A 57,671-nucleotide genomic window follows, 5' to 3' on the forward strand; every position below is an offset into this window, starting at 1 on the left:
AAAGCTAGGATTCAGTAAAAGCCGTTCTTGTAGTTCATGTAACTTGAAGCTTAGTTGCTGAGAAGTTCCTAAGATATCACGACTCAGACGTGCCAACTGTTGTTGTTGATAGAACTTTAATGCTGCTCCCCGCAACATTTGGAGTGTTGCCTCTTCGCCATAAATTCCCGGCATGACTCGCAAGCGTAATAATAAGCGGTTTTTTTGATATACGTATTCTCTCTCTACCTGTTTTGGTTGTGCAACCGTGGTGACAGGCAGGGAAGCAAACCGCTTTAATTCATTCAGTACTCCTTGGAAAACTGACAGCGGCAGTTTATCTAATACAGACTGCAAGACTCCATTGTCACTCCACAGTATCCTGCCTTCGTAAGCTTGTCTTTCTAAGTACAGCCGACTAATTCCCCCAGCCAGAATTCGCCCTAGTAATTCTTCTAGTAATTTCTTGGGTGGTAGTCTTGGCAACACCTCAATAGGACTAAATAGTTCGGGTTGCGTGGGCAAAATAGATAAATTATCCGCTGGTGCTGCTTCGGAAGTCTCGCCCTCTTGACCTCTGGAAATAGGGGTCAAGAACGTCGTAGGTTGGAATGATTGGTCTAGCTCTGGGATAGGAGGCAAGTCTACTCGCTGCCCAGAATGTTGATGCTTTTGTGTCTGAAACACCATCAATATTGGTTGCTGATTTGATTTTGAGTCGGCATCTAAAGAGGGAGTAGGTGTGTCAGCAATGGTAGCTGGGCTGTTTGTTGGAGGAGAGTCTGCTGTTGGCTGATGCACAAGTTTTGCATCTAGCTGAGATGTATTCTTATGGTTGAGGTAAGCTGACAGTATTCTGCGGTGAGCATCGGCTGCGATCACTTCAATCACCATTGTGCAATTGATACAAGACAAAATGCGACCAACATAATCTAGTGCCTCGCCCTCTTGTGGATGAACCATACCTAGCAAGAGGTTTTTGTCTTCTAATTCAAAAGGCAAAATCTGGTGGTAGAGGCAAGCTTCAAAGGACAAAAGACTATCAATCAGGTGGAATATTTGCTCGCGATCGCCTTCTTGTTCCCACTTAGCTTGAGCGGCAGTTAGCATTTGCTGTCCATTTGTTGCGGTATCATTTAGTTCGCCCTCTGAAGACAACATAGATTTGATTCGCTGGTGTTTACTTATATAATATTTTGCCTCTAAATTAGTAGGTAGTTAATAAAGATACTTTGTTGGATTGTTAAAATTTCAATTATATATACCTAAGTAGACGTAAGTAGAAGATGAATTTTAGATTGGGGATTGGGGATCATACTGAGTTTTGACAAGGACAAGGAGGCAATTTTCTCCCTTGTCTCCTTTGTCTGCCGCCGCCTGAATTGATTAACTAGATGCCTCACAGCCTACTCTTGGGTTCTTAAAGCTTGAGCAGTAAGATAAACTTTTGTCCATTCGCCTAGCACTTGATGAGTTTTGAATTTTAAATGTTGGGCTATTGCTTCTATTGAGTTACCCGCTCTCCGTAAATCTAGGATTTGCCGCCCCAGAGGAGTCAGTTTTTCATCAAGTTGCTGCCATTGATTTTGTGTTAATCCCAAGTTATGTTCTTGCAAGGAAATTGAGAGCCAGCTGTCTACGAGTTCTGGTTTACCTTTGAGGGCAAAGACGCGCACGGCGTGGTAACTAATTTTTTCTCGCAGACGGTATACTTCTTTAGTCTGCTTATTCAGTTTCTGTGCGATCTCTTCCTGGGACTTACCTTGCAAATACAGTCGTAGCCACTCCACTGCATCTACCCCCAGATTTTCCTGTAAATAAATTTCAAATTCTTTTTGTACTGACTGACGCAGTACTTGTTGTTCCTCTAGTTGTTGTGCTTCTTGATATTCTGCGATCGCCTGACTATCCACTAAGTTAACTCGATTCTCACTGTCATCTGTAAGAACTTCTTCCGACACCAGTCTAATCAAGTCACGGCCTGGCACTTGGGTTAAGCCACCGCGCTGAGTGCGACGCAAGTAATTTACAAATCGGTAAGTTAATAGGGGTTGATTGCGTACTGGCCGCAGACAATATTCTTCTACACTGGCAAATAGCAGAGCATCCCTCAATCGTTGATCGGTTGTATATTTGGCAATATCAACCATTTGCTGTTGCATGTGGCTATCGCTTTGCAATAATTCTTGGAGTACTTCTTGCAACACATCTATGACGCTGCGCTGGCGATCGCGGCTGAGGGAAATCCAAGTCTGAATCTTATTCCGTAATGTTACTAAACTCCCCAATCGCGTTATCAAGTTGCGATAAGCACGTTCTCGCCCTAGCCCCAAGTAGCGTTGACGTAAAATTCTCCAGCGATATTCCATCGCTTGTTTGGCAATATCGAGTTCCTTAGGGTTAAATAGATCAAACCGTTTTGAGTCAGATCCAAATAGCCAGAGAATAATACTTTGCCTAGCAGCTTCATTTTGGTCTGGACATTCCGCAACCAAGCGCTTTCGCCAATCTAGACCTAGTTGTTGCATATCCTTTGTCATAGTGAGATTGCGTTCCTCGAAACTTAATTTTGAAGTTTGCATCACAACCCCCATTCGTCCCACCTAATTGTTTAACTGGTAGCTTCCCCGGATTTCATGAGTCTCATGAAAATAGCTTAGTGATTCCACTTTTATTACGTCTTAATTCCCTAAAATTATGCAAAAATTTCTACATTGAGGTTTTGCTTGGAATCTCAAAATGCCACAAACCCATGCCTATAAGCCGTTTGGTCTAATTGTGCTAATTCTAACTTTTTGTAAAGTTATGTTTTTAACTGAGAACACAAATCTGCCTGGAGTGGTAAGGGTACATCTTTGCACGAGATAGATCAGGGAAATCTGACATTTTGTAATAGATATGAGAAACGAATATAATAGGACTTACGCATTGACAGAAAGATAATTATGTGATTTAGCTGTAACCTTCTTGATCACATCCTTCTTTGACTGCGATATTTCCTATTTGTCTCACAACCAAAAGAATAAGTTCAAACCAGCTTCTAAGGCATCGTCATCAGCGGAAACTAAATTTCCAACTTTGGAATTAGGAGCGAGGGAAAACTTCTAGGACTTAGGCACTGTACATAAGTAATATACGTAATTTGGTATTTCAGCCATGTTTAGCATCTAGTGCTGGCAAAAGAAGCGAGTAAATCAAGGTGATATGAAGCGCCTGAAACGACCAAATCTCATAATTCATATTATGGTTAATTTGTACAGTGCGTAAGTCTATATAATTTAACTGAATATCAGACGTGATTTTGAATGTATAATTTTTAATATTCTCTAACCTATCAGCGAGTCAAATACTTAGTTCAAACTTTTACATTATAAAAAAGGAATAGTCAACAGTCAATATTAATTTTGACTATTGACTATGACTGTTGCTTTCCCTCTGCTTCAAAATTCAACTTAAGCAAAATCTAAAAACAGAAAGAATGCAACCTTCAAAAGCTTTAATGGTCAAAAGCCTTACAAGAGACTTCTGTTTAAATTCATTTATGGAGATTCTTTGTTTTGAATTCCCCCGCAGCGGGTTGACTCTATCGACCGTTGGATGATCTACTAACAATGGGACTTTCTACAGATTCTCGATACTGTTGGACTTGTTCTGTGTAAGCAATTGGCAGAACAGCTTCAACGTTTTCATGAGGACGAGGAATAATCACCCAAGATTCCAGTGTACCGCCATAAACATTTTCTGCGGCTTCAATCCCAGCAGCCATAGCTGTCTTTACTTCAGAAACATCGCCACGAATATTAACTGTAAAGCGGGCACTACCTACTCTGATATAACCAACCAGGGTGACTCGACCAGCTTTTAACATAGCATCTGCTGCTGCTAGCACCGCAGGAAAACCTTTAGTTTCGAGTGCTCCAACTGCCTGTAATGACATTATTAATCTCCTGTATGAATATAACGATATGGGGGCTACAAGTTAATTGTACGAAGCTTCGCTACAGATTTTAATAGCAAAATTGCTTAGAACATGCGGAAAGGTTCTGATTCTTCAGTGAAATGAATTGGTAATATGGTTTCGACATTTTTCGGAGGATTGGGAACGATGTAGTAGGTAATTACTGCACCAACCTTGACTTGCTCTCCAGCTGCGATTCCGGCTTCAACAGCTCTTTTTACCTCAGCAATGTGTCCCCGGACGGCGACTAACAAACGAGCGCTTTCAGCTTGACCATAGTACACAATTGTGACTTCGCCAGCTTTAACCATTGCATCTGCCGCTGCTAAGACACTAGGAAAACCTAAAGTTTCAATTACGCCAACCGCCATTGGCATGGCATTAGCTCCTGGATTAAGGGATAGGCGATTTTAATTGTACGTGGCTTTAGTCCAAATTTTAACATTTTAGAAAACTTTTTTTGATACCAGGAATTCTGAGGGGGTAGAAATTTGCCGATTTACCACTCATTACTCCCTGTTCTAAGGGTAGTCTGTAGTTTATGGACTAAAATCTAAAATATTGATGTATGTTTCCGAATTTTCTTCCTACAGCTGTTGGGCAACTGACAGAATCAGCCTCGATCGCACTAGCTCAGAGTATTCAAACAACTGCGATCGCTACTCCTTTAACTAATCAAACAGTTACCACAACCTATGTCAAGCAAGGAAGTGGTGGAACTCCTATTTTATTAATTCACGGCTTTGACAGTTCCGTATTAGAATTTCGTCGGCTTTTGCCACTGCTGTCTGGAGATAATGAAACTTGGGCAGTGGATTTGTTGGGTTTTGGGTTTACAGATAGACTCTCAGGAATTGCTTATAGCCCAACTGCGATTAAAACTCATCTTTATTATTTCTGGAAAAGCCTGATTAACCAACCTGTAATTTTAGTGGGCGCTTCAATGGGGGGTGCAACGGCAATTGATTTTACGCTAACTTACCCGGAAGTGGTAAAAAAGCTGGTGTTAATTGATAGTGCTGGCTTGACAGGTGGTTCACCATTAAGTAAATTAATGTTTCCGCCGTTGGATTATTTAGCAACTCAATTTTTGAGTAATCTTAAAGTGCGCGATCGCGTTTCGCGCATAGGATATAAAAATCAAAGTCTTGCCTCTATCGATGCGCTATGCTGTGGCGCATTACACCTACAAATGCCAAGTTGGCATCAAGCTCTGATTGCTTTCACTAAAAGTGGTGGTTACAGTGCTTTTAGATTTGAAATACTATTACAAATTGTGCAACAAACACTAATTGTGTGGGGCGATTCCGATAAAATTTTAGGTACTGGGGATGCCACAAAGTTTAAAAGGGCAATTCCACACAGTACTCTCACCTGGATTCAAGATTGTGGTCATCTCCCACACTTGGAACAACCAAAAATCACCGCGCAGCATATTTTAGACTTTCGAGAATTGTAGTTTCAACCCAAGAAATCTGATCCATCTATTGCAACTTATTGGGTGTATTTGGGCAGAACGTGTCAAGGCAACACAATATGAAATTCGGCCAATAATTCAGAATTAATCAAAATAATAAAAATAAAGGTTTCTATTTTTTATTTGATGAGAGTAATAGAAGAGGTTAATCATCTACCGATCGCAACTTGATATCAATGTAGGTGAGGTGAAATTTTAAATCAAGTCCTAACGCCCTGATAGAGCAATCCTAAATGATTTGTAAGAAAATTCACCCCCCTACCTTTCGGCGTCCCCTCTTGGTAAGGGGGGACTACAGGGGGGTTACGACTAGCTCAAATTCTCACGAATGATTTAGGACTGTTATAGAGCATTCAAGATAAGTTAAGGCGAAGTTTGTGTTGTCAACAGTAATTAGGCGATAAATCGACTTGATTATCAAGTATCAAATTTTATTTAATAAACTCGCAACTTGGGTTAGTAGTTACTATGAAAACTTAATATATATTTAATTTATATTTTTCAGCAAATTCAACTAAAGTACGGCTTACCCTGGTATTATTATTTAAATTCTGAAAGAAGGCAGAGGGCAGGAGCCTTTTAGTGGAGATATCTTATGGTAAGTAAGTTACAGACCCACTATAATTGAACAACACTAAATCTATGATTTTGTGGGGTTTAAAAGCCAGTTATATACACAGTAAAAAGGCATAGATTAAAATTTTTCTTCCCTCTGCCTTCTGCCTGACTCTAAGGGCAAATAATATTTAAAATAATCAGAGTAACTTATGTTGATGTTGCATTTCGCCAAGATAAGTCGATTGTCTCGATTAGTAAATTTTGCTGTTTGTGGCATCCTCTTGAGTACAGCTTCCATCAAGACGGAAAATTCTTCAGTTTTAGCGCAAGAAATTAAATTCCCTGCCACTCCTTTACTGATATCACAAACACGGAAACTCAGAGCAGAGTCGGGGCCGGATAACCAAGGTCGCTGGCGATTCTACAAACCTGATGATGTCTCATCGGACGCAATGCGATCGCAAGGTTGCACTGACGTTGGCAGTGGTGGTGCGAGTGATGCGAATTGGCGCTGTCCTCACAAGTCCATTAGAGTAGATGTAGATAATGATTCTCGTTACGATGATTCTCGTTACAATGATTCTCGTGATCGCTATTTTAACTACGGAAACTCTACACGGGAACTCAGAGCACAGTCAGGACCCGATAACCAAGGTCGTTGGCGATTTTACAAACCTGATGATGTCTCATTGGATGCCATGCGATCGCAAGGTTGCACTGACGTTGGCAGTGGTGGTGTGAGTGATGCGAATTGGCGCTGTCCTCGCAAGTCCATTAGAGTAGATGTAGATAATGATTCTGGTTACGATGATTCTCGCCGTCGTAATTTTAACTACGGAAACTCTACACGGGAACTCAGAGCACAGTCAGGGCCCGATAACCAAGGTCGTTGGCGATTTTACAAACCTGATGATGTCTCATTGGATGCCATGCGATTGCAAGGTTGCACTGACGTTGGCAGTGGTGGTGTGAGTGATGCGAATTGGCGCTGTCCTCGCAAGTCCATTAGAGTAGATGTGGATAATGATTCTGGTTACGATGATTCTCGCCGTCGTAATTTTAACTACGGAAACTTTACACGGGAACTCAGAGCAGAGTCAGGACCCGATAACCAAGGTCGTTGGCGATTTTACAAACCTGATGATGTCTCATTGGATGCCATGCGATTGCAAGGTTGCACTGACGTTGGTAGTAGTGGTACGAGTGATGCGAATTGGCGCTGTCCTCGCAAGTCCATTAGGGTGGAAGTGGATAACAGACGTTAAATTAAGGGTTTGCAATCCCTGACGCAGCAAAAGTAGCGAAGATACTGTTGGCAAATATAGTACATATATATAGATACAAGTATTACATAAGCTCAAACCTTCAATCTGTCGTTGCAGCTTTTAGTTGTAATACTTTTGTATCGGCGTTTGTAACACTTTTGCCAACAGCTATGAACTGCCACGCATAAAAACGTTATTCAGAAGGAGTTTTAGGAAAAATTTTCAACTTTTATCTTAAAAATGAGATTTTGATCAACTGGATACGCACTTAAAGGTGTACCATTAAAACCTCACGGAATTTTGCAGCCTGAAACCCTTGTGGCTACGTTACCAAATGCTGTATTAAATAACTTAACCTGAGTTTGGATTAAAGATATTCTTTGTCTCCTTGCCCCTAATCTCCAGAGGGGGCCCAAGTTCCCCGCTTGCAAGGAGGGGATTAAGGGGTAGAGTTATGCAAAAATGGCAGATGAATGAAGCAGTACTATAGATTTTGAAGTACTGCCATTAATCTTTATCTAACTGATGAACTGACTCTAGTCAAGTAACCACATTTCATTAGAACTATCAGGATACTCATCTGGTTGATTTTGAGGTTGATTTTGAGCTAGTGTTTCCGATGAACGATGTGATTTTTTGTAGCTAAGTGGATTGTAGTATTCTTTAACTGGTCTTATAGCACTAGTTTGTTTGACAACAAGTTTAGATTTATCTTCTACTGGTTGTTTTAAAGCATTAATTTCTACTATAAGCTGGGAATTTGCTTCTGCAAGTTGCAGTGCTGTTTTTTTTGTTTCGTCAAGTTCTTTTGTTAGCTGTTGTATTAACGATTGTTGTTCCGATACAAATGTTTTTTGCTTAGTTAATTTTGATTGCAAATCAGCAATTTCTTGTCCAAGAGATGCTTCCTTTTTGTGGCTTGTTTCTAGATTACTTGTCAACTCTTTAACAGTTGCTTCTAAATCAGCCTTGGTAGGACTTGTGCGTTTAGTAGATGTTGATTCAGGTGTCTGTGCTGAAGATTCTTCAACAGACGAAGCCTGTTCTTCAGCAATTTTTTCTGCTGTGACTTCGAGCGCAGATTCATCTTCTGGGGATGTAAATTTTTGTGCCTCTTCTTGTAATAAGTCAGAGAGACTTTGTTTCCTAGCCATTATTATTTTCTCCAATCACGCTGTAATTCATCAGCTGCACGGCGGTAGTCTAACTCCGCCTCCCGTGCATTACTTCCTCGCCATTGACTAATCGCTACACCCTCAAGTGCTGCTCGTTCATGAGCCTTATAGGCACGGATAAAGGTATTACAAGCAGGAATACCTAATCGAGTGAGAGTGTTTTTTGCTTCAAGTGCTTCCCCGATACTGCGCGTATCAACTTTGGTAAGTAGTACCCGATGGGGAGTACCCAAGGGGATGACGGCTTCTTTGACTGTTTCCACCAGGATAGCTAAATCCATTGCAGCTGGGGGTGTAGGCAAAACTAGATAATCTGCGATCGCAACTACCGCCACTAATGCTTCAGAGCGCAGCGCGGGAGGCGTATCCACCACTACTAAATCGTACCCTGTTATCTTTCCTAAATCACCTAAAAGTGTAGGATCGGTTTCTTGAGATAAATCAAATCCCATTCCCTGCTGACTGCGCCCAAACCACCAACTGGCAGAACCTTGAATATCTGCGTCAATCAGCAGCACCTTTTTTTTCTTCGCAAAGTTTGCAGCCAGATTGACTGCGGTAGTCGTTTTACCGACTCCTCCTTTACCGTTGAGAATAGCGATGATTTTTGGCACTGCTTGCTTCCGATGCGGCCTTATACCATTTTAGTTTTTGGATTATGCAAAGAGCTAGTGGTAATCCCTTTGGGCGCTCCATTTGTCTAAATCATTTTTTTAATTGCTATTACAAGAATATACCGTTTTATGTGACCCTCAAGAACATGAAAACTCGTAACAATAAAATTCAGAAGCCATTAATTCCCCAAAATTCTATGACAGCAACTTACAATTTGCCTGATGGGCCTCAAATGCCGCACTGGCTAAGTATGATTAAGTTTATTGGTCAGCCAGTAAAATATGTGGATGATCTTGCCAAAATCTATGGTGACACCTTTACTATCAGGAGTAGTCGCGGGGATAACCATCTTGTGTACTTTAGTCAACCCCAAGCACTTGAACAGATTTTTACTGCTGATTCTAGCCATTTTGAGGTTGGCAGGGGGAATATAGGACTAAAATTTTTACTTGGTGATCACTCCCTTATCTTATCAGATGGCGATCGCCACCAGCGGCAACGGCAACTATTAGCTCCTCCTTTTCATGGCGAAAGGATGCGGGCTTATGGTCAGGATATCCGTAAAATAACCCGACAGGTAAGTCATGAATGGCAAATTGGCAAGCCTTTCAATATCCGTGAGTCGATGCAAGAAATTACCTTGCGTGTTATGCTGCGGGTTGTATTTGGTTTAAATGAAGGACAGCTTTTTGAAGAATTGAGGCGATCGCTAAGTGATTTACTAGACTTCATCAGTTCGCCCGTGATGTCCAGCGCCTTCTTTTTCCGGTTCATGCAAAAAGATTTCGGTACGTGGAGTCCGTGGGGTTGGATTCTGCAACAACGGCAAAAAATTGATCAACTTATTTATGCTTTGCTTCGAGAACGTCGGGCCCAAGCTGCTCAAAATCGCCAAGATATCCTGAGTTTGATGATGGCTGCTCGTTATAACGATGGTCAAAGGATGTCAGATGAAGAATTACACGACGAGTTAATGACGCTGCTTGTTGCAGGACATGAAACTACTGCTTCCGCATTGACATGGGCTTTTTACTGGATTGACTATTTACCAGAGGTGCGTGAGAAGTTGCTACATGAACTCAACACCATTGGAGTTAACCCCGATTTGAGTAGTGTGACTAAATTGCCCTATTTGACAGCAGTTTGCCAAGAAACATTACGAATTTACCCAATTGTCATGACTGCTTTCGTGCGGATTGTGAAGACCCCAATTAAAATTATGGGCTACGAACTGCGAGAGGGAACGGTAATAGTCCCCAGTAGTTATTTAGCCCATCATCGGGAAGAAGTTTACCCACAATCCAAGCAGTTCAAACCAGAACGCTTTTTAGAAAGACAATATTCACCATACGAATATTTACCCTTTGGTGGCGGTAATCGTCGCTGTATTGGGATGGCATTTGCCCAGTATGAAATGAAAATCGTCTTAGCAACTGTTCTGTCGGAATTTCAAGTATCGCTAGTGAACAAGCGTCCTGTGCGTCCTGTGCGCCGTGGGTTAACTATAGCTGCACCCGCAGGAATGCAGATGATTGCAACGCCTCAAGTTAAGCGTGCGAATATACCAGCGTTAGTTTAGGCAAGTAGGGTGAGTAATTCACTCCCCACCCTACTATGGGGTAATAATTACGAATTACGTACGTAGCTTGCTTTTCGCCGTTCGCGTAACGTCTCGTAGAGAAGACGAGTATTACGAATTATCCTGAATCTCTTGCTTGTTGGCGAGTTGTTCATAATGTTCTTTGTCGCGGTATTTAATTGTTCTCATCGGTTGATTCCCAACAATTGCTAAAGGTTGAACGTTGGCAGTTACAACTGTACCAGCTGCCACAATAGCACCATCTCCAATAGAAACTCCCGGAACAATTAGGACATTTCCGCCAATCCAAACATTGCGGCCGATGAGAACAGGTTTATGAATGTAGACATTATGTTCATAGGGCAAATCATTACTTTGATAGTCGTGATTTGCAGAGAGGATAACCACGTTAAATCCAAGTGTTGTGTTATCGCCAATTGTGATTCCACCACGTCCATCTAATAAGACATCCGGGCCAATGTAGACTTTATTTCCTAGAGATACATTTTGCGGATGGTCAATTTTAATATCTCGCTTAAATCTTAGATCTGAGCCACAAAATTTTAATTGACTCTTCAGTTCTTGATGCTTGTATCGCCTAATTTTTGTTTCTAAGTATTCTCCCCACCGTACCAGACGAGGTACTAACCATTGTTCCAATAGTCGCTCTAATTTATTCGTAATTTTATTTTTGATCTCTTTCATAAAACCTCATATAAGTCTAGGAACTCTCTGGCTTTCAACCAAGGAGGAAAAAAGACACGGGTAGTTTGTACCCTTCACATTAGTTAGGTTTCCCTGATTAGAGTATTTTCTCCCGTGTGAATACCGTTTTTGTAAAAGTGGGTTGTGGAATAGACACAATAACTTCGCAATTTGCTAAGATTATCTAGTATTCGACCAAAAAATATTCTTATGAAAAAATACTCTTCATTACAACAAATAGCCTTAATTACAAATTTATGCATATTATCAGTCGTGCAAGACTTTCTGAGTTCTGGGAAAAGCACTCTAATTCACAAACTAGCTCGCGGCTATGGTATAAAATAACATCTTTGGCTGAATGGTCAAACTTTGTAGAGTTACGAGGAACTTTTCCCGCAGCAGATCAAGTAGGTAATTTCACAATTTTTAACATAAGTGGTAACAATTATCGACTTATGACTTTGGTGGATTACAAATTCCAAAAAGTTTTTATTCGCCATATACTGACACATGCCGAATATGACAAAGGAGAATGGAAAAATGATCATTGGTTCGCTTAATACTAACCATTATTTTGGGGTAACAATTTTAAAAATCCTTCTTAAGGATTGAAACTATTAGATATATAGATAGTAATATGAGCATAATTCCTAAGTTATAATTAATTCAAGTCCACTATTAGCGATTGAAACCCTCAGATATCTAGATAATAATATGAGCAGAAGTTTTTGTGTTCCAATTAATCAAAATCCCTATTAGGGATTGAAACAATCAGGAATCTAGCAAAATGACCCCTGGAACACCTATTATTAAAACGTATATAGAATTACTCAAATCTTTTCCTCCTCGTCCCATCACTTCTGAGGAAGAATTACTGGCTACGCAAGAAGTAATCGATTCCTTAATTGATAAAGGTGAATTAACAGCAGATGAACAAGACTATCTCAATGTTTTAGGTACTCTGGTTTACGAGTACGAACAAAAACATCATTCTATATTAGATATTCATGGCGTAGAATTACTTCAAGCGTTGATAGCTGAATTTGGTTTGCGGCAAAAAGACTTAATTCCTATCTTTAAAACCGAGTCTATTATATCTGAAGTCTTGAGTGAACAGCGCAAGCTGACAGTTAACCATATCGCTCGCCTCGCGGAGTTTTTTCATATTTCGCCTGCTGCTTTTTTTGAGTTATAAGAGGGAAACTTTACAGATACTCATCGCGTGTAGACTTGACAGCAAGCCAACTGATGTAGCAAGATGCATTACAGAAAATTAGATACTCATCGCGGGATTATAGCCTAGCATAGAAGATGTTTGCTAAAGCTGTAACGTAAGAAGAAGCATTTCAAATTAGAGAACAAGTAATCAGTTTTAAAATTTTACAATTTTAAGTGTCTCGTCTCGTGTTTCTTCAGGTGATTTCCCTTTTGTATAAACAATGAACTTTGCTAAATCATAATTTGAATGATGCTTAACAAAATGTTCGTTCAAATCAAATCTATTAGTGACAATCCCACCATTGCGTTCGTTAAGTATTTGGATAGATTCTTCTAAATCTGGAGAGGGAAGAATCAACACAACATTTATATATGGCTCTAAAACTTGTTGCACCCGCTTGAAAAGTTTGTCATCTTCATAAACAGAATGACCAGCACCAAAATCAATGACACAATTTTTATGTTCAGACAGTAGTCTTTCAACCGCGTAGGCTTCAAAGGGTTTCCAATGACGATAAATACCTTGAAATCCTTCTTTTTCTCTTATTTGCTTTGCCAGTTCCTCATCATAATTTATTTCCTTATAATAATTAAATCGTACATCGTCCATAGAACACTGCGGAATCCCTAGCTTCTGAGCAAGGAGTTTTCCAAGGGTGCTTTTACCTGTACTAATTGGACCAATGAGAATAATATCTGAAATCTTACGACTCATTTTAAAAAGCCTGAAGATTAGAAACAACTCTGCTATACAAATAAATTCGGCCTGCACCTACTACTAAACTTTAAGGCTTATATAGTCATGACTTCAATTCTTCACTCATCCTCTGTTCCAACACTTCCAATAACCCATCCACATCTTTCCCAGCTTGCTCAAAACAAATCGGCGGTGCTGGTTCCGGTGCAAACTGAATTAATTTAATTTCACCCTTCCCAATCCCAATCATCACAACTTCCACTTCCGGCTGATGATTCTCGACAATTCCCAAAATTTCTTGAAGCCGATTCTCAACTTTAATATTTAAATTCTCTATCTGCTCTTTTGGACAATAAACAAAATGCGGTGTTGGTTGCAAATCAATACCAACAGTACCCTGACTGTCGCCATTTGCTAACCACAATCCCCAAAACAGCGCCGCCAATTCCTGCTGATTTGCTTTCACAAACTTATCCAACTGGCGACGCCACTTGTTATCACTTGAGTCTGGTTGACTATTACCAAAAAACATAAATAATTCGTAATGAAGACACAAACAATGCGCGAAAGTTATCTCAAACCTGACTGTACACGCCAGAGACTAGAATAAATCCCATCTTTCTCCAGCAATTGCTCATGGGTTCCCGACTCTATTAATTTTCCATGTTCCATGACATAAATGCAATCGGCATTGCGGATGGTGGAAAGACGATGAGCGATCGCCAGATTGCCGCTTCTGTTTCATTATCCACCGCCGAGGTAGCTTCGTATAAAACCAAAACGGGCGGATTCTTCAAGGCTGCACCAATGGTTCATCCCACCACATTTGGTTAGCAGCAACAACCGTGTGTAGTTGCTTCAACCATTCTATGGCGTATTTATAAGTTTGATTGTCGGCTCCTAGTTCAGCAATTCTTGTGTGAGTTTTGTGAGTTGGTGAATAGTTCCAGCTTGAAAGTTCTAAGACTGCATAATTATCAGATTGCTCAAAGATAGCTTTGACCCTTTGAACTGAAGAGGCAACTATCTTAGACTGATATTTCCAATTCCCCACGGTTGATGTTCCGTCTCTGGCAAGAATAACAATATTGGCGTTTTGCCCAACCGATGCACTTTGTAAGGCTTCTGCTGCTTGAGAAAGCGGAAGTTGGGTTAATTTGTCAGATATCTGAGATAGCGCTGTTATCTCTGAATTGCGGCGTTTGTCCTTTGTGTAATAGGCGGCTTTACTTGACATCGAATAATTCTCTTGTGCGATCAGTAATCAAACTCTCAAAGACTTGTCTTTCTCTACTCTTTAATTCATGTAAATTAAAAGCCACTTCCTCAAAAGATAGAGGCTTTTCTACCCAGACTTGAGAAATGTCCAAATCAAGTATAAATACAACTTCTCCAGGTTGCGGTTCGGAATCCGATAAAGTTATTGCTAGTCTAGCTGGAATATCTTCATAAATTAATTCAGTTTGCGTCACAAATCCTGAGATGTGACTTGGAACGCTATCCGGAAACTGAGGATATATATTGACATAATCACTAAGGTCAATTGCCTCATCGGGAGATGAAATAACTATTCGATTTATGTAGCGAAGAGAAATACGGGTTATGCCAACAGGTTTAGCAACTTTTAAATACAATTGAAGTGCCTGCTCGATTCTCTTACTAAATTTATCCCAGCCTTCATAAGGGCGAAGGCTATGGATGCTCAGTAGATTGGGTCCAACGCCTACTAATTTTGTGCCATCGGCGGAAGGAAACAAAAACTTGGGCAAGTCTTGTGTTACCGTAACTTCAGGGTTTACAGGCTGCATCCGCGAAAATTTGAATTCCGTTGCTATTGAGTTTTGTTCGCGTGGCTCACCTGTGTATAAATCTCTTGCTTTTTCATAGAACAAACCTGGCACTGTAAAATTCCATGCTTGTCCAGGAGCAAAGCGAAACTCACAGACCGCCTCTTCTATTGGTGGATTACAATACTGACGGCGTGTCATAAATTACTCAAGTGCAGTATAACCTCACGTTTTAGTAAGCTACAAATTTAAAACGAAAAAAACGATTCCTGTTTACTAATCTTAAGATATCTAAGTCTGTCCTTATAAAAAGTTTTTCACGCTCCTCAATCCCCAATGCCCAATTGTTAGAGTGAAGGAACAGATTGAACAGATTCCTTGGCAATCCAACGTTGTGCTGCAAGTTATGAAGGGGTAAAGCTATGAACCATATCAAGCGAACAATAGCCCTCTTGGGAATAATGAGTGTACTGAGTATAATCCCTGCTGTTTATGCACAAGAAGCACAAATACCTCTGAAGGCGGCAAACTTTCAAGATTACTATAACCAAGGGGTGCAAAAGCTTGAGCAAGGCAACTTCAAAGGAGCAATTGCAGATTTTGATTCTGTAGTACGGCTGAATCCACGATTTTATGAGGGTTTTTGCCTTCGAGGTTTGGCTAAATCTCAATTAAAAGACTTCAGTGCAGCAATCACTGACTTTAACCTAGCGTTGCGTTTAAATCCTAAGCATACAGATGCTTATAATGGTCGGGGAATCTCTTATGTAGAACTAGGAGATTTTCAGAAAGCCATTGCCGACTTTAATCAGACAGTGACAATTGATCCAACCTCACAAGATGGTTATTACAATCTAGGACTAGCCCATTTTAGACAGGGAAATCATCAACAAGCAATTGCAAACTTTAACCAAGCACTAAAAATCAATCCCAACCTAGCTGATGCCTACGGTAATCGAGGACTGGCAAAATATGCTTTAGGAGATAGTAAGAGTGCTGTCACAGACCTTCAGTCAGCTGCAAGATTATTTCTTAAAAAAGGCGATACCCAAGCTTATCAACAAACACAAACTCTGATTCAGCAAGTTCAGCGTTAGTAATTTGTTCAAGGTAATATAGAAGCGTTAAGAAACCCGCTTTCCTTGCGAATCTGGTTCAGAGAAATTTAAATGCTCAGAGTGATTTAGATTTAACTGAGTAACAAGATTATTTTTTTCGTTTCATACCAAATAATATTCGCGTCAAAATCAAAAATGGGATCGCAAATATTCGACCTCTACCATTGCCAAAACAACAGTTGCGATCGCTGACTGTAATATTAGGCTGAATGACTTTAAGATCAACAAAAATAAGCATTATGAGCATTATCAGCTTCGGCAGCATAAATATAGACTTGGTTGCAACAGCACCCCGGTTGCCAGTCGCAGGAGAAACGTTGCTGGGAGAAGACTTTTTTCAAGTTTCGGGAGGTAAAGGAGCTAATCAAGCCGTAGCATTAGCAAGATTGGGAATTCCTACCCAAATGGTGGGGCGTGTAGGTGCAGACGGTTTTGGTGTAGAACTTGTCAACAATTTGCAAGCATCTGGTGTACAGATTGACAATATTTTCGTGGATGAGACTGTTAGTTCTGGAGTTGCCATCATCGCCGTAAATCATGCTGGTGAAAATCAAATTATTGTAATTCCTGGTGCAAATGGGTGTGTCAATCAAGAAGATGTAGAACGATTGTCCCATTTATTACCAGAAGCTACAGCACTGCTTTTACAATTAGAAATTCCGATTCCTGCCGTGATTGCAGCAGCTAAAGCCGCAAAAGAAACCAAAATAACTGTAATTCTCGACCCCGCACCCGCACAATCTGATTTCCCCGGTGAACTTTACCCGTTAGTGGACATTATCACACCGAATGAAGTTGAAGCAGCGCAGTTAGTGGGTTTTCCTGTGGATGGAGAAGAACTTGCAGCCAAAGCAGCTGGAGTTTTATTACAACGGGGTGTGAAATGTGTGATCGTTAAACTGGGTGCTAAAGGTGTTTTTTGTGCCACAGCTGAGGAAAAGTTTTTTGTACCAGCGTTTCCAGTTCATACGGTTGACACAGTAGCTGCTGGCGATGCTTTTAATGGCGGCTTAACGGCAGCACTTTTTGCAGGACTTTCTTTACATCAGGCAGTTGTTTGGGGTGCAGCAGCAGGTGCTTTGGCCACGACAAAACCAGGCGCACAAACTTCGCTACCGGATAGGTTTACATTTGATGCGTTTCTTAGGGAAAGGGCAGTGGGGAGTAGGGAAGATGAAGGAGATGCATCTGTGAGAGTTTAGAATAAAGCGCCTTTTGTCAATCAATTAAAATACTCAAAATATTATTAATAATAAGGTGTACCAATCAATGCTAATAAAAAGCCCTCAAGGCAAGATGAGGGCAAGGCATTTTTTTGCTAGATATCGGCTCAATTCCTTCTATCCACGAGCAAGCGTAATCTGACTAGCGTCAAAGTCTTGTACCCGAGTCATGTTTCCAGTGTTCTTATCTATGCTATACACAGCATTAGGTGCCTCATACCTCATAGCTCCAAAGGCGAGGAGTTGACCTGTTGCAGAGCAAACTAAGCTTTGTAAGCCATTATTCCATGCTCGACCATTAAGTTTCAATTGTGCCAGTCTGATCGGATTTTTTTGTGAATCTAGCTGCACCAGAGTTGTGTCACCATTTGATGCAACTAAAGAGGTATAGAGTTTTCCATCTGGGCACTCAGCTAGATTGCTGACCCGCTCATCGCTCAGGAATTTAACCTTACTAATAAAACTGATCTCTCCTGTTTGAATGTTAATATCTACCAATCTGATGGGCGGTGTACCGTTCTTCTTACCTACTAGACCGATGAGTCGCCCATCATTAGTACCTAGCAAGCTCCCAAGCTGTTGATTCTGTTTAAGTCCTGAAACTATCAAAGTTTTTACAGGTGTACTCAAAAATGTAATGCGAGTAGATGTCGCCTCTGTTTTACTAGTGGTAACAGGAGTAACGGCTACGACAAGTGTGCCATCTTTTAAACAAGTGAAGCCACTCAATATCTCGTTAGACTTTACTAAAGGTTTAACGCGATTGGCATCGGGAGCAACGCTAGAAGGAGTAAGGTCAAGGTCATTCAATATCTGGTTAGGATCTATTAAATTTGTAATGCTATCGGCATCTGTGTCATCGCTAGAAGAAGTAAAGTCATTCAATATCTTGTTAGGATCTGTTAAAGCTGTAATGCGATCGGCAAGTGTGCCATTGCTTAAAGGATTGAAGACACTCAATGCCTGATTAGAATCTACTAAAGCTGCACCGTACTCAGCAAGTATCTGAGAGATTAGTGGGCTTATAACCTGAACCTTTCCTGTATTTAAGGATTGCGAAACAAAGGATTGCAAAACAAGTCCTAGTCCTACAGGTTTAAAATCTGTGAGTACACTGTTTGAGGTAGTGCTGTCTGATTCAGTAGTGTTTACCTCTGGAATAGCCGTTTGGTCAGTGTTGATGATAGAGCCAGAACTTATACCTATAATTTTAAAACTTGGTGTTTGCGCCAAAGCTTTGTTGCCTAGATAACTAAGCCCAGATACTACAGCTCCAGCAACTGCCAACTGGCCAAACTTTCGACGTGATAGCTTGTGACTCATATTTCCACTCCTAGAAATAATGACTTTTATTAGGTAAAGTGCAATGGATTATACTTCTTGCATAAATGCTTAAATTGTCATGTTGAGCGGAGCGAAACATCTAGTGAGATTCTTCTCTCCACTGCGTTCCGCTCAGAATGACATTCCTAATTTTTTGACTTTTGCAAAAAATTTATTGAACATAAACGCGTAAGGCTAAGATAATTTCACCCAGGTTGCTACTGATGGTGTTCCATTGTTATCAGTAATAAAAAGCATGTACCAGCTTGGTGGCGCTATGTCTCGATTCTTTGTTACGGTAACATTGAGAGAAGTAGCATTCCTAGAATTAATCGGTACATCCACTAACCGTTGTTCTGTATCGCAAGAATGGGTGTTTGCCGTTGGTTTAATCAGACTAACCCATTTAATATTCGCAGCCTGAGGTGTTTGAATCGTAAATTGCAGCCCGTAGCTCAATATTCTAACAAAGCTCTGAATGATTGGTCGTGACCGCGACATATACGCAGGACTGTAAATTTCTAATCGCAGTTCATTGACAGTCCGTCCCGGGTTACCCCCAGCTGTGGCTACCCTACCATCTGGCAAGAGCAAGGCCACCGAGTGATATACGCGGGGGATATTTTGTTTAGCTACTACTGTCCAGGTATTTGTAGCTGGATTGTAGATTTCTGCTGGCAGCATTGATTGTGTTATGTCCTCACTCATTTTGCTACCATTGCAAACAAACACTGTGCGATCAGGTAACAAAACTGCGTTGAGATGCTTCCGGGCATAGTTTAGAGACTTTGCTGCTACGTAAGTTGGGTTACTAGCTTTTAAATCTACAATATTGACTCTGTTTGTTGTTGTATTAGTAGCAGCATCACCCCCACCGAGAATCATGACTTTTTGGTCTTGTGCAGGTGGTAAAAGTACACTGGTACCTTGATCACCGAAAGTAGGGTCTTGCAGCCCTGGTACCGCTTTTCCTATAATGGATTGCGTAAATGTCCCTGGCAGGGTTAGTATAGTTGGCACTGATTGATAGTTGCCGCCCATCTGAGCACCTGAATAAAAAATTTTTCCACCATCTAGTAGAAACAGCTGTGCGTATGGCGGGAAATAACCAGTTATTGGAAAAGCGTTCCAACCATTTGCAAATGAAAAAGAATAAATTTCTGGTTGTCTGTTAAGGTTGCCATCTTTATCTAGTCCAGATAACGCAAAGATACGACCGCTGCCCAGTGTTAACACAGTAGGATACCAGCGCCCATTATTCATTGATGGCTTGCTCACCCATTGCTCGGTAATGGGATCAAACATAAAAGCATAGGGTGAACCATAAAATGGATCATAGCGCAGAGTTCCACCCGCAACCATTAATAGACCATTAGAGCGGAAGGAGTGACCAGCGCAAAAAAGGTCAATAGGTTGATTATTACTATCCAATGGAGGCGCTTGACGGGAAAAGGTTCCCTTGTTAACATCCCAGACTACACTGTCATCGGGAGTATTTAACTTAGCGGGATCATTAGCTGAGCCACAGAAAAACAATACTTTACCAGTAAGAAGTAAAGCGGCATGTATAGGTAGGATTGGAGCTTTATACGATAATACTTCCCATTTGTCTGTGGTAGTAGCCTGAGCTACAAAAGTCCCTAAATCCGTTTCCTCTTGAAGGTTAGTCCTGTTATTAGATTGAGTCACTTGATTTACAATCATTCCTACGTAAATTTTATGTTTTTGTTCTTGCTTTCTGTAACTTCTTCCTAAATTTATATTTATACTTTTTTAGGCTTACTTAATGTTAAGATGTGATGTGTTTTATAAAAAGGTAATATAAAATTAGTTTTGTCAATAGTAATTACGCTGTTAATTATTTATGTTGTTGAGTATCTAATTAAGCCTTGTACTAGGTCTTTTTGGTTAGGATGAACGGTGCTTTTAAATATGATGCTTTTAAATATGATGCGTAGACGAAAAGAGAAGTTTGAGGATCAGTTTCCTTTGCTCATAACTTTGAAAGCAGCTTGCCATCGGGCATCGGGGCTTAAAAATTGTGTTTTTGACCTCGATTTTTGACTAGGTTTTAAACACTATTACTTATTAACAAATGGTTGATAGCTTTAACTTGCCACAAAAAGTGTGAGGTTACAAATATTACATAGGCACAAAAATGCAATTTGAATGAAGATTAGTTTAAAGTTTAAATATTTTTCCGAATGAGCATGATACAAAATACAGGCAAAGCGTAGTAAAGTAAAGTAGTAAAACTCAAAGTGGGTTGTAAGCATGGAAACCTACTTAGTAGAAATGTGAACGCCAGATACAGTGGTAACGTCAATCGCTCTGAAAGCAAGACCGTCGCGATGAGCAACTCAACTCCAATAGATGACGATAAAAATCTTCCAAAGAAGAAGGGTAGGAAACTCCCTCCCAAGCTAATCATCTGGCTGGGAAAGTATATCTGGACGACTATGTGGCAGATTATGATGTCAAAGCTTGCTCCTAGCAATCAGTTGGGAGCGTATATTCGTCCTAATAGCCAGTTTCGGAAGTTCATTGGCACAGAGTCAGGGAATCCGTACTCACCAGCAGCAGGGCGCTACAAACTCTATGTTGGGCTGGGCTGTCCTTGGGCGCACCGAACCCTGGTTGTGCGATCGCTCAAAAAACTCGAAGCGGTAATATCAGTGTGTATCGTCTCTCCTTCTCCCATTGAAGGCGGTTGGATATTCAACCAAGAAGAACAGGGTTGCCGCACACTAGCTGAATTTTATCAGCTGGCAGAACCTGGCTACAGCGGACGCGTCACAGTGCCCATTTTATGGGATAACCAAACAAAAACTATCGTCAATAATGAGAGTTCAGAGATTATCGTGATGCTGAACTCTCAGTTTAACGAGTTCGCCAACAATCCCACACTTAATCTCTACCCAGAAGAACTCAAAGAGAAAGTTGATTGGTGGAATGAAAAGATTTATCACGCGGTAAATAACGGTGTATATCGCTGCGGCTTTGCCCAAAGCCAAGAAGCATACAATCAAGCCTGTAATGAACTGTTCGCAACTCTCGATGAGATTGAGATTGCATTGCAGACTAGTCGATATCTGTGTGGAGACAACCTCACACTCGCAGATGTGCGTTTATTCACGACGTTATTTCGATTTGATAGTGCCTACTACGGGTTGTTTAAGTGCAATAGGCGGCGAATTCGAGACTATCAGAATTTAGGAAGTTATTTACGTGACCTATATCAGCTTCCAGGTGTAGCTGACACCTGCGATGTAGAAACTGTGAAGCGGGACTACTACGGAAACCTATTCCCACTCAATCCCGGCGGGATTATTCCCGATGGCCCTGATATGTCTTATCTTTATCAACCACATGGTCGCGATCGCATCGGCAAAGTGAATGCTTCATAAGGTACATTGAGAACTGATATCTCGATGGCTGCATTCCGGAGTTGGTGTAATCGTGAACCAGATTAATCGAGTTGCAATTCTCGGTGGAACTCATGGCAATGAGTTTACGGGGGCCTACCTGATCCAAAAATTTGCCCAGTTTCCCCATTTAATTACTAGACCAAATTTTGAGACAGTTACTCTATTAGCAAATCCTAACGCTTTTGCGGCGGGGAGGCGATATGTAGAGAAGGATTTAAATCGCTGTTTTCTCAAACAGGATTTACTAGATCCGACTCTGAACAGTTACGAAGAATTGCAAGCTAAATCAATTCAGGACACCCTAGCATCAAATGGGGATAAACAAGCAGATTTCATCTTAGACTTGCACAGCACTACAGCTAATATGGGTCTGACAATTATTTTGGTAAACAGTCATCCCTTAAACTTGAAATTGGCCGCTTATCTGAGCCATGTCAGTCCTTTGGTGAGGGTTTATCGCTGCTCTTTTAAATCAATTGCAGAAAACCCATTTGTAAATTCCCTGTGCGAATTAGGCTTTGCAATTGAGGTTGGCCCTATTGCCCAAGGTGTATTAAAAGCGACATTATTCCAACAAACAGAGAAAGTTGTTCATGCGGTTCTGGACTATTTGGAACAATTTAACCAGGGTGAAATTCCATCAACTAAGGAAACATTGATTCTTTATGACCACTTATCTGTTGTAGACTACCCAAAAAAACAGGATGGTACAATCTTTGGGATGATTCATCCAGAGCTTCAAGATAAGGATTATCAAGCCTTGAATCCAGGAGATCCAATTTTTATAACTTTTGATGATAAAACAATTTTTTATCAGGGAACATCTACCGTTTGGCCTATTTTTATTAATGAGGCAGCTTACTATGAAAAGGGAATTGCAATGTGTTTGACTCACAAGCAGCAAATCAATATTTAGTACTCTGTGGCGTTAGTTTGCCTACCTTTAACAAGGGGCTTAAGAATTGGTTAAGCCCCTTGTTAATTGAGATGGTAGGTGGATTTACGCGCCTGCTGTACTAGGATGTTGAGAAAATTTTTGTATAATCGCTTCTTTTGGAAGTGTTCATAGAAATTGAGCATAAAAATCATTAATAATTTATATGAGTAAATGGGCGTGAATAATCAAAGGTTTGTAGTAAGCGACAGCCCTGAAAATCGGGCTGGAGCCGCTTATTAAGAGCCAATTTAATTTATTTAATATTGGGTAACATAGTTTAATTTATTCTTGCCCACTTACTTATGTGGCGTGAAGCTAGGACTTCCTTATAACATATGTTTAAATGCGTCTTGGTTATAATATATTGATGACCAGTAATTAAGTATCAGGGTTAAAAGTTGTTTGAAGGGCTGATAAAGTTGAGAGCAAAGGAGCACTGAAAACTCATTATCTAATTGAGCCAAAATATCTTTTAGACAAACAGAATCTGTTTACAAATATGGGACACTTATCAGTGTTCAATCTAGGCAATATCTCTGACGGATGAGCTATGCCTATGCAATGCTGCTTTGAAAGTTACTCTTTATTTGAAAAGAATGAACTGCAAACCTTCTGGCTGGAGATTTCCGCTAAAACCAGCCCTGAGTTGAACTACGAAACTTGACTGATAAAGCCCAAACCTAAAACTATAATTTACGCTTAATAATTGTCCAAATAGCTGAACTAATAATGAAAAACAAGCGACCAGGAAACAGAACAATAGCCAGCCTTTCTTTAGATTTGGATAATATTTGGTCTTTTCTAAAAAATCAGGGCGCTCCGGGTTGGGAGACTTTCCCCTCTTACCTAGATATCGCAGTACCTCGTTTCTTAGATATTCTCCAGCAATGGGATTTGAAAATCACAGTATTCATTGTGGGTCAGGATGCAGCGCTGGAAAAGAACACTAAGGCATTACAAGCGATCGCTAGCGCTGGTCACGAAATAGGCAATCACTCATTCTACCATGATCCTTGGCTACATCTGTATTCAGAAGATGAAATTGAACAAGAGGTGGCGCTGGCCGAACAACATATCAAGCGCGTCACTCATCAACATCCTATCGGCTTCCGGGGGCCTGGATACAGTTTTTCTCCTGCGGTATTGAAAGTCTTAGCACGACGGGGATATGAATATGATGCTTCGACTTTTCCTACATTTTTGGGACCCATAGCACGAGCGTATTATTTGATGACCTGTAAACTGAGCAAGGAAGAACGCAAGAAACGGGAAGCCTTATTTGGCGGTTTCAAAGACGGTTTGCAGCCTCTGAAACCTTACCAGTGGCACATGGGTAAGGATAAACTTACTGAGATTCCCGTTACCACCATGCCAATTTTCAAGGTGCCAATTCACTTCAGTTACATAATGTATCTGAGTACATTTTCTTCGGAAGTGGCGTTACTCTACCTCCGAATAGCCCTGTGGCTGTGTAAACTTACGCGTGTCCAGCCTTCTTTGCTATTCCATCCTACAGACTTTTTAAGTCAAGAGGATGTGCCAGAACTATCATTCTTCCCTGGAATGAGTGTTCCCACCTACAAAAAGCTAGCAATAGTGAACAAAAGTTTGGAACTTATATCCAGTCAGTTCAATGTTTTGACTGTTGGACAACACGCCAAATTCATAACCGGCGTCCGTCAACTGCCTGTATTAGTGCCTCAAAAGAGGTAAAAATATCATCTATGCGATTTATCAGTCCAATTTGTATCCTTAATTACAAGCAAAATTAACTTTGACCTGTCTTTAAGAAAGAGGAAATAGTGTTGGCAAAAAGATAAATTTGTTTTTATAATAGTCCCCTATTCCAATGTCTTTATTAAAAACTTCTGGTGATATCCCTTCTCCAGAGGTTATTTTTTTAAGATGCGATGTCCAATCAGATTTTTTAATACTTGTCTGAGTTTTAAATAGCCGCCAATTCTCTTGAAACCAGCTGACATTTGCTAGCAAGAATGTGTATAGTAATTTAGAGTCAATCACTACTAATATTTGACACATCTATCTATGGTTAGAAAAACGCAACGTCTTTTGCTGCTAGTTGTTTGCTGTAGTATAACTGGTGTAATTTTAGGAGGTACTGCCGGTTGGGCAGAAAGTAGTCTCTGCTTGGAAAGCAACAAAGTTACAAGTGAGTGTCTAACCCAAGATCCAATCCAAAAAACTATCCAGGGGATGAGTACCGGATTGTTAGCTGGGGCTGGGGCGGCTTGCGGTGCGGCATGGCAGTTACGGCGTGAAGATTGAGTTTACAGCATGAGTTAGGAGTTAAGAGTTTGGAGTTTGGAGTAAAACAGTCTTCATATCTGGCTTTGAAGTCTAGGTTCTGTACCTCACGCTTGTTGCAAACTGCTGTAAATTTAAATCCGATGATTGATGCCTGAAGACAAACCGCCTCTCTACAAGATGCTTTGCGTAGCTTGCTGATCGCAGGAGTACGCCTTTGGGTGCATTTGCATTCTTGGTGGCTTATAGAGAATAATCACAAATAAAGCAGCTTTGGCATCTTCGTGCGAGAGAATAAATATAAAATATGGCGATCGCAATCGATTTTGGTACTAGCAACACAGTCATTGCTCGTTGGAACCCTGTAACCCAGCAGCCAGAAACCCTGAATCTCCCAGGTTTATCAATTAAACAAAGTCTCAACCCACCACTGATTCCCAGCTTGATTTATGTTGAAAACGCAACCCAAAATCAAGTCTTAATAGGGCAACAAGTACGCGATCGCGGTCTTGACCTGAAGGGCGAAACGCGATTTTTCCGCAGCTTCAAACGCGGTATTGGTGCAGATATCCAAGGTTTCTTACCCGAACTAGATGGGCAAATTGTCACCTTTGAACAAGTAGGGCAATGGTTCCTCACCCAGGTGATTGAACAACTAGTACCCCTAGAAGGGGGCTTAGATTCTCTAGTGTTAACCGTGCCGGTAGACAGTTTTGAAGCCTATCGTCACTGGTTGGGGAAAGTTTGTCAAGCCCTTCCCGTTGAACAGGTGCGGATGCTGGATGAACCCACAGCCGCCGCCTTGGGTTATGGCTTGGCAGATCAAGAAATTCTCTTGGTGATTGACTTTGGTGGTGGCACTTTGGATTTGTCCCTTGTTCAGTTGGATCAAGGCGTACAAGCAACCACAAAGCCGCTGGGATTTCTCCTCAAGTGGGGTAATAAGTCCTTGGCTGAAGATTCAAAACAAAAAGTTAAAACTGCCCGTGTCTTGGCGAAAGCTGGGCAAAATTTGGGCGGTACTGATATTGATAATTGGTTAGTAGATTACTTTGCCAAAACTCAAGAACTGACGATAAGTCCCTTGATAACACGATTGGCAGAACGGGTGAAAATTCAGCTATCAACTCAAAACCAAGCAAGTGAAGTTTATTTTGACGATGAGACATTTGAAAGCTATGAACTGGAACTAAACCGCGACACTTTTGAAAATATCCTCAAAGAACATGCATTTTTTGAGTTATTGGATGAGTCGATGACGACACTGTTGCAGCAAGCAAGACGCCAAGGGATAGAACTTCCAGATATTAATGCAGTTTTGTTAGTTGGTGGCACCGTGCAATTGCCGGCAGTGCAGACATGGATAAAACAGTATTTTGAACCAGAAAAAATCCGTTGCGAACGTCCTTTTGAAGCGATCGCTCAAGGTGCATTACAGCTAGCTCAAGGCGTGCAAATCAAAGACTTTCTTTACCATAGTTATGGTATCCGCTACTGGGATCGCCGCAATCAGCGTCACAAGTGGCATTCTTTAATTAAAGCTGGACAGGCATATCCAATGACTCAGCCAGTAGAATTAGTCTTAGGGGCTTCTATGGAAAATCAGCCTAGTATTGAATTAATTATTGGAGAATTGGGAGCAGATACAGGCAATACCGAAGTTTATTTTGATGGCGATCGCCTAATTACTCGCCGTCTTGACATTAGCGAAACCAGCGTCAAACCTCTCAACGATCAAGAAGGCGCCAGGACAATTGCCCAACTGACACCAGCTGGATATCCAGGAAGCGATCGCATTAAAATCCTCTTTCAAGTTGATGAGCAACGCTTTTTGCGAATCACTGTTGAAGACTTGTTAATGAATGATACGCTGTTGGAAAATCAACTTGTGGCACAATTGAGTTAGACTAATGCGCGTTTAACTATTTAAATAAAAGGATTTAAAAGTGGGATACCGCAGCCATCAAAATCGCGGATGTTGCGCGTTACTAAGGTCAACTGATGAATTTGAGCAGTAGCAGCAATCATCATATCTGCTTGGGTGCGTGTTTTCCCACTTAATCTTAGTTGACCTCGCAATTCACCAGAGCGCTTGGTAATTTCAATAGTGATGGGCAATACTTCACAATTATTTTCCAAAAAGCTCTCGAACCATATTTGAATTCTAGAGTTGGGCTTGAATGTCAGTCCGTAAAATATTTCTTCAACGGTGATTGCACTTAAAACTATTGCAGGAGCTAATGCCGCCCATTTTAGTACACCAGAGTTAGGTTGGAGTCTTACTAATTCGCTGATAATGTTAGTGTCACACAGAAAAGTCATCAATGGCATCAGCGAAAGGGTTAGGACGGTCTTGGCGGGAGGGTACTTCGAGAATATAGTCTTCTTCAGCAGCTATCTGACGTAGTTCTTTGAAGGCATCAGCTAAAGAAATCTTTTCGCGCTGCTTGCGCCACGTCAAGAATTCTTCAAACATCTCAGCTTCAACAACAACAGCTACCAGTTGATTTCGGTTGTAGATGAGTTGCGGTTCTTTAGTCACAGCATGAATTAGTTCGGAGAACCTCTGTTTCGCTTCTGCAATTCTCCAGTTCATTCTCCTACCTCTTTTATTCATAATCATGTCTATTATAGACATAATTTATGTCTATAATTTGGTTTCCGCCAGAGAGCAATGTCTACGACGCTCACTGAGCCTCTTGCCTTGAGCGTTCAGCGTCTCGTAGAGAAGCCGAAAGGTGTGGAAGTGCGGGCTATTCGGCGCACCTTCTCATTCCAGGCGAGTTATTTTTAGCCGCCCATTTTTAACCATCCAAAAACTTGATTGACGGTTAGTGCAAGTTCAATTTCTGGTAATACAGGCAAAAAATCTTCTCCTTGGAGTAGCACTGGCTGTTGCTCTGGTAGAAATACCAAGATACTCAGGTCATCAGGGTCAAGAAACCATCCCAGGCGGCTACCATACTTTAGACAGTGAAGAATGTTTCCAATTACTTTGTTGGGTTTTTGTTCTGGCGAAAGAATCTCAATCGTCCAGTCTGGTGGAAGTTCAAAATTATCAGGTACTTCATCATCAACGGTGAACGGTATGCGTCCCCACTGAAATACAGCCACATCGGGTACTATTGAGCGTTCTCCAAAAGTACACCGTAATTCGGGAAACGCATAGGCAATCTTCTGATTTTCCGTGACTTGATTAACAACAGCACAAAGTTTACCTTGTAAGCGGCTGTGTCTCCCTTTCGGCATTGACTTAGGAATAATCTTACCGTTAATATACTCGTTCGCAGGCTTTGTTTCTGGAAGCTTCAGAAACTCTTCCAGGGTAAGTCGTTGAGTAATTGTGGCGCTCATAGCTCCTGAATTTATCGAAAATGTGTTTTTACGCAGTATATATGGACAGGCGTTTTCACGCAGTGTAACGCACCTGTCCATACATCAAGGTAAGAATTGCAATTATTTCCGCACGACTACTAAAGTTCCCATTGAAGCCCAGTTGTAAAGATTGCGAGCTTGCTTAACAGGTAAATTTACGCAACCGTGGCTGACTGGAGTCCCAAAACGGTTATGCCAGTAAGCACCGTGGATGGCATAGCCTCTGTAGAAATACATTGTGTAAGGAACGTCAGGAATGTTGTAGCCCCTGCCCCGCATTCGGTGAGTGCGATACTTAGAATTAATCCGAAATCTACCTATGGGTGTGGGGGTCGATCGCTTACCTCCAGAAATGCGGTATGAATAGACAAGTCTATTACCTTCCCATGCACGTAACCGTTGCTCTGAGAGGTCAATTTCAATCCAGCGAGGTTGGGATGTATTAAATAGAGCGATGCTGTTTTCATCGACTGACGTGGCTGTTGCTGTAGTCGAGTTGGGTGTACCTGCTAACGGTGATGACCAAGAAAATAAAGTCACCATCATCAGCGCCACGCCTGTACAAAAAGTTCCTGAAGAACGAATCCCACCACTGCGAATCCAGGTTTGCATTATGCTTCATCTTCTAAACTACGCAAAAATCATGAAGTGAAGTAGTTTTCTGGAAAACTACAAATTTCCAGAGTGACTTCTAGCTTCCTGTAGAGGATTTACGCAATTCATCCGCTAATGTTGCACATTTGTGATTTGTCGTTTGTTCTTTATTAATCACCAATGATTAATGACTAATTACAAAGGACAAACTTTACCAAAAATCTGTCATTTAAATGCCTAAATGCAAACTTTGCCGGAATTCATATTTGCATTTGTAATTTCACACAGTAATTGTCAGGATTTACGCTTATTTCTTTGGGCAAATTGTGGAATGCCCTTTTATATATTTTATTTCAAATTCAATAATTATAACTCCGAAGATTCCCAGCATAAAATATTGCTGGGAATCACTCAATTGTCTTGATTTGTTGTTATTTATGATTTGTCCTAAATTGCCTTTTGGCTGCTTCACCTACTATTTCTGGATGACTATTGGTGTCCCTACCGATGCCCATTCAAATAGCCATTTTGCATGTTTAGGTGCGATATTCACACAGCCGTGGGTCACTGGAGTGCCAAATCTCTTATGCCAGTAAGCTCCGTGAATAGCGTAATTACCTTGGTAAAACATCGCATAAGGGACGTTGGGAACATTGTAGTCTTCTCCCTGCATCCGCGTAGTTTTGAACTTGGATTGAATCTTAAAAGTACCAACAAGAGTAGGAGTGGCTTTTTTGCCAGAGGAGATAGCACTTCCATAAACCACTCTGTCACCTTCCCAAGCTATTAATCGTTGCTTTGAAAGATTAATTTGAATCCAGCGCTGATCCGATTGTTGTAATGTCTGGATTGTTTGTGCAATAACTTGCTCTTTGGAATTCGCCCAAACTTCACTCATTCCAGTAGTAGTAAAAACACTTAAGGACAGTGCTGTACCAGTCAGGAGTATTTGTAAGCGACGCACCCAGTCAGGAGAAATCAGTCTTTTCATTTTAGATACACTCACACTCAAATCACGGGGTCTTGGGAAACTTATCAGTTTTCACCTTTATTTCCATATCTATTACTTTAATAGACGTGAATTTTTGATGATTTGATTCTAAGTTAAGCTAACTGTCGCATCAGCTTTCTTGCCCCAGATGCGATCGCCTGCCAATTTCCCTCTGTGACAAGCTTTTTGGGAAATAATTCACCGCTCAAACCGACAGCGATCGCTCCCGCTTGTAAAAATTCTTTGGCATTTTCCAGAGTGACGCCGCCAGTAGGAATTAAGGGAATCTGACCGAGTGGCCCTTGCAAACTTTTGATATAATCAGCTCCTCCCACTGCTTGCACGGGAAACACTTTTACACAACTAGCGCCCTGACTCCAGGCGGTAACAATTTCTGTAGGAGTCAGCGCTCCTGGGATGATAGGCACATCTTTTTCTTGTGCTGCTTGAATCATTGCAGCGTCAAAGTGAGGCGTAAAGAGGAATTGCGCCCCAGATGCGATCGCTTCTTGTAGCTGTTGCACATTGAATAGCGTACCAGTCCCAATGGTACAGGCTGGTAATTCTGAGCGTAGTTGAGTGATTAATTCCCCAGCGCGATCGCTATTCCAGGTAATCTCAATTAACTGCATTCCCCCAGATGCTACAGCCATTGCCATTTGCTGTCCCACTTCGATTTTAGGGGCGCGGATAACTGCGATCACTCGATGTTTTTGCAACTGTGATAACCAAATTTGATTAGGCATTTTGATTGGAGACTGGGGAACTCGGGGCCCCTCGAGGGGATAAGGAGTAATGGGGAATAGTTTTTCACTCTAGTAAATACCTAATTTTCAATAATAATACCCAGTACCTAATGCTCAATGCCCTTAAAGCTTGCTTCTTGCATCAAGCTATGAGATATTGCATATAAATAACACTAAATCTATCGAATTACCGTATTTTAAAATTAACTGTCCAGTCTTTAAGTCTAAAGGAGTAATTAAAATGACAATTGCACGACAAAATACAGCAGGATCCTTACCAATCACCATTCACGATTCCGAAAGCGTGGATATAGGCAGCCTGTGGAAGCTTGTGCGACTAGGTGCATTACAACTAAAGGGATTTTGGTGGCATATTAAGGCATATGGAACAATTCTAGGTGTCATGTTGCTGGCCTTGGTAAGTCTGATTTTCCTAAGTATGCATTGGTCTTACCGCAGACTGTTTCCATCTATTAGCCATCGAGTCATTAACAGTGATCATGGGATAAGCAAGTGAACTACCCATCGTCTTAATCGCCTGATTTTGGTTCCTTTACATTACTTTAGAAACAGTCTTTGAAAACTCAGCTTAATTCTTCTAGTAGAGGAGAGAGCTAATTAAAAATGCATATACTGCTTTTACCAAGCAATAATTTGATCAGCTCCTAGTTAAAGACCTACTAGGAGCTTTTTTTTAATTGATTATCTACCTCAATGGGGGCATATATCAAAAAACCCAGTTGCAATTAAACTATTCCTTATGGATATTCATAATTAATTCTGATGATAGATGTGGTCAAAAGATTAAGATTGCTAATATGTATCTGTGAGTAAAAAACGTTTACCGAATTAAAAACAATGAATATTCTTGCTTGGATTGTTTTAGGTCTAATTGCTGGTGCGATCGCTAAGGCTATCTACCCCGGTCATCAAGGTGGCGGAATTATAGGAACAATATTACTAGGAATCATCGGTGCTTTTGTTGGTGGTAGTTTAGGTGTATTCTTCAGTACAGGAGTGTTAACTCTAGTACCTTCTACTCCTTTTAGCATTGCTGGGATTGCGGTAGCAGTTCTTGGTGCAATTATTGCAATTTTCCTGTGGAATTTATTAACCAACCGCAGTGCTGTATAAAAATAAAATTGCGGACAATGATCTAGAAAAATTTAGGGAATTCATTTAACTATTTTTATCTGTGAATTAAATCAAAAAAATCGCGCCAGCCTAATGACAGGCTAGCGCGATTTTTTTAATTATTGATAAATAAAATAATAATTGGTGTAATCTAATGCCGTGTGATCGCTGTTAAGGAACTTTCAATTAAAAAAATATCTATTAATCGTAGGGTGTGTTAGCGATAGCGTAACGCACCGCGACAGTTCAAGATGATGCATGGTAGTCAATTATGAATTTTCTTAAAAGTCTTAATTAGCTCTAAGAATTCCTATAGCAGCTTCTCTTTCAATGTAATCTGCTAAGTTGATAAAATCTTCACGCGGGTAGCATCTTCCGCCAACCAGATCAAACGCTAATTTACTAGGAGGATTTTCTCGATTTTCGAGTATATGTATACCCCAGTAGTAAAGTAAGTCACTAGTCCGAATACAAACTTCTTCTGGATCTATACAATGAAACTTAAATTTTTTGCCTTCGTCAGAATCTAAAAAGTTAGCAAACTTTAAAAGCTGCGGCGTTGTTACGTTAGCTTTCAGCCATTTAACCTGAACAACACCAACTAGGTTTCCTTTTTTGACCACTAGATTATAGCCAGGTTGATTGGTCTTTGCAGTTTCAACTGTCCAATCTGTTTTATGGAGTAGTTTTGCTACGTGCTGCTCAAAGTGGATAAAATCCTCGCTGAATGATTGGTCTGATGGTAATGACATAAACAGCTTTAAGTGTTTTGGTTCAATGCAGTAGTATGTAACACACTATACTCGATAAAAATCAACCCTGACCATATAGTTGATTGATATACGTAACATGAATTACTATCCCCCCTCTTTCAGAGAAATGCACCATACTCTGAGATAAATTAACAGCAAACTTACGTCTGATTTAAATAAGCATAAATACACTCAAATCTACAGGTTCCATGAAATTTTCAAGAAGTTGCACTGGTCGCTATACACAAACCGACAATGTTCAGTTAAGCTGTAAGCGCTACGATTGAGCTTTATTAAACGTCTTATGCATTGGTTGTTATCTGGGCCGTTGAGTATAGAGAAATTGACGGTTAACATTGCAGGTTTGCCTGCATCGTTACAAGGTAAGAAGCTGGTGCAGTTGTCAGATTTTCATTACGATGGTTTGCGGCTATCGGAAGACATGTTAGAAAAAGTGATCGCAGTTACTAACGAAGCTGAACCAGATTTAATTCTATTAACTGGTGACTACGTAACAGACGATCCGACGCCGATTCACCAACTAGGACTTCGACTCAAACATCTGCAAAGTCGCAGTGGTATCTATGCTGTTCTTGGCAATCACGATATATATTACAGACACGCAAAAGCAGAAGTTACACAAGCGTTAACTAGCATTGGAATTCACGTCCTTTGGAACGATATTGCCTATCCACTAGGAAAAGAATTGCCACTTGTTGGACTGGCGGATAGTTGGTCACGAGAATTCCATCCCGCACGAGTCATGAATCAACTAAACCCCGACACACCCTGCATCGTTTTATCCCACAACCCAGATACTGCGGAGATACTGCAAGCATGGCGAGTTGATTTACAATTATCTGGTCATACTCACGGTGGTCAAATCGTGATTCCCGGAATTGGCCCTGCGGCGTTGCTTTACGAAAAGCTTGTAAAAAAAATACCTAAAAAAGTGCGTCGTCGAGTCCCATTTTTGCGAGTAAATGTTTCTGTAGTTAGCCATTGGGAATGGGTACAAGGTTTCCATCGGCTAGGAAAAAATCAGCTATATGTCAATCGTGGTTTGGGAACTTACCTCCCAGGACGCTTATTTTGCCGCCCAGAAGTTACTATAATCACCCTACAACGTGAATGATTAGCGGGACTTAAACATTTTTGGGGTATAAACAAGCCTCAAACCTATACAGGGTAAGGAAAATACACCAAAGGCTCAAAAATGCTTAAAACCCAGATATATCAAGAAACTAGGCAAATCGATGTCAAAGTCTTTCTGTATATACATTTGAGACTTTTTTCTGGCTACTTTTTGTCTAAGTCCCATTAGGCAGGAGGTGGTCACTGAGCGGCTGGTGAGCGCAGCGATGCACTGAGCTTGTCGAAGTGTCGAACCATGCCGTACCACTTCCCTACGGGACGCTCCGCGTAGCTTTTTTCCACAAAGTGGTACGTGGAAGCAAGCTAGCAAGAGTGTCTCGTAGAGAAGTCCAGAAGGAAAACCCTATAATTAAATTCAGGATTTCAAATAAATTAATTAGTTAATTGTATCTGGTTAGTTAATTGTATCTGGAGTATCTGATATAAATTCTTGCAGTTTCTCAAGTTACATTTTGATTTTTGGTAAGCTGTAAGCGCTGGTATGAGGAGTATCGGTTGTCTTATGCATTGGTTGTTTACAGGACATTTAAGAGTAGATAAAATAACGGTTAAGATTGCGGAACTTCCAGCATCTTTACAAGGTACAACACTAGTGCAGTTGTCAGATTTTCACTACGATGGTTTGCGGCTGTCGGAAGATATGTTAGAAAAAGCGATCGCACTTACTAACGAAGCTGAACCGGATTTAATTCTATTAACTGGTGACTACGTAACTGACGATCCAACACCAATTCACCAACTGGTACTTCGACTCAAACATCTGCAAAGTCACTGTGGTATCTACGCCGTACTTGGTAATCACGATATCTATTACAGCCACTCAAAAGCAGAAGTTACACAGGCGTTAACTAGTATCGGGGTGCATGTGCTTTGGAATGAAATCGCCTATCCATTAGGAAAAGAATTACCATTGGTAGGACTAGCTGATTATTGGTCACGGGAATTTCACCCTGCACCAGTCATGAATCAACTAGACTCCGTTACACCCCGCATCGTTTTATCCCATAACCCAGATACAGCCAAGATATTGCAACAATGGCGCGTAGATTTGCAACTATCTGGTCATACCCACGGCGGTCACATCGTAATTCCGGGCATTGGTCCTGTAGTATTTTATTATAAAAAACTACTCAAACAAATTCCTAAAAAATTACGCCGTTGGGTAACATTTTTCCTAGGAGACTGTTCTAAAGTAGTGCGATATTGGGAGTGGGCGCAAGGGTTTCACAAAGTGGAAGAAAATCAACTATATGTCAATCGGGGTTTAGGAACTTATAAACCAGGACGTTTATTTTGTCCGCCAGAAGTGACTGTAATTACCTTAATTACTGATTAACAAATCTGAACTTTTTAGCTAACTCAAAGCAGAAACCGCCTGAAGCTACGATGGATAAATATCAGCAGCTTGGGGCGGTTTCTTGAAGATTAGAGAATTCAGAAGTGACTAACTTAAACTTTGGTGGACAGTATTGGCGTAGGCGTAGCCCGTCGTAGACATCACTTTACTCAGAATTGCACATCCTTATATTCCAACTAGGCAGGCATTTTCTGACTGTGCGTTTTAAAACCTCCAAAACAACTCATTGAACTTAAGGGGAAAACACATTCAATGGATGCCACAACTTCAGAGCGATCGCAAGAATATTAGAGCAGGAGGCACAGGCTCTAACTTGAAACTCTAACTTGAAAGTTTTTGTTTAACTTTTAACCTGTTTGTACCTTGCTCTTAATCTAGCATTCTGTTTGTTCAGCTACACCACATGTTTACTAAACTTGAATACCATTAATTTATCGCAACAATTCAGAAATATTGCTTAAAAATTGTCCCACTTGTTAGATGTTGGTGTTAATGCCAGCATTATCAAGTGGGCTGAAAGTTCAGAAGCTGTTATTGAGCAGAACCACCTCTAGTAGTATCATCTGCAGTAGAAGAACCGCTATTAGATGTACTGTTTGACTGGTCTACTCCTTGAGGTGGAGTGGTTTTAGAGGTATCACTTTTCGTACTTGGAGTGACGGTATTAGTAGAAGTACCGCCCTCGTTCTGCGAAGTCGGAGTATTACTAGTTGGACTCGTCGGGTTTGGTGTCGCTTTAGGGGTTGGCTGGGTTACAGAAGGCACTTTTTGTGCCGCAGGCTGCTGGGGTGGAATAGTAATGTTAATATCCGGTTGGCGAGGTGCAGATGGAGGTATAACCTGCTGTTGTGGAACAGGAACAGGAACAGCAACAGGAACAGGTACTTCCCTAGTTCTTTCGATTATCCTCGTTTGTGGTCGAGGAGAAGCACTGGGGGTTGGACTACTCTTACTCGGTACAGGAACCACGACCGGCACAGTATTGTTAACGGCTGCGTTATTTTGCTGGTTGAAGTACCAGACCCCACCTATAACCAAACCAAGCAGGGAAGTAATGATAATACCCAACAGCAAACCACCACTAGCATTTTTATTGTCACGCTCGGCTAAATCAGCTTGCTGATTGCTACGCTCAGTATTTCGACCTTGTACGTAACCGTTAGCATAAGAGTTGAGATTAGCTGTGCTGTTCTTGACTGTTTCAGTGGTTTGTGTCAGGTGGGTGTGAGTATTGCCATTAGTATCAGTGTAAGATTCTTGCTTGATTTCACTGTTTTTGCTTTCAGGTTCATTGGGAATAGACATAGCTGTTGATTTAACTCCTCAGATACGATATTGACAAACTAAAGCTTTGTAAGAACAAGAGGTTTTTATGAGTTGAAAAATGTATGTTGCTGATAAATATTGAGTTTTATTTGCTACCCAAATGCTGGTAATTCTCAGGATAACCTCTGTGATCAGCAAGTGGCTCTATCTCTAGGGAGTTAATACTCAATCAAAAGAAAGAGTACCTCCAAAGATGGATGTTATTATGGTGTCAGTTGATGAATTGATAAAAATTATATGAAAAAGTATTGTAACGATAGAATAACTATCTCAAAAACGGACTTCATTCTTAGGTAAATTCAATTATTAAGCTGAAATACGTGCAAAACAGGAGTGAATAAGAATGCGGTTTTTTATAAAAGGTTATTTAGTGAGTATGTTGGCTGGAGTTATAAGCTTAGTGGCAAACCAAGCTTTGGCAGTAACGGGACCAGGAGCTACTATGAAGAATTCCTATTCCCAAGACAATTCCTGTTTAAACACTATCAATTATGGGGGAATTATTAATAATTGTGCTTACAGTGTTCAAGTCGTAGGAACCCTGCAACTGTCACCAGGTAATCACCCTACGTCAATCAGAATTAATGGAAATAATAGCTGGTGTCAAACACTTTCGATTAATGGTGTTGGAAACGCTGCCTTTGTTGGTCCTCAAGTTTACACTAGTTCAGGGCCAAAAAATTGGCAAACCCTGAATCTCGGTACTCTTTCTGTACATGATGGGCCTGATGGGAATAGCGAAACAGGTACACTCTTTAGGTGTTCGCTCGAAGCTGGTGGGGTTATAGGCAATTTCACAGCAAAGTAAGGTTTCTGAAGGTATACATTGAGAGTTTTTGCCTACATAATATACGCATAATTGAAGGCTGTTGGGCAGTGGCAGTAGTAGCAGACATGATGTACATTAAAGAATTGTTGTCCAGTTTAAAGAGCTAGTTGTCATTGACTCAAATCCTTTCTCAAATAGGGTTTGAGAGGCAAACATTAATTTTTTCAACTGGACATTATTATTTAATGCACAAGTTGTAAAAACCCAGTTGAGATCAGTTAGGGTGTGTACACATTTCTACGGTGAAGGTTGAGATTGTGGTTCAGGTAATGGTGTTGGTGGTTTTGGCGGTGGCGATGTAGGTTTGGGTGGTGCTTTTTTCTGTTTCAGTTCCAGTTCTACGGCATTTTTCAAATCTGACTTGGCTCTATTTTCATATCCTAGTTTCGAGCAAGCAATCCCTCGGTATTTATAAGCTTCAAAGTAGTTAGGGTTGAGACAAATTGCTTGAGTAAAGTCTTCTATTGCTTCAGCGTATTTTCCTCTTTAAGCTTTCTCTATACCCAGTTTGTAGAAACTTTCAGCATTGGATAGAGTGAAATCAATTTTGGTCGAAGTGGAAGCAAATTGATTTATCTCATTTGGCTGATAAGACTTTAACCTTGCATAAGCTTAATTAATTTCTTTGATTTTTTCTTCCGCTTCTAGCTTTTGCTGCGGTTCGAGAAAACAATCTGGATGCCAAGTCTTAGCCATCTGGCGGTAAGCTTGCTTGACCTCATTAACAGATGCACCTGGTTTCAACCCCAGGATATCGTAAACATAATTTATATCGAGGCGATCGCTCATACTCGGAATACTAAGAAATCAGCAGCAAATCAAACTATACTTAGTATTCCCAAGTATAAGTATTATCTAACTCAAGATATGCTGTCGCCGTTTGAAGCAACACGCACTCTTGGGCACAGCATTGCTGTGCCCCTACGAATGATATGTATTTTGCTTGTTATCTCTAACGTCGATTTAGCCGCAGTAAACTTTTTATCCTCTGACAAAATCTTTCTACCAGAGGTTTAGGTTTAGATCCAGGTCTAGCTGATCGTGAACTACGTGCAGCGTCCGGATTTCTTAACTCTTGTTCTATTTGTGCAGCTTTATTTAAATCTGAAGCCGCTCTATATTCGTATCCTAGTTGAGAGCAAACTAGCCCACGATATTTATATGCGTCAATATAGTGAGGATTGAGGCGAATTGCATGGGTAAAATCTGCGATCGCCTCCTCATATCTTCCTTCTGTAGCATTCTCTACTCCCCAAGTATAGAATGTTTCTGCATCCCAACGATTGACAGATATTTTTGTGGGATTTGTAGGCGAAGATGAAGATGGATTTTCACTAATGAGAGGCTCGGATAGACTTTCAGATTTGAGCTTGTTGTAAGCTGCATTGATTGATTTAATTTTTTCTTCAGCTTCCTGTTTTTGCTCTTGATCAACAAAGCGATCGGGATGCCAAATTTTCACCAGTTGACGGTAAGCTCGCTTCACCTGTGCTGGCGATGCACCGGGTTCCAACCCAAGAATTTCATAAGCATGATTGAGATCAAGGTGATCGCGCATACTGAAAAATAGGCAACTATGTAAATCTATGTTAACTATTCCGCTAAATCTCCTTCAATCAACCCAAACTCCCCATTCTGGTTATCACTGGGATGGTAGTAGTCGTCGCTTCTTTGAAGGCTGGTATTACCGCGTCACTTTGCCGGAAATTGGGCAAACATTCGCCTTTATGTATTCCATTGAAGACCCCATCGGTGGTAAACCCTATAGCGGCGGTGCAGCCCAAATCCTTGGCCCGGATGACGAGTATTTATGCCGTACTTTTCCTGATGTCAAGAAATTTTGGGGTAGTCGAGATGTCCTGGGTTTAGGTCATTGGGGTAAAACGGATTTGCAAGTTTCTCCCCTATACCTCCTGCCAGCAGAGTTTGAGCATCATGTTCAAGAAGGATATCAAGCCACAGCCACCTTGAATCAGGGAATCATTAGCGAACGCGCTACCAATAATTATTGCCGTTGGCAGTATGAAATTCAACCAGTATACGGTTGGGGCAATCAAAATAGCATTCAGCAATCAACCGCAGGCTGGCTATCGTTCTTGCAGATTTTTGAACCGGGATGGCAAATTTTGATGGCTCACGGTTTAGCCAGTGGGAAGATTGACTGGAATGGCAAAATCTACGAATTCACCAACGCCCCAGCCTACGGCGAGAAAAATTGGGGTGGTGCTTTTCCTCAAAAATGGTTTTGGATAAATTGTGATTCCTTCGAGGGCGAACCCGATTTAGCATTAACTGCTGGCGGTGGACGGCGGGGTGTGCTGTGGTGGATGGAATCTGTAGCGATGATTGGCTTGCACTATCAAGGCAAGTTTTATGAATTTGTTCCCTGGAATTCACAAGTAAATTGGGAAATTCAGCCTTGGGGTAGATGGCAAATGAAAGCCAGTAATTCCAATTACGAAATTGAATTAACAGGAACTACGCATCTACCTGGTACACCTCTACGTGCGCCCACAGCAGAAGGTTTAAGATACTGTTGCCGAGACACCATGCAAGGAAAGTTAAATTTAGAGTTACGAGAACTAAGTGGCAGAAAATCTCAAATAATCCTGAAAGCAGAAAGTTTTCTTTGTGGTTTAGAAGTAGGCGGCTCTTGGGATAATTGTTGGCAGTCTCGCTAAAAATACTGCTATGATTATATATGCTTCATAGTTGGGGCTTCATAGTTGGGGTTGTAGCTCAGTTGGATAGAGCGGACGCCTCCTAAGCGTCAGGTCGTGCGTTCAAGTCGCACCAGTCCCGTAATCAAAAAATCCCTAAGACCTTGACTAATAGCAGGTCATAGGGATTTTATTTTTTACTGTAGTCGCCAGAAAAGAGTAAAAGTATCCTAGATTTGAACCACAATCCCCGCTAGGGGCACACAGCTAGCTGTTTGTTCGTCCTGACAGTATGGTTTAATTACCTAAAAATTGCTGTAACAGAACTCTATATTCAAAAACACTCGAAAATTGTACCTAATAGTACCTTTTTTTGGATTAGATATTTTTATGATTGATAAGATAAACTTATTTTGTATCCGAAATTTTTGGAAGTATTACTTAATAGTAGTATTTCTGCTTATTTAAAATAAAATATCAGGATTGCCTTGTGCTAGATGAAACCTAGATATGAACAATTATCCGAAATACTGCTAATTTAGTTAGTATTTTGAGTGAGATGTATTTAAATTAAGGCAGAAATTTCCTAAAACCAATATATTTATTCAGTAGATTTTGTCATCCCCATTCCTGAGTGAACTCGATTAGTTATGCTCCTAGATTTAGAAAGATTTTATCAGGCTTGCAATCCGAGCAGACCTCTAATCATAGGAAATGCCAGCGATCGCCGATACTATATCGATTTTGCTGCGGTGCGGGGTGGCAAAATCATCGAAGCTTTGCAGCGCACGATCGCTCGAATCTCGCCGGATGCACCAACTTGTCAGCTATTTACAGGACATCTCGGCTGTGGAAAATCAACGGAGTTGTTGCGCCTCAAAGCTGAGTTAGAGGAGCAGCAATTTCATGTAGTTTACTTTGAGTCTACCCATGTCTTAGAAATGGCAGATGTGGATGTGACTGATATTTTGTTGGCGATCGCCGGTCAGGTGAGTGAAAGCCTAGAAGCGATGAAAATTAGGCTCAAACCTACCTACTTTACCAAGTTGTTTAATGAACTTGTCGATTTCTTGCAAACGCCAATTGACCTTGGGGTAGAAGCAGAGTTGTCTGTGGGAATTGCCAAAATTACAGCTAAAACTAAAGAAAGCCCCCAATTGCGGCGGCGGTTAAGAGATTATTTAGAACCGCGAACAGCAAATATTTTACAGTCAATTAATCAAGAATTGCTAGAACGTGCCAACAAGGAACTGAAAGCTAGGGGTAAAAAAGGACTGGTAGTGATTGTTGATAATTTGGATAGAGTTGCGATTCGACCTTTACCATCGGGGCGATCGCTGCCAGAATATTTATTTATTCAGCGCGGTGAACAGTTACGCAAACTGAATTGTCATGTAGTCTACACTATTCCCTTAGCCCTGACTTTCTCCAACGATAGCGCCGAACTTCAACATCGTTTGGGGGGAGGAGTCGCACCAAAAGTGTTACCGATGATACCTGTGCGTCTGCGCTCTGGGGAGATTTTCCCACAAGGGCTAACAATGTTGCGGCAAATGGTGCTAGCTAGAGCTTTTCCAGACATTTTGGCCAGTGATCGGTTAGGCTTAATTACAGAAGTGTTTGATAGTCTGGAAACCTTAGATCGATTGTGCTTGATTAGTGGTGGTCATGTGCGCGACTTGCTAGGGTTGCTATTTGACTGTTTGCGAGAACAAGATCCACCCTTTGAGCGGGAGTGTGTCGAACTAGTGATTCAAAGACAGCGGGATTACCGAACTAACGCCATCGACCCCCATGAGTGGGAATTAATCTTTCAGGTAGTGCAACAGCAGAGGGTCAGAGGTGATATAGAATACTACACTCTCTTGCGAAGTTTATTTGTATTTGAATACCGTGATCATCAGGGAGCTTGGTTTGCCGTCAACCCAGTTTTAGCAGAGACAGAAAAATTTAAATCATGGTTGAACGACACCCACAAGCAGATATAACAGCAACTAACGAGCGGGCTTTGCGGAGTTTGGGGAGAGCAATTGCCCTTTCTAGCGGTCAATTCTCCCTGGTTTTAGTGTGCTGCAATTATCGAGTTTTGCAAGAGCTAATGCTGCAACAACTCGAAGAACTCTCTTCAGGAGTACACCAAATTCAAAAGGTAGTTCTGCCGCATAATGCTAGAAGCCTTTATACAAGTATTCATTTACAACTACTAACCAAAAATAATCCGCCATCGGCTTTGATGATCTTGGGTTTAGAGTCAGTAGATGGACTCGATGATCTACTTAGGTCTATCAATCATATTCGCGATGAATTTCGCAAACGCCACCCATTTCCAATGATTTTGTGGGTGAATGAAGAAGTGTTGCAAAAGGTGGTGCGTTTAGCACCAGATTTCGCTAGTTGGGCGGCTACACCGATTCAGTTTGAAATGACAACTCAATCGCTGCTGCAATTTCTGCAACAGGAAACTGACTCTTTATTTGCCACGGTGTTACCAACCAATGCTGCACAACACCAACCTCCAGAAGTTGTAAAGCATTATTCCACTGTAGAGCAAGTCTGGAAACATAGCTATGAACTCCACTTTGCCATTAGAGAGTTGCACAATCGTGGTATTACCTTAGAGCCAGAATTGCACGCTAGTTTAGAATTTGTTTTTGGTTTAGATAATTATATTAGCGATCGGATCAATACAGCTTTAAGCCATTTTCAGCAAAGCTTGCAAGTTTGGCAAAAGTTGGTGGAGACAGGGGATGGGGGAGCAGGGGGAGCAGGGGGGGATGAAGAAGTATTTTCTTCCTCATCTCCTCCATCTCGCCCATCTCCCCTACTTCTGCGACAGGGAATTTTACTGTTTTATATTGGGCTGTGTTATTGCCGTTTTGCAGAGCAAAATCAAACAGAAAACCGCCGCCATTGGTACACAGCTAAATCTTATTTTCAGCAGTGCTTGAATGTTTTGCAGGTGGCTGGGCGTTCAGATATAGTTGCTGGATTTATTGGTCAACTCGCAGAAGTTTTACAATATCTGCAAGAGTGGGAAGAGTTGCAAACGGTTGCTCAAAAGTCTCTGGAGTTACATCAAACTTATGGTAGTCAAATCCAATTAGCTTGTGACTACGGTTTTCTGGCGCAAGTGGCTGTGCAGCAGTCGCGGTGGGTACAGGCGAGTATATTAGCACACGTATCATTGCTGAAATTAGGTGAAGCGCAAAAGCACAACGACCCTTATAACTGCTTCTTTCCATTATTAATGGGGCAAATTTACTATTTAGTTTTAGCGAAAGCACAGCGAAAGTTAGGTGAGCTAGAAGTAGCTCGTGAATACCTAGACAAGGCGACAAAAGAACTGCCGGCAGCCTTAGAAAGTAGTGCCCATCAATACGATGCCCATCGTTATATTCGCCTATTGCGGAGACTGCGATCGCTGTACTTTGAAGAAGGGCGCTATTTGGAAGCCTATTACATTCGACAGAAACGGCGTTCTGTTGAGCAGCAGTACGGTTTTCGGGCTTTTATCGGTGCAGGGCGTTTGCAACCGCAAAGACAGGCGACAAACCCAGCATTGATGTCATCTTCTGGGAGTAGCAGCGTTGCTTTAGAAATTGCTGCTTCTGGTCGGGAGCGTGATATTAATAACTTAATTGGCAGAATTAGCCGCGCCGATCAAAAGTTGACGGTGATTCATGGTCAGTCAGGGGTAGGTAAGAGTTCTACTGTAACTGCGGGTTTAGTTCCAGCACTGCAAAATCGAGCCATTGGCGATCAAATAGCCGTGCCTGTGGTGCTGCAAGTTTACACCGATTGGGCACGGGAATTAGGAAAATCTTTAAGTGAGGCGATGTCTAGTGACGCATCCCTTGCTATTTACGCTGACATCATACCAGAAGTAGCCATTGAACCGGAAGCTTTGCCCTACTCTGCCACACCTATTACCATCGTCAGAATTTTACAACAACTCCAAGAAAATGCTGATAACCATCTGATCACAGTTTTAATTTTTGACCAATTTGAAGAATTTTTCTTTGGTTATAGCAATCGCAATCAAAAGCAAGAATTTGATAAATTTATTAGTGACTGCCTCAAAATCCCCTTTGTCAAAGTTATCCTTTCCTTGCGAGAAGATTATTTACATCGCTTATTAGACTTTAAACATCTTTCGGCACTGGAAGCAATTAACAACAATATTCTCGACAAGCATATTCGCTACCAGTTAAATAATTTTTCCCCAGAATATGCGAAAGCTATAATCCGAAAGTTGACGGAGCGATCGCAGTTTAATTTAGAACCTGCTTTAATTGATGCCTTAATCGAAGATTTATCAACAGAATTTGGAGAAGTCCGCCCCATTGAATTGCAAGTTGTAGGAGCACAAATCCAAGATGAGCGCATTACTACATTAGAAGAATATCAGCCATATAGACCCAACAAACTGATTGAGCGATATATTAAGGAACTAATCAAAGACTGCGGGCCAGAAAATGAACGAGCCGCTTTACTGGTCTTATACTTATTAACAGATGAAAGTAATAACCGACCTTTTAAAACTCGTGCTGAATTAACGGCGCAGCTAGCAGAGTTAGAAGATGCTGGCAAATTAGAGTTAGTATTAGATATTTTAGTACGCTCTGGGTTAGTGGTTCTGTTTCCTGATGTACCAGAACGCTATCAACTGATTCACGATTATTTAGTGAATTTAATTCGCTACCTACAACAACAAGAATCGAGCTTACAGGTACAACTAAATCAGCTGCGCTACAAAGTAGAACAGAGTCAAGCTGAGATTGAGCGCCTTAAGAGCGAACTTAGCCAAAAAAAGCAGCGTTCAAAATTGGTAGATTCTCATCCTCAACCGGGATTGGACTTATTAACAGAATTGCGGGAGTTACAGAAACGCGAAGAATTGAGTCAGTTAGAAATTGAGCAATTGCGAGCTGAACTCAAAGAGAAAGAACTAACAGCTAAACTCGCAGAAAGCCAAAAAAAACAAAGGCTTAGTGAAGCTCAATTAAATCGTTCGCTAAAAATGGCACTGACTGCTTCTGTTCTCGCCATATTAGGATTAAGTGTTTCCATAGTGACAGCAGTAGATAGCGAAATTAAAACCCTGAGTGCATCCAGTGATGCCCTCTTTGCCTCGCAAAAAGGTATTGATGCTTTAAAAGAAGGTTTAAAAGCGGCGAGAAAATTACAACAAACAGTCTGGGTAGATTCCTATACAAGAGAGGAAGTACAGACGGCACTCTATCAAGCAGTTTCTGGGGTAAGAGAGTATAACCGCTTAGAAGGGCATATATCTGGGGTAAATAGTGTTACATATAGCCCTGATCGCTCTTTAATTGCCTCAGCCAGTGCGGATACTACAATCAAACTTTGGCGTCCTGATGGTAGCTTGGTCAAAACCTTGTCAGGACATGAAGATGTAGTTAATAGCGTCAGTTTCAGCCCAGATGGTCAAATCCTTGCTTCCGCCAGTCAAGACAAGACGGTGAAACTTTGGAGTCGAGAAGGTCAATTGCTTGCTACTCTATTAGGGCATCAAGGTGTGGTGAATAGTGTCAGTTTTAGCCCTGATGGTCAGATTATTGCCTCGGCGAGTAGCGACAAGACAGTGAAACTTTGGAGTCGGGATAACAAGCTGCTGAAAACCTTGCTCTTACATGATGGTGCAGTTTTAAGTGTCGCTTGGTCACCTGATGGTCAGACCATTGCTTCCGGGAGTGCTGACAAGACGGTGAAATTGTGGAATCGAGATGGCAAGTTGCTCAAAACCTTGCAGGGACATGATGATGCAGTCAAAAGTGTAGCTTGGTCACCCGATGGTAAAACTATTGCTTCTGCTAGTTTAGACCAGACAATCAAACTGTGGAATCTGGAGGGTAAGCTACTGCGAACCTTATCGGGGCATAGTGCTGGAGTCACCAGCATCAGTTTTAGCCGTGATGGTAAGACGATCGCTTCCGCAAGTACCGATGAGACAATCAAACTGTGGAGTTCTGAAGGTGTGTTGCTTGGCACACTGAAGGGACATAATAATTGGGTTAACAGTGTCAATTTCAGCCCAGACGGTCGCACCCTTGCTTCTGCTAGTCGGGACAAAACTATTAAACTCTGGCATTGGGACGATGTGCTGCTGCGAAAGCCCAAAGCTGATAATGATGATTGGGTAACTAGCATCAGTTTTAGCCCAGACGATCGCACCTTGGCAGCAGCAAGTCGAGACAAAACTATAAAACTTTTCAGTCGAGATGGGAAACTACTCCGTATATTCACCGGGCATCAAGGTCAAGTTTGGGGAGTTAGTTTCAGCCCTGATGGGAAAGCGATCGCTTCGGCTAGTAAAGATAAAACGGTGAAGCTTTGGAGTCGGGACGGTAAACTACTCAACACTTTACAGGGTCATAATGATGCCGTTTTGGGTGTTGCTTGGTCACCTAATGGTAAAGTAATTGCCTCAGCTAGTAAAGATAAAACGGTGAAGCTTTGGAGTCGGGACGGTAAACTGCTCAACACGTTGCAGGGACATCAAGATGCGGTGAATTGGGTGAGCTTTAGCCCAGATGGCAAGTTGCTAGCCTCAGCCAGTGATGACAAAACCGTTAAAATCTGGAGTGTGGATGGTAAATTGCTATACACATTAACTGGTCATAGCCGCCGCGTAAATGGGGTTGCTTGGTCACCTGATAGTCAGGCGCTCGCCTCAGTTAGTATTGATAGCACGGTGAAGATTTGGAGTCGGGATGGTGATTTGCTAAATACTTTCACAGGAGATGGTGATAGTTTTATCAGTGTGAGTTTTAGCCCCGATGGCAAGACTTTAGCAGCTAACAGTGATGACAAAGTGAGGATTTGGAACCGAGAAGGGACATTGCTGATTGCTTTGAAAGGTGATAAGCAAGAGTTAACCAGCGTCAGTTTCAGTCATGATGGCAAAACTCTGGCTGCGGGTAGTGGTAATGGCACAGTAATTTTCCAAAATTTGGCAGATATCCAACTCGAAAAGTTACTGGCACGGGGTTGCTATTTGCTACACGATTATTTGCAAACTAACCAGAAAGTGATGAATAGCGATCGTGCCTTGTGTTCTGGTAGGTGATGGAGATTTTGTCCCCATTCAAATCGTTAATTTAAAATGAACGTCAAGCTTTGGAAGTGTAAGGGAGATGCTGCAAACACTTGCAGGTCTTGATGCTGGGGTTAAAAGCCTGAGTTTTAACCCGGATGGACAAGTTTTAGCTTCCTCAGACTCCGTGAGCAAAATCTATATGACCAGGGTTGAAGGAGAAAATATCCGTTTACGTTATTACTTAGCACGCTTACATCACAAAACATTATGCTATTCTGAATCAGTAGATATGCTTAAGTACTCAATTCGCTTATTACTTCACTATTTAAAGTATAGGGAAATACCCGTGTTTAACTGATTCATCCTGCATTTATGCAACGCCCACTGCGAAATAACTAGCAATACTGCTGTTCAACAGCAGTATTGCTATTGATTATCGGTGGCAGTACTGCTGGACTTTTAGTAGCGTGGGTGCTGGTAGACCACTTCGATTAAATGACCATTATTTGCGATTGCCTTTGTTCTTAATTCCAATTGTCTCTAAGTCGGATAGTATAATAGTGCTACAGAGAGACAAAGACACTTTCTTAGAATAATTAATTTTAAACAAAATAATCACTTCTGTAGTCAGTAAGTATGATGACAATTAAACAAATTGAAAAACTTAAAACTCCTAAATTTATCCAACAAATCGAATCGACCCTAAAACCATTGGAGTTTTTGGATCGTTGTGCCAAAAATTATGGAGAACTTTTTTTTACTAATTCTTTTGGCAATTTAGAAACTTTAGTTGTTAGTCATCCCCAGGATCTTCAAGAGTTATTTAATCCCACAAATAAAATTCTTGATGCTCCAGGTGCTGCAAATGAAATCTTCAAACCTCAACTTGGAGAAAACTCATTAATTGTACAAGATGGAGAACGCCATCAGCGTCAGCGAAAGCTAATCATGCCTCCGTTTCATGGGGAACAGATGCTCAATTATGGGCAACAGATTTGTGAGATTACCCAACAAGTGGTACAACACCTCAAACCAGGTGAAACCTTTATTGCTCGTCATCTCAGTGAAGAGATTACCATGACGATTATCTTAAAAGTAGTCTTTGGTATTGATCAGGGATTAAGATTTGAAAAACTGAAAAATTTAATGGCAACTTGGCTGGGTTTGACTAGTTCACCACTCAGTGCCAGTGTTTTATTACTTCCGTCTTTACAGAAGGATTTAGGTGCTTGGAGTCCTTGGGGAAGATATCTGCGTTTACGACGACAGATTGATGAAAAACTGATGGTGGAAATATTGGAGCATCGCCAACAAGCGCAAACAAGTCGTTTTGATATTCTGAGTTTGCTAATAAAAGCAAAATATGAAAATGGAGAGAGCATGAGTGATGCCGAATTAAGAGATAACCTCTTAACTTTACTCAATGCTGGTCACGAAACCACTGCTACTGCAATCGCTTGGGCTTTGTACTGGATTCATCAACAACCAGAAGTCTATCAAAAAGTGTTGCATGAGTTACAAGGTTTAAATACTCCCGATCCGCTCCTCATTGCTCAACTTCCTTATCTGACAGCAGTTTGTCAAGAAACTTTGCGGATTTACCCTGTAGTTCTTTTCACTTTTCCTAGAATTACTCTACGCTCTGTGAATTTAAGGGGATATGACGTTGCTTCTGGAACATATGTGACACCTTGTATTTACTTGACTCATCGTCGAGAAGATTTATATCCCCAACCAGAGAAATTTCAACCAGAAAGGTTTATTAATCGGAAATACTCATCTTATGAATTTTGGCCCTTTGGAGGAGGTTCTCGTCAATGTCTAGGTCAAATATTTGCTTTGTTTGAAATGAAATTAATTCTGGCGACGATTCTGTTAAATTATCAGTTGAAATTAGAGGAGAAAGCCCCTGTTACTCCAGCACGTCGAGGTTTTTTATTAGCCCCTCAAGGTGGAGTAAAAATGAGTCTTGTGGTGGATACTATTTAAACTACTTATGCCCTTTTCCGTATTTTCTCACCAATGATTTCGGATTGCTATAGGTGTCATTATTTGTCCTCTGGAACGTGCAGAAGTAGAAATTGAATGTATTGTCGATACAGGATTTGAAGGGTTTTAACCTTGCCACCTATAGTAGTCACTAAACCTTAAAGCGCAGCATTAGCGAGGACCGAGCGTCGATACGAGCGTCACTCTGAGAGCTTGCCACAGGCTACCGCAGAGGCGCAGCGAAAAGTCGGAGCGGCGGGAACCGCCGATCTTAACTTTTCAAGACAAGAACATCACTTTTAAGACAGAGGAAACAGAGAGAAGAAAAAAATGCTTAACCCAAGCGTATTGGATAAGAAGCGAATATCTATTTGTAATCTACAACCCCATTGAGTATAAAATTATCCGGTCATGCAGATGATCGGGCAAAATATGCTTCAGCACAGCTCCAATTTTGGCATCTTGTCCAACGAGATAGCGTGTCTTGGGTTGCTTTGCAGTCAGCGCATGGACAACAGCTTGAGCGACAATATCCGCAGAAATTCCCCCAGATGCGATAATCTGCATTTTCTTGCGGACAATATTCATCGCCTGACCGTAGAGATTTTGTGCCGATTGTAGTAAATCCTGCTGTGCTATTTCAGATTGACTTAGAGACTTTTCCCAGATTGGAGTAGCGATCGCACCAGGTTCGATAATGGAAACGGAGATTCCCCAAGGACGTAATTCCATCCGCATCACATCATTGAGTGCAACGAACGCAAATTTTGAGGCATTGTAAGCTCCCAGGAACGGCGTCGGACTTCTACCTGCAATCGAACCCATATTGACAATTCGACCCCGACTTTGGCGTAATAGACCAAGAAATGCTTGTGTCACTGCTAATTGTCCGCTGACATTAACCTGCATCTGGTGTTGAAATTCTGCGATCGGTAATAATTCTAAGGGGCCTGGGACAGCAATTCCGGCATTATTTACTAAACCTAAAATTCCCCCATCACCGACTGCATTTGTTACCTTATCAACCGCAGATGCGATCGATTCAACGTCAGTAACATCTAAAAAAATCGGAATCAGCCTTTGTGATCCTTTCTGTTTAAGTGTTTGAGCATCAATATCTTGACGCACGCCAGCAAAAACAGAGAAGCCCAACTGGTCTAAAAGCAAAGCACACGCCTGACCAATTCCTGTTGACGCTCCTGTAACCACTACTGTACGTTGATTTCCTGCTACCATTAACTCTCTCCGTACTATAATGAAATTGCTGTAATTACGAATTAAAAATTACGAATTTAGTATCAATCTCTGCAAGTACCAGCGCGAAGGCAATCTTCAGTTTGGTCATCTCTAGCCGATATTTGCCACGGAAAGTCTGACTGAGTATTTGTGCTATAAACGATTAGAGCAGTTATTTTGGAAAGCTGGTTTTCGACAATTGACACGTCACTACTATAAGTATTGCCCAGTTCAGCATTGTATAAATAAATAGGCAATGCCATTAGTCCAATGCAAATTGTCCGATTCATAAAACCTCAGCTAAAAATTTCCGATTGCGCTATACATAGATGCCACCTTGATGAACCGGATTTTCAAAACTGAGTATTATATGTTGATGTTGTGTCAATTTACTCAGCGCTAGTAGCCGCAGAGACGTGATTTCTAAATTATCGGTTCCACCCTTTTTTAGGTTAGGCATTGCCTACAAGATGGCTTCCTACTAACTTATGCAGATGCAACCCCAAAAAACAGGACAAAAAACCCACAGCACCCAAAAACATATCTTGGTAGCTGCATTCCCCGGATAAAATAATGAAGAGTGCTGAGTCACCGAAATAGACGATGACCGACAAACAAAAGGATACAAGCCCATAAATAAATGATGCTGTTGGTCAATTAATTCTAAGTCTGACCCTTCACCACTAAACTTGGGGATTTGGAAGAAATATTTGCTCAAATTTTCTCCCCCTGCCTCCCTTGCCCTTGGTGTAACCCCCGATTAATTCGCCAACAACATCATAAATTTAGGGGATTGTTAATTTTGAATTTTGCGGAAAGTCTGAGCGGAGGTTTCCGACACTCGCGGACTCGCTCTAAGCGTTGGCGCAGCCTCTCGAAGAGAAGCTATGCCGTTGGCGTTCGCGAACAGCGTGTCGCAGCCCGCCGTAGGCATCAAAACTTTCCAAGACGAATGCATGAATTTTGAATTCGGAGCGAAGCGACGTGACGCCTTCACAAGACGTAGATACTGTAAACGTTCCCAACATCGATCCAGAAGGATATGGCAACTCAGACACTGATCCTCTTGATGAGTTGCCAGGTGAAGTCGAAATGTCCCTTTTCGACCACCTAGAAGAGTTGCGACAGCGGATTTTCTATTCGCTAATTGCCGTAGCGGTGGGTATTATTGGCTGTTTCTTTGCCGTTAAGCCGATTGTTCAGCTACTTGAGATTCCAGCACAAGGAGTAAAATTTCTCCAACTTGCACCTGGAGAATATTTCTTTGTCTCTCTCAAAGTTGCAGCCTATACTGGCTTCGTACTCACTAGTCCTTTCATTCTTTATCAGATTATCCAGTTTGTGCTTCCAGGATTGACTCGCCGCGAACGCCGTTTACTGGGGCCTGTGGTTTTAGGTTCAAGTGTGCTGTTTGCGGCGGGATTAGTATTTGCCTATTTACTCCTTATCCCCGCAGCTTTGAAATTTTTCATCAGCTACGGAGCAGATGTAGTCGAACAACTTTGGTCAATTGATAAATATTTTGAATTTGTGCTGCTACTGTTATTCAGCACTGGTTTAGCATTTCAAATTCCCATTATCCAACTGTTGCTTGGTAATTTGAACATTGTCTCGTCTGAACGCATGGTTTCTGGTTGGCGTTACGTGATTATGGGAGCAGTGGTTTTAGGAGCCGTCCTTACACCTTCTACTGACCCTCTGACTCAAAGTCTCTTAGCGGGAGCAGTTTTAGGGCTTTACTTCGGTGGTGTTGGACTGGTGAAGCTCACAGGTAAATGACGATCGCATTACTTCAATTCTAAATTCCAAAAAATCTCAACTCAGGTAATGAGTGCAGTTAGTAGGATCCTAACCACTATTTCCAACTCTTCTGTGAATCGATAAAGGTTGATTGCTTGCTCAATGTGCTGTGTCTGTCGATACAATCTGCTTCCTCAATTCGCTGCTTGAGGTCACCAAGTCGGTCTAATGTGCCAGAATATTGTGGTAAATCAATAAATTTCCGCTCAAACGAATAGCCAAATTCAGCAAATAAATCGTCAACCGTAAACCCTAACTCAAAGTAATTACTAAAAGTATACGAACGATTTGGGTCTAGCAATGGTTGGCGACTCATTTGAGTGTCAATGCGTTTTACTGTATAAAAAATACTGTGATTACTTAGAAATTTATTAATGTTAATGCAATAACGGGTCATAATATCCATTCCGAAGATCGCCCACCCAAATCTAAAGGAATGCTAACAGCTTTGCCGAGCCGGGGGCGATCGCGTGTTTGGGCAATAAATTTTTGTACCTGTGTTGACCCACCCAAGGCATGAAGATAGTTAGCAATGCTATCAAGATGCTCTTGGTACTCTGCCTCGCTCAAGGGAAAAGAAGCTTGCTCCAGATATTTCCACATTACTTGCAAAAATATCTTTCCCTGTGTCCGCCGCAACTGGACATCGTAAGAGTATCCCCACTTATCAAGCAACATCTGATGTAATTCATGTCCTGTCATAGCTTTTCTCAATCAGATTTTACATTTAGTTATGATGTTAAGTTCCGTGACTCCAGTATGATAAGGATATAAAGAAATGTAATGCTAACAAAAAAGATGCTTGATATATCTTGGAACAGAGAAGTATGGCATCGTTGTGAGCGCTAGCATTTCGACTTAGACAAGAGTTGCTCAAGTACTAGTACTTTTGTCAAAATGCTTAACAAAATACATAAAGAGCGCGTAGATTATGGCTCAATTTTCTGAATCAGCAGACGTGCCCGATATGGGGCGTCGTCAGTTCATGAATCTGCTAACTTTTGGGACTGTCACTGGAGTGGCTCTCGGTGTATTGTATCCCGTTGTCAAGTACTTTATTCCACCCGCAACTGGTGGTGCTGGTGGTGGTGTAACGGCAAAAGACGAGCTAGGTAACGATGTTAGCGTCGCTAAATTTCTAGAAAACCGGAATGCAGGCGATCGCAACCTAGTCCAAGGACTAAAGGGAGATCCCACCTATATTGTGGTAGATAGCAAAGAAGCGATCAAAGATTATGGCATTAACGCCATTTGCACCCACTTAGGTTGTGTCGTCCCCTGGAACGTTGCTGAAAACAAATTTAAGTGTCCTTGTCATGGTTCCCAGTATGACGAAACTGGTAAGGTTGTTCGGGGACCTGCACCGCTGTCTTTGGCTTTGGCCCATACCAATGTAAATGACGACAAAATTGTCTTAACCCCTTGGACTGAAACCGACTTCCGCACAGATGATGCACCTTGGTGGGCTTAATAATTTTGTCCTTAGTCCTTAGTCATTTGTCCTCTCTTACAAAGTTCTGTTCGCCGGAAGCCGGCGCACCCTGCGGGAAGCCGCAGAAGCGTCTACAGACTTTGCGCTTTGTTCAGGGCTTAATGACTAATGACTAATGACCAATGACTAATGACTAATTCAATCGTTGTCCTTATAGAGATGAGAAATGTTTTCATAACAGCGAGGTTAACTCGCAGTGCTAGAGCGATTGTAAAAACATTGCTCATAGCGATCGCTACCGTGACATTCTACTTCACCAGCGATCTAGCCCTTCCTCAATCAGCTGCTGCCTATCCCTTTTGGGCACAGGAAACCTATCCTGAAACCCCCCGCGAACCAACCGGGCGGATTGTTTGTGCCAACTGTCACCTAGCCGCCAAGGTTACAGAAGTGGAAGTTCCCCAATCAGTGCTACCTGACACTGTATTCAAAGCTGTGGTGAAAATCCCCTACGATACCAGCGCCCAGCAAGTTGGTGCCGATGGTTCCAAGGTTGGCTTGAACGTTGGTGCTGTACTGATGCTGCCTGAAGGCTTTAAGATTGCTCCTGAAGACCGTATTTCCGAGGAACTTAAAGAAGAAGTTGGCGATACTTTCTTCCAACCCTACAGCGAAGACAAAGAAAATGTCGTCATCGTCGGGCCTTTACCTGGTGAACAGTATCAGGAAATCGTCTTCCCAGTTCTTTCTCCCAACCCCGCAACTGACAAAAATATCCACTTCGGTAAATATTCAGTTCACGTAGGTGGTAATCGGGGACGCGGACAAGTTTTTCCCACTGGTGAAAAGAGCAACAACAATGTTTACAATGCTTCCGCTACTGGCACAATTACCAAGATTGCCAAAGAGGAAGATGGAGACGGTAATGTCAAATATCTAGTAAACATCCAACCTGAATCGGGTGATGTTGTCGTTGATACGATTCCTTTAGGGCCAGACCTGCTTGTTTCCGAAGGGCAAGCAGTTAAGACTGGTGAAGCTTTGACCAGTAACCCGAATGTTGGTGGATTCGGTCAACATGATACAGAAATCGTCTTGCAAGACGCCTCTAGAGTCAAAGGGTTGATTGCGTTCATCGCTCTTGTAATGTTGGCTCAAGTTATGCTTGTGCTGAAGAAGAAGCAGGTTGAGAAAGTTCAAGCTGCTGAGATGAATTTCTAAATTCTTTGTTTGCTAAATCATTACTTATGAGACAGGCAATAAGCCTGTCTTTTTTAACGTTAGTTACATGAAGCCTATAAATTTGGGACTTAACTGCTAGTATTTGAGCGTAAATGTTTTAAAAGCATAAACAAAATACACCTTTTTTAAAAAGGATTTATGAAAGAATCTGTCGAGTGTTAATTTGAGGTTATTGGTATTATTGTTTAGCGGTATGTCTAAAATCAATCTCGAAACCTTTGACTTAACCCAACTTCCAATTGCAGAGGATGATAATTTTGAATTCAAGTCAAGCGAGACTTCACACAATGAACTCAAAAAGAAACTAGGCTGTGCAGTGTCAGGCTTTGCGAATTCTGGAGGCGCTTGCTTTGTTGGTGGTGTTGACGGTAATGGTAATGCGGATAAGGGGTTGCTTCTGAAGATTGGAAGGCAGGATTTACGCGATTGGGTTGATCAAATAAGATGAAGAACTCTGAAAAACTTTTTCCGCTAAAACTATCTCTCATTGATCGCCACAATCCTTTCTTCTTTGATGTAGCAACTTTTTTTCAAGCAGAAGAGCGATTTGGAAAAGATATTCGTCTTGAAGTAGAGTATTACGATCTTTCTGCAAATCGTTATATTTATGAAACAGCAATTGAAGTTGTTGGCTCACTTCTACCAATTACCATCGGAAACGATAATCCTGAAAAAATGCTACGGACACTCGAAAAAATCGAGAAGACGCTTTCAGGGTTAAAAGTTTCGCGTGAGAGTGTCGTTAAGCCCAGCCTTCTGTTGCCTAAACAATCAGACAGCGTATTATCGCCCGTTGAAAAACTAATTCCAGAGCTTCTAGCAGATATGAAAAATGACTTGTCTGAGTATCCGTTTATCCCTGAATTTGTCATTTTAAGCAATAAATAGGTTTACAATCCAGACCCTAATAACATGGTTCTAGCGTACTATTTTGAAGATCACTCTCATTTGAGAAATAAATTACGAATTCTAGAGAATTACGGACTGATTTACGAAATTACTTATAATAATGTTGCTCGTTTTGTTATTTCAAAAGAGCTTGCTGTATATTTGACAAGCGACAGTCAACACAATAATCTCAAAGCTCTCTATTAATCTTACGCCTAATGATTTCTATCTGGGCTTGCATATCAGCTTCTGTCACAGGCATAGGATACTTTGGAGAATTAGGGTCGCGTTTGCTCATCAAAAAACGTAGAGCTTCAATATCTTCACGGTTTTCCACGACATAAGCTCTCAATTCTGTAAAACTCATTAGCTCATAATTCGGGTTCATTGACAAACTCTCATTCGCCATTGGGATAAACAATAATTTGCAGTTCATCCACAGATAGGATGTAAACTTCTCCGGTTTTATCGTCAAATCGAAATAAGCGGATGTCTTTGTAAAGATTTGACCGCATTTGACAAACCCTTACACAGGCTAAGGCTTGCTCTGTTGTTGGTAAAATAAACGCTCCTCACTACTAATATAAGGTGGGTATTGCCCACCCTACTGCTGTTGATTATTTTGTGTGAGACTATAGCGGACGGTAGACGCGATAGTTGATTTCGGGGAAGATATTATCCATTAACTCGACTTTTTCTAGCCAACCGCTGTCAACTTTGCCGATTTTCACGTCTTCATAGAGCTTATTGAACCGCATCAGGTGCGATCGCGTCCGTCTGACTGCATAGGGTACCATAGTTCCCGTCCGCATAATAAATGCCCAGTCAGAAGATTGTGCCAATAACAATTCCCGTGCTGCTTGGTTCAATGCTCTCCACTGCAATTCATCCTCTGGTTCCAGGTGCGAGATTTCAATCATCCGTTCAGTGGCTTTGTGCAAATGCGGATAAATCCACGCATTCGTTTCGTTTAACCAATACTCGTGGAAACCCTTGAAACCCCAACTTGATTGCGAGGGACGACAGACTTGCTGCGTCGGTTGATCCCGCAAATAGTCTGCTAAATGGGTCATTGCATAGGTTCCTTGGTCATACCATGACTTGCGGAATAGGTAATCGATGAACCAGGGACCTTCATACCACCAATGTCCAAATAACTCTGCATCGTATGGCGAAACTATAATTGGCGGGCGCTGCATCATCCCATAGAGATGCTCAGATTGCTGCTCTCGGTTATACATAAAGTTAGCAGCATGTTCTGCTGCCTTTTCCCGTGCCCAATACGGATCGTAGAGTGCCTTATCTGAAAGTCCTAAGCCACGTCCAGTAATTTTGTGATACTTAATGCCCGTATTTTTTCGCTGACCATTGGGCATAATGTAGGGCTTGATGTACTCATATTCTGCTTCCCAGCCCAAATCTTTGTAAAATTCTCGATATTCCGCCGCCCCAGGATAGCCTACCTCAGAAGACCATACCTGTTGGGATGATTCATGATCTCGACCAAAGACAGCAACACCAGTTTCTGTATAAATTGGGGCATAAGTGCCAAAGCGCGGACGGGGACGGGCGTAAAGGATGCCATGCCCATCGGTAAGGAAGTAGCGTAACCCAGCATCGGCTAGCATCCGCTCTAAACCTTCATAGTAGGCGCATTCAGGCAACCAAATGCCTCTGGGTGCTTGTCCAAAGGTTTGCTCATAATGTTCACAGGCTACCTGAATTTGCGCCCACACTGCTTCTGGATACATTTTCATCAACGGCAAATAACCGTGAGTAGCACCGCAAGTGATGATTT

55 protein-coding genes, 1 tRNA gene and 4 pseudogenes (1 of these 60 running past the window's edge) are annotated in these 57,671 nt (G+C 41.4%); 27 read left to right on the plus strand and 33 right to left on the minus strand.

Going from position 1 to position 57,671, the window contains the following annotated elements; genetic code table 11:
• The 4 genes from V7L29_RS03790 to V7L29_RS03805 all read right to left on the minus strand — a co-directional run.
• Positions 1-1,140, minus strand: a 1,140-nt coding sequence (locus tag V7L29_RS03790; protein WP_334734588.1) for a pilus assembly protein PilB, incomplete at its 3' end; no start/stop codon positions are given.
• 245 nt (positions 1,141-1,385) lie between these two features.
• A complete protein-coding gene (locus tag V7L29_RS03795; RefSeq protein WP_334690393.1) occupies positions 1,386-2,573 on the minus strand; it encodes a HetZ-related protein 2 in 1,188 nt (395 codons plus the stop codon).
• Between the two features lie 989 nt (positions 2,574-3,562).
• The gene (locus V7L29_RS03800) at positions 3,563-3,916 is read right to left on the minus strand and encodes a carbon dioxide-concentrating mechanism protein CcmK (RefSeq protein WP_334690394.1); all 354 of its coding nucleotides are present in this window, start codon (positions 3,914-3,916) and stop codon (positions 3,563-3,565) included.
• A gap of 86 nt (positions 3,917-4,002) precedes the next feature.
• Entirely contained in the window at positions 4,003-4,314 is a 312-nt protein-coding gene (locus V7L29_RS03805) for a carbon dioxide-concentrating mechanism protein CcmK (protein ID WP_334690395.1), read from the minus strand.
• 191 nt (positions 4,315-4,505) lie between these two features.
• Here V7L29_RS03805 and V7L29_RS03810 point away from each other — a divergent pair, with 191 nt between their 5' ends.
• Both V7L29_RS03810 and V7L29_RS03815 read left to right on the plus strand, forming a co-directional pair.
• Positions 4,506-5,396, plus strand: a complete 891-nt coding sequence (locus V7L29_RS03810; RefSeq protein WP_334734589.1) for an alpha/beta fold hydrolase — start codon at positions 4,506-4,508, stop codon at positions 5,394-5,396.
• A gap of 785 nt (positions 5,397-6,181) precedes the next feature.
• A complete protein-coding gene (locus tag V7L29_RS03815) occupies positions 6,182-7,237 on the plus strand; it encodes a hypothetical protein (RefSeq protein ID WP_334734590.1) in 1,056 nt (351 codons plus the stop codon).
• Between the two features lie 536 nt (positions 7,238-7,773).
• Here V7L29_RS03815 and V7L29_RS03820 read toward each other — a convergent pair.
• Both V7L29_RS03820 and V7L29_RS03825 read right to left on the minus strand, forming a co-directional pair.
• Positions 7,774-8,391, minus strand: a complete 618-nt coding sequence (locus tag V7L29_RS03820) for a hypothetical protein (RefSeq protein WP_334734591.1) — start codon at positions 8,389-8,391, stop codon at positions 7,774-7,776.
• Positions 8,392-8,393: 2 nt separating this feature from the next.
• Positions 8,394-9,026, minus strand: a complete 633-nt coding sequence (locus V7L29_RS03825) for a ParA family protein (RefSeq protein ID WP_334690399.1) — start codon at positions 9,024-9,026, stop codon at positions 8,394-8,396.
• A gap of 197 nt (positions 9,027-9,223) precedes the next feature.
• Between V7L29_RS03825 and V7L29_RS03830 the strand changes: the two genes are divergently transcribed.
• Complete coding sequence (locus V7L29_RS03830; protein ID WP_334734592.1) at positions 9,224-10,606, plus strand: cytochrome P450; 1,383 nt, start codon at positions 9,224-9,226, stop codon at positions 10,604-10,606.
• 111 nt (positions 10,607-10,717) lie between these two features.
• Here V7L29_RS03830 and V7L29_RS03835 read toward each other — a convergent pair whose 3' ends face one another.
• Positions 10,718-11,311, minus strand: a complete 594-nt coding sequence (locus tag V7L29_RS03835) for an acyltransferase (RefSeq protein ID WP_334734593.1) — start codon at positions 11,309-11,311, stop codon at positions 10,718-10,720.
• Between the two features lie 257 nt (positions 11,312-11,568).
• Here V7L29_RS03835 and V7L29_RS03840 point away from each other — a divergent pair, with 257 nt between their 5' ends.
• Both V7L29_RS03840 and V7L29_RS03845 read left to right on the plus strand, forming a co-directional pair.
• On the plus strand, positions 11,569-11,871 hold the full coding sequence (locus V7L29_RS03840; protein WP_334734594.1) for a type II toxin-antitoxin system HigB family toxin: 303 nt from the start codon (positions 11,569-11,571) through the stop codon (positions 11,869-11,871).
• Between the two features lie 227 nt (positions 11,872-12,098).
• Complete coding sequence (locus tag V7L29_RS03845) at positions 12,099-12,506, plus strand: helix-turn-helix domain-containing protein (protein ID WP_334690402.1); 408 nt, start codon at positions 12,099-12,101, stop codon at positions 12,504-12,506.
• A 177-nt stretch (positions 12,507-12,683) separates the two neighbouring features.
• On the opposite strand, the gene V7L29_RS03850 is transcribed toward V7L29_RS03845, so the two are convergent.
• The 5 genes and pseudogenes from V7L29_RS03850 to V7L29_RS03870 all read right to left on the minus strand — a co-directional run bounded on the left by V7L29_RS03850 (position 12,684) and on the right by V7L29_RS03870 (position 15,214).
• Positions 12,684-13,244 carry a shikimate kinase gene (locus V7L29_RS03850; protein ID WP_334734595.1) on the minus strand — a complete coding sequence of 187 codons (561 nt, stop codon included), beginning with the start codon at positions 13,242-13,244 and terminating at the stop codon, positions 12,684-12,686.
• A gap of 85 nt (positions 13,245-13,329) precedes the next feature.
• The gene (ccmS, locus tag V7L29_RS03855) at positions 13,330-13,758 is read right to left on the minus strand and encodes a beta-carboxysome assembly chaperone CcmS (protein WP_334690404.1); all 429 of its coding nucleotides are present in this window, start codon (positions 13,756-13,758) and stop codon (positions 13,330-13,332) included.
• Positions 13,759-13,796: 38 nt separating this feature from the next.
• Positions 13,797-14,029 (minus strand): annotated as a pseudogene (locus V7L29_RS03860) (ABC transporter); the annotation flags it as partial.
• Positions 14,020-14,463 (minus strand): hypothetical protein, encoded by a 444-nt coding sequence (locus V7L29_RS03865; protein ID WP_334734596.1) that lies wholly within the window; start codon positions 14,461-14,463, stop codon positions 14,020-14,022. The pseudogene V7L29_RS03860 and the gene V7L29_RS03865, both read right to left, overlap by 10 nt.
• The gene (locus V7L29_RS03870; RefSeq protein WP_334734597.1) at positions 14,453-15,214 is read right to left on the minus strand and encodes a TIGR04255 family protein; all 762 of its coding nucleotides are present in this window, start codon (positions 15,212-15,214) and stop codon (positions 14,453-14,455) included. Before V7L29_RS03870 ends, V7L29_RS03865 begins: the two co-directional genes overlap by 11 nt.
• 221 nt (positions 15,215-15,435) lie before the next feature.
• Here V7L29_RS03870 and V7L29_RS03875 point away from each other — a divergent pair, with 221 nt between their 5' ends.
• Together V7L29_RS03875 and rbsK are read left to right on the plus strand one after the other, a co-directional pair.
• The gene (locus V7L29_RS03875; protein WP_334691620.1) at positions 15,436-16,110 is read left to right on the plus strand and encodes a tetratricopeptide repeat protein; all 675 of its coding nucleotides are present in this window, start codon (positions 15,436-15,438) and stop codon (positions 16,108-16,110) included.
• Between the two features lie 260 nt (positions 16,111-16,370).
• Positions 16,371-17,333 carry a ribokinase gene (rbsK, locus tag V7L29_RS03880; protein ID WP_334734598.1) on the plus strand — a complete coding sequence of 321 codons (963 nt, stop codon included), beginning with the start codon at positions 16,371-16,373 and terminating at the stop codon, positions 17,331-17,333.
• 138 nt (positions 17,334-17,471) lie between these two features.
• Here the strand turns inward: rbsK and V7L29_RS03885 are convergent, their stop codons facing one another.
• Together V7L29_RS03885 and V7L29_RS03890 are read right to left on the minus strand one after the other, a co-directional pair.
• Entirely contained in the window at positions 17,472-18,677 is a 1,206-nt protein-coding gene (locus V7L29_RS03885; RefSeq protein ID WP_334734599.1) for a hypothetical protein, read from the minus strand.
• 195 nt (positions 18,678-18,872) lie between these two features.
• Entirely contained in the window at positions 18,873-20,366 is a 1,494-nt protein-coding gene (locus V7L29_RS03890; protein WP_334734600.1) for a galactose oxidase-like domain-containing protein, read from the minus strand.
• A 662-nt stretch (positions 20,367-21,028) separates the two neighbouring features.
• Between V7L29_RS03890 and V7L29_RS03895 the strand changes: the two genes are divergently transcribed.
• The 5 genes from V7L29_RS03895 to V7L29_RS03915 all read left to right on the plus strand — a co-directional run bounded on the left by V7L29_RS03895 (position 21,029) and on the right by V7L29_RS03915 (position 27,213).
• A complete protein-coding gene (locus V7L29_RS03895; protein ID WP_334734647.1) occupies positions 21,029-22,084 on the plus strand; it encodes a glutathione S-transferase family protein in 1,056 nt (351 codons plus the stop codon).
• A gap of 52 nt (positions 22,085-22,136) precedes the next feature.
• On the plus strand, positions 22,137-23,021 hold the full coding sequence (locus V7L29_RS03900; protein ID WP_334691625.1) for an aspartoacylase: 885 nt from the start codon (positions 22,137-22,139) through the stop codon (positions 23,019-23,021).
• 750 nt (positions 23,022-23,771) lie between these two features.
• On the plus strand, positions 23,772-24,755 hold the full coding sequence (locus tag V7L29_RS03905; protein ID WP_334691626.1) for a polysaccharide deacetylase family protein: 984 nt from the start codon (positions 23,772-23,774) through the stop codon (positions 24,753-24,755).
• A 333-nt stretch (positions 24,756-25,088) separates the two neighbouring features.
• Positions 25,089-25,328 (plus strand): hypothetical protein, encoded by a 240-nt coding sequence (locus V7L29_RS03910; protein ID WP_334734601.1) that lies wholly within the window; start codon positions 25,089-25,091, stop codon positions 25,326-25,328.
• A gap of 286 nt (positions 25,329-25,614) precedes the next feature.
• Positions 25,615-27,213, plus strand: a complete 1,599-nt coding sequence (locus tag V7L29_RS03915) for an Hsp70 family protein (protein WP_334734602.1) — start codon at positions 25,615-25,617, stop codon at positions 27,211-27,213.
• Between the two features lie 20 nt (positions 27,214-27,233).
• Here V7L29_RS03915 and V7L29_RS03920 read toward each other — a convergent pair whose 3' ends face one another.
• From V7L29_RS03920 to V7L29_RS03945, 6 genes are all read right to left on the minus strand, one after another.
• Positions 27,234-27,638, minus strand: a complete 405-nt coding sequence (locus V7L29_RS03920; RefSeq protein WP_334734603.1) for a type II toxin-antitoxin system VapC family toxin — start codon at positions 27,636-27,638, stop codon at positions 27,234-27,236.
• Positions 27,613-27,903, minus strand: coding sequence for a type II toxin-antitoxin system prevent-host-death family antitoxin (locus tag V7L29_RS03925; RefSeq protein ID WP_334691633.1), 291 nt, complete (start codon positions 27,901-27,903; stop codon positions 27,613-27,615). The genes V7L29_RS03920 and V7L29_RS03925 overlap by 26 nt, the downstream gene beginning before the upstream one ends.
• Before the next feature lie 194 nt (positions 27,904-28,097).
• Positions 28,098-28,661: a Uma2 family endonuclease gene (locus V7L29_RS03930; RefSeq protein ID WP_334734604.1), complete on the minus strand. Its 564-nt coding sequence runs from the start codon at positions 28,659-28,661 to the stop codon at positions 28,098-28,100.
• 102 nt (positions 28,662-28,763) lie between these two features.
• Positions 28,764-29,294 (minus strand): L,D-transpeptidase, encoded by a 531-nt coding sequence (locus tag V7L29_RS03935; RefSeq protein WP_334691635.1) that lies wholly within the window; start codon positions 29,292-29,294, stop codon positions 28,764-28,766.
• A gap of 457 nt (positions 29,295-29,751) precedes the next feature.
• Positions 29,752-30,267, minus strand: a complete 516-nt coding sequence (locus V7L29_RS03940) for a L,D-transpeptidase (protein WP_334734605.1) — start codon at positions 30,265-30,267, stop codon at positions 29,752-29,754.
• A 113-nt stretch (positions 30,268-30,380) separates the two neighbouring features.
• Positions 30,381-31,013: a bifunctional 4-hydroxy-2-oxoglutarate aldolase/2-dehydro-3-deoxy-phosphogluconate aldolase gene (locus V7L29_RS03945; protein WP_334734606.1), complete on the minus strand. Its 633-nt coding sequence runs from the start codon at positions 31,011-31,013 to the stop codon at positions 30,381-30,383.
• Between the two features lie 858 nt (positions 31,014-31,871).
• Between V7L29_RS03945 and V7L29_RS03950 the strand changes: the two genes are divergently transcribed.
• A complete protein-coding gene (locus V7L29_RS03950) occupies positions 31,872-32,147 on the plus strand; it encodes a GlsB/YeaQ/YmgE family stress response membrane protein (protein ID WP_334734607.1) in 276 nt (91 codons plus the stop codon).
• A gap of 290 nt (positions 32,148-32,437) precedes the next feature.
• Here the strand turns inward: V7L29_RS03950 and V7L29_RS03955 are convergent, their stop codons facing one another.
• Positions 32,438-32,899 (minus strand): restriction endonuclease, encoded by a 462-nt coding sequence (locus V7L29_RS03955; protein WP_334691639.1) that lies wholly within the window; start codon positions 32,897-32,899, stop codon positions 32,438-32,440.
• A gap of 304 nt (positions 32,900-33,203) precedes the next feature.
• On the opposite strand from V7L29_RS03955, the gene V7L29_RS03960 reads away from it, so the two are divergent.
• Entirely contained in the window at positions 33,204-34,034 is an 831-nt protein-coding gene (locus tag V7L29_RS03960) for a metallophosphoesterase (RefSeq protein ID WP_334734608.1), read from the plus strand.
• Positions 34,035-34,556: 522 nt separating this feature from the next.
• Positions 34,557-35,390, plus strand: coding sequence for a metallophosphoesterase (locus V7L29_RS03965; protein WP_334734609.1), 834 nt, complete (start codon positions 34,557-34,559; stop codon positions 35,388-35,390).
• A 552-nt stretch (positions 35,391-35,942) separates the two neighbouring features.
• Here the strand turns inward: V7L29_RS03965 and V7L29_RS03970 are convergent.
• On the minus strand, positions 35,943-36,716 hold the full coding sequence (locus V7L29_RS03970) for a hypothetical protein (protein WP_334691642.1): 774 nt from the start codon (positions 36,714-36,716) through the stop codon (positions 35,943-35,945).
• A 364-nt stretch (positions 36,717-37,080) separates the two neighbouring features.
• Between V7L29_RS03970 and V7L29_RS03975 the strand changes: the two genes are divergently transcribed.
• Positions 37,081-37,545 carry a hypothetical protein gene (locus tag V7L29_RS03975; RefSeq protein WP_334734610.1) on the plus strand — a complete coding sequence of 155 codons (465 nt, stop codon included), beginning with the start codon at positions 37,081-37,083 and terminating at the stop codon, positions 37,543-37,545.
• A gap of 411 nt (positions 37,546-37,956) precedes the next feature.
• Here the strand turns inward: V7L29_RS03975 and V7L29_RS03980 are convergent.
• From V7L29_RS03980 to V7L29_RS03990, 3 genes and pseudogenes are all read right to left on the minus strand, one after another.
• Positions 37,957-38,040, minus strand: a pseudogene (locus V7L29_RS03980) (molecular chaperone DnaJ); the annotation flags it as partial.
• Positions 38,041-38,178: 138 nt separating this feature from the next.
• Positions 38,179-38,355: a J domain-containing protein gene (locus tag V7L29_RS03985; RefSeq protein WP_334734611.1), complete on the minus strand. Its 177-nt coding sequence runs from the start codon at positions 38,353-38,355 to the stop codon at positions 38,179-38,181.
• Between the two features lie 163 nt (positions 38,356-38,518).
• A complete protein-coding gene (locus V7L29_RS03990; RefSeq protein WP_334734612.1) occupies positions 38,519-39,124 on the minus strand; it encodes a J domain-containing protein in 606 nt (201 codons plus the stop codon).
• Between the two features lie 28 nt (positions 39,125-39,152).
• Here V7L29_RS03990 and V7L29_RS03995 point away from each other — a divergent pair, with 28 nt between their 5' ends.
• The 6 genes and pseudogenes from V7L29_RS03995 to V7L29_RS04020 all read left to right on the plus strand — a co-directional run bounded on the left by V7L29_RS03995 (position 39,153) and on the right by V7L29_RS04020 (position 49,275).
• A complete protein-coding gene (locus tag V7L29_RS03995) occupies positions 39,153-40,247 on the plus strand; it encodes a tocopherol cyclase family protein (RefSeq protein WP_334734613.1) in 1,095 nt (364 codons plus the stop codon).
• Between the two features lie 47 nt (positions 40,248-40,294).
• Positions 40,295-40,368, plus strand: a tRNA-Arg gene (locus V7L29_RS04000).
• 508 nt (positions 40,369-40,876) lie between these two features.
• Positions 40,877-42,214: a P-loop NTPase fold protein gene (locus V7L29_RS04005; protein WP_334691646.1), complete on the plus strand. Its 1,338-nt coding sequence runs from the start codon at positions 40,877-40,879 to the stop codon at positions 42,212-42,214.
• Complete coding sequence (locus V7L29_RS04010) at positions 42,184-47,316, plus strand: nSTAND1 domain-containing NTPase (protein WP_334734614.1); 5,133 nt, start codon at positions 42,184-42,186, stop codon at positions 47,314-47,316. Before V7L29_RS04005 ends, V7L29_RS04010 begins: the two co-directional genes overlap by 31 nt.
• Positions 47,317-47,455: 139 nt before the next feature.
• Positions 47,456-47,644: pseudogene (locus V7L29_RS04015) on the plus strand (IS1 family transposase); the annotation flags it as partial.
• A 278-nt stretch (positions 47,645-47,922) separates the two neighbouring features.
• Positions 47,923-49,275: a cytochrome P450 gene (locus V7L29_RS04020; protein ID WP_334734616.1), complete on the plus strand. Its 1,353-nt coding sequence runs from the start codon at positions 47,923-47,925 to the stop codon at positions 49,273-49,275.
• A gap of 378 nt (positions 49,276-49,653) precedes the next feature.
• Here the strand turns inward: V7L29_RS04020 and V7L29_RS04025 are convergent, their stop codons facing one another.
• From V7L29_RS04025 to V7L29_RS04035, 3 genes are all read right to left on the minus strand, one after another.
• On the minus strand, positions 49,654-50,511 hold the full coding sequence (locus V7L29_RS04025; RefSeq protein WP_334691658.1) for an SDR family NAD(P)-dependent oxidoreductase: 858 nt from the start codon (positions 50,509-50,511) through the stop codon (positions 49,654-49,656).
• 62 nt (positions 50,512-50,573) lie between these two features.
• A complete protein-coding gene (locus V7L29_RS04030) occupies positions 50,574-50,801 on the minus strand; it encodes a hypothetical protein (protein WP_334691659.1) in 228 nt (75 codons plus the stop codon).
• A gap of 29 nt (positions 50,802-50,830) precedes the next feature.
• A complete protein-coding gene (locus tag V7L29_RS04035; protein ID WP_334691660.1) occupies positions 50,831-50,971 on the minus strand; it encodes a hypothetical protein in 141 nt (46 codons plus the stop codon).
• 524 nt (positions 50,972-51,495) lie between these two features.
• Between V7L29_RS04035 and tatC the strand changes: the two genes are divergently transcribed.
• The gene (gene tatC, locus V7L29_RS04040) at positions 51,496-52,290 is read left to right on the plus strand and encodes a twin-arginine translocase subunit TatC (protein WP_334734617.1); all 795 of its coding nucleotides are present in this window, start codon (positions 51,496-51,498) and stop codon (positions 52,288-52,290) included.
• A gap of 151 nt (positions 52,291-52,441) precedes the next feature.
• Here tatC and V7L29_RS35380 read toward each other — a convergent pair.
• Together V7L29_RS35380 and V7L29_RS04050 are read right to left on the minus strand one after the other, a co-directional pair.
• Positions 52,442-52,627, minus strand: a pseudogene (locus tag V7L29_RS35380) (hypothetical protein); the annotation flags it as partial.
• A gap of 77 nt (positions 52,628-52,704) precedes the next feature.
• On the minus strand, positions 52,705-53,013 hold the full coding sequence (locus V7L29_RS04050) for a DUF3067 family protein (RefSeq protein WP_334691663.1): 309 nt from the start codon (positions 53,011-53,013) through the stop codon (positions 52,705-52,707).
• Between the two features lie 229 nt (positions 53,014-53,242).
• On the opposite strand from V7L29_RS04050, the gene petC reads away from it, so the two are divergent.
• The 4 genes from petC (at position 53,243) to V7L29_RS04070 (ending at position 55,873) form a co-directional block, all read left to right on the plus strand.
• Positions 53,243-53,782 carry a cytochrome b6-f complex iron-sulfur subunit gene (gene petC, locus V7L29_RS04055; protein WP_334691664.1) on the plus strand — a complete coding sequence of 180 codons (540 nt, stop codon included), beginning with the start codon at positions 53,243-53,245 and terminating at the stop codon, positions 53,780-53,782.
• Positions 53,783-53,962: 180 nt separating this feature from the next.
• On the plus strand, positions 53,963-54,964 hold the full coding sequence (gene petA / locus V7L29_RS04060; RefSeq protein WP_334691699.1) for a cytochrome f: 1,002 nt from the start codon (positions 53,963-53,965) through the stop codon (positions 54,962-54,964).
• Positions 54,965-55,178: 214 nt separating this feature from the next.
• Positions 55,179-55,433, plus strand: coding sequence for an RNA-binding domain-containing protein (locus V7L29_RS04065; RefSeq protein WP_334734619.1), 255 nt, complete (start codon positions 55,179-55,181; stop codon positions 55,431-55,433).
• Positions 55,430-55,873 (plus strand): hypothetical protein, encoded by a 444-nt coding sequence (locus V7L29_RS04070; RefSeq protein WP_334734620.1) that lies wholly within the window; start codon positions 55,430-55,432, stop codon positions 55,871-55,873. Before V7L29_RS04065 ends, V7L29_RS04070 begins: the two co-directional genes overlap by 4 nt.
• A gap of 190 nt (positions 55,874-56,063) precedes the next feature.
• Here the strand turns inward: V7L29_RS04070 and V7L29_RS04075 are convergent, their stop codons facing one another.
• From V7L29_RS04075 to V7L29_RS04080, 3 genes are all read right to left on the minus strand, one after another.
• Positions 56,064-56,261, minus strand: coding sequence for a DUF6887 family protein (locus tag V7L29_RS04075; protein WP_334691667.1), 198 nt, complete (start codon positions 56,259-56,261; stop codon positions 56,064-56,066).
• 10 nt (positions 56,262-56,271) lie between these two features.
• Positions 56,272-56,436: a DUF6888 family protein gene (locus tag V7L29_RS35385; RefSeq protein ID WP_442944128.1), complete on the minus strand. Its 165-nt coding sequence runs from the start codon at positions 56,434-56,436 to the stop codon at positions 56,272-56,274.
• 69 nt (positions 56,437-56,505) lie between these two features.
• Positions 56,506-57,671, minus strand: partial view of a glycoside hydrolase family 57 protein gene (locus V7L29_RS04080; RefSeq protein ID WP_334734621.1) — the 3' portion only. The gene runs 424 nt beyond the window's last position; only the last 1,166 of its 1,590 coding nucleotides appear in the window; its start codon lies beyond the right edge, outside the window; the stop codon is at positions 56,506-56,508.

Source organism: Nostoc sp. (assembly GCF_036916575.1).
GTDB lineage: Bacteria > Cyanobacteriota > Cyanobacteriia > Cyanobacteriales > Nostocaceae > Nostoc.

Coding starts and splice junctions, on each gene's coding strand:
- V7L29_RS03795 (WP_334690393.1), bottom strand. CDS start 2,573: ATGGGGGTTGTGATGCAAACTTCAAAATTAAGTTTCGAGGAACGCAAT.
- V7L29_RS03800 (WP_334690394.1), bottom strand. CDS start 3,916: ATGTCATTACAGGCAGTTGGAGCACTCGAAACTAAAGGTTTTCCTGCG.
- V7L29_RS03805 (WP_334690395.1), bottom strand. CDS start 4,314: ATGCCAATGGCGGTTGGCGTAATTGAAACTTTAGGTTTTCCTAGTGTC.
- V7L29_RS03810 (WP_334734589.1), top strand. CDS start 4,506: ATGTTTCCGAATTTTCTTCCTACAGCTGTTGGGCAACTGACAGAATCA.
- V7L29_RS03815 (WP_334734590.1), top strand. CDS start 6,182: ATGTTGATGTTGCATTTCGCCAAGATAAGTCGATTGTCTCGATTAGTA.
- V7L29_RS03820 (WP_334734591.1), bottom strand. CDS start 8,391: ATGGCTAGGAAACAAAGTCTCTCTGACTTATTACAAGAAGAGGCACAA.
- V7L29_RS03830 (WP_334734592.1), top strand. CDS start 9,224: ATGACAGCAACTTACAATTTGCCTGATGGGCCTCAAATGCCGCACTGG.
- V7L29_RS03835 (WP_334734593.1), bottom strand. CDS start 11,311: ATGAAAGAGATCAAAAATAAAATTACGAATAAATTAGAGCGACTATTG.
- V7L29_RS03840 (WP_334734594.1), top strand. CDS start 11,569: ATGCATATTATCAGTCGTGCAAGACTTTCTGAGTTCTGGGAAAAGCAC.
- V7L29_RS03845 (WP_334690402.1), top strand. CDS start 12,099: ATGACCCCTGGAACACCTATTATTAAAACGTATATAGAATTACTCAAA.
- V7L29_RS03850 (WP_334734595.1), bottom strand. CDS start 13,244: ATGAGTCGTAAGATTTCAGATATTATTCTCATTGGTCCAATTAGTACA.
- ccmS (WP_334690404.1), bottom strand. CDS start 13,758: ATGTTTTTTGGTAATAGTCAACCAGACTCAAGTGATAACAAGTGGCGT.
- V7L29_RS03865 (WP_334734596.1), bottom strand. CDS start 14,463: ATGTCAAGTAAAGCCGCCTATTACACAAAGGACAAACGCCGCAATTCA.
- V7L29_RS03870 (WP_334734597.1), bottom strand. CDS start 15,214: ATGACACGCCGTCAGTATTGTAATCCACCAATAGAAGAGGCGGTCTGT.
- V7L29_RS03875 (WP_334691620.1), top strand. CDS start 15,436: ATGAACCATATCAAGCGAACAATAGCCCTCTTGGGAATAATGAGTGTA.
- rbsK (WP_334734598.1), top strand. CDS start 16,371: ATGAGCATTATCAGCTTCGGCAGCATAAATATAGACTTGGTTGCAACA.
- V7L29_RS03885 (WP_334734599.1), bottom strand. CDS start 18,677: ATGAGTCACAAGCTATCACGTCGAAAGTTTGGCCAGTTGGCAGTTGCT.
- V7L29_RS03895 (WP_334734647.1), top strand. CDS start 21,029: ATGAGCAACTCAACTCCAATAGATGACGATAAAAATCTTCCAAAGAAG.
- V7L29_RS03905 (WP_334691626.1), top strand. CDS start 23,772: ATGAAAAACAAGCGACCAGGAAACAGAACAATAGCCAGCCTTTCTTTA.
- V7L29_RS03910 (WP_334734601.1), top strand. CDS start 25,089: ATGGTTAGAAAAACGCAACGTCTTTTGCTGCTAGTTGTTTGCTGTAGT.
- V7L29_RS03915 (WP_334734602.1), top strand. CDS start 25,615: ATGGCGATCGCAATCGATTTTGGTACTAGCAACACAGTCATTGCTCGT.
- V7L29_RS03920 (WP_334734603.1), bottom strand. CDS start 27,638: ATGCCATTGATGACTTTTCTGTGTGACACTAACATTATCAGCGAATTA.
- V7L29_RS03925 (WP_334691633.1), bottom strand. CDS start 27,903: ATGAACTGGAGAATTGCAGAAGCGAAACAGAGGTTCTCCGAACTAATT.
- V7L29_RS03930 (WP_334734604.1), bottom strand. CDS start 28,661: ATGAGCGCCACAATTACTCAACGACTTACCCTGGAAGAGTTTCTGAAG.
- V7L29_RS03935 (WP_334691635.1), bottom strand. CDS start 29,294: ATGCAAACCTGGATTCGCAGTGGTGGGATTCGTTCTTCAGGAACTTTT.
- V7L29_RS03940 (WP_334734605.1), bottom strand. CDS start 30,267: ATGAAAAGACTGATTTCTCCTGACTGGGTGCGTCGCTTACAAATACTC.
- V7L29_RS03945 (WP_334734606.1), bottom strand. CDS start 31,013: ATGCCTAATCAAATTTGGTTATCACAGTTGCAAAAACATCGAGTGATC.
- V7L29_RS03950 (WP_334734607.1), top strand. CDS start 31,872: ATGAATATTCTTGCTTGGATTGTTTTAGGTCTAATTGCTGGTGCGATC.
- V7L29_RS03955 (WP_334691639.1), bottom strand. CDS start 32,899: ATGTCATTACCATCAGACCAATCATTCAGCGAGGATTTTATCCACTTT.
- V7L29_RS03960 (WP_334734608.1), top strand. CDS start 33,204: ATGCATTGGTTGTTATCTGGGCCGTTGAGTATAGAGAAATTGACGGTT.
- V7L29_RS03965 (WP_334734609.1), top strand. CDS start 34,557: ATGCATTGGTTGTTTACAGGACATTTAAGAGTAGATAAAATAACGGTT.
- V7L29_RS03970 (WP_334691642.1), bottom strand. CDS start 36,716: ATGTCTATTCCCAATGAACCTGAAAGCAAAAACAGTGAAATCAAGCAA.
- V7L29_RS03975 (WP_334734610.1), top strand. CDS start 37,081: ATGCGGTTTTTTATAAAAGGTTATTTAGTGAGTATGTTGGCTGGAGTT.
- V7L29_RS03985 (WP_334734611.1), bottom strand. CDS start 38,355: ATGAGCGATCGCCTCGATATAAATTATGTTTACGATATCCTGGGGTTG.
- V7L29_RS03990 (WP_334734612.1), bottom strand. CDS start 39,124: ATGCGCGATCACCTTGATCTCAATCATGCTTATGAAATTCTTGGGTTG.
- V7L29_RS03995 (WP_334734613.1), top strand. CDS start 39,153: ATGTTAACTATTCCGCTAAATCTCCTTCAATCAACCCAAACTCCCCAT.
- V7L29_RS04005 (WP_334691646.1), top strand. CDS start 40,877: ATGCTCCTAGATTTAGAAAGATTTTATCAGGCTTGCAATCCGAGCAGA.
- V7L29_RS04010 (WP_334734614.1), top strand. CDS start 42,184: ATGGTTGAACGACACCCACAAGCAGATATAACAGCAACTAACGAGCGG.
- V7L29_RS04020 (WP_334734616.1), top strand. CDS start 47,923: ATGATGACAATTAAACAAATTGAAAAACTTAAAACTCCTAAATTTATC.
- V7L29_RS04025 (WP_334691658.1), bottom strand. CDS start 50,511: ATGGTAGCAGGAAATCAACGTACAGTAGTGGTTACAGGAGCGTCAACA.
- V7L29_RS04030 (WP_334691659.1), bottom strand. CDS start 50,801: ATGAATCGGACAATTTGCATTGGACTAATGGCATTGCCTATTTATTTA.
- V7L29_RS04035 (WP_334691660.1), bottom strand. CDS start 50,971: ATGCCTAACCTAAAAAAGGGTGGAACCGATAATTTAGAAATCACGTCT.
- V7L29_RS04050 (WP_334691663.1), bottom strand. CDS start 53,013: ATGACAGGACATGAATTACATCAGATGTTGCTTGATAAGTGGGGATAC.
- petC (WP_334691664.1), top strand. CDS start 53,243: ATGGCTCAATTTTCTGAATCAGCAGACGTGCCCGATATGGGGCGTCGT.
- petA (WP_334691699.1), top strand. CDS start 53,963: ATGAGAAATGTTTTCATAACAGCGAGGTTAACTCGCAGTGCTAGAGCG.
- V7L29_RS04065 (WP_334734619.1), top strand. CDS start 55,179: ATGTCTAAAATCAATCTCGAAACCTTTGACTTAACCCAACTTCCAATT.
- V7L29_RS04070 (WP_334734620.1), top strand. CDS start 55,430: ATGAAGAACTCTGAAAAACTTTTTCCGCTAAAACTATCTCTCATTGAT.
- V7L29_RS04075 (WP_334691667.1), bottom strand. CDS start 56,261: ATGAACCCGAATTATGAGCTAATGAGTTTTACAGAATTGAGAGCTTAT.